This window comes from Hyphomonas sp. L-53-1-40 (assembly GCF_000682775.1).
Taxonomy (GTDB): Bacteria; Pseudomonadota; Alphaproteobacteria; order Caulobacterales; family Hyphomonadaceae; genus Hyphomonas.
In genome coordinates this window covers 169,796-226,306 of sequence record NZ_AWFI01000015.1, presented here as the reverse complement: position 1 = coordinate 226,306, position 56,511 = coordinate 169,796, and the positions used below count along the sequence as shown (strand labels likewise).

Here is a 56,511-nt window from a genome sequence, read left to right as displayed (position 1 = left end):
CAAACCAGTTTAAAAGAATTCTGAACAAACAGAATTGCATCCAACTGGTTAACAGGTTGCAAACATCCGGTTAACCTGCCCGCCTCATTGCACTGGCTGTGACAGTGCCTTCCTTGAGCATTTCAATGGCTCTCTGGAACTGGAAATCCTCGCCATCCCAATCTTCGGGCGGCTGCTCATCCGGCAAGGAAACATCCTTGCGTGCCTCACCATCTTCATTGGCCAAGGCGTGCGGCAGGTCGGCCTCGGACCAGCGCTTGATCTGGGCAAGCTCTTCTTCAGACAGGCGTGCCTGGGTGATTTCGATGTCCGGATCGATGCCGAGTGCCTGAATGGAGCGACCGGCTGGCGTGTAATAGCGGGCCGTCGTCAGGCGGACTGCGCCGCGATCTGCGCCAAGGGGAATGACGGTTTGCACCGATCCCTTGCCAAAGCTGGTCGTACCCAAAACGGTGGCCCGATGCCGGTCCTGCAAAGCGCCAGCGACAATCTCGGAGGCCGAAGCTGAGCCGCCATTGATCAACACGATCATCGGGACGCCCTTAAAAACTTCCCCGGAATGCGCGTTATAGCGCTCCATGTCGGAAATGCGTCGGCCCTGCGTCGACACAACTTCACCACCAGACAGGAACATGTCGGAGACCGATACGGCCTGATCCAGTAGACCGCCGCCATTGTTGCGCAAGTCCACAATCAAACCACGTGGACGCGAGCCGGTTTCTTTAGCAATGCCTTCGACCGCCTCTTCAAGCAGCAGAGTCGTGCGCTCGTTGAAGGTTGAAATACGAATGTATCCAATATCGCTTTCCTGCATTTTCCAGGTAACGGATTTCTGCTGAATCACTTCCCGGGTCAAAGTGACGTCAAAGGGATCCTCACCTTCGCGCAGGATCGTGACATCGATATCAGTGCCCTTTTCGCCGCGCATTTCCTTGACGGCTTCGTTCAGGGTCTGGCCAATGATCGGCTTTCCATTGATGGATGTGATCAGGTCACCCGGCTGGATACCCGCACGGCTCGCAGGTGTATCGTCCATCGGAGAGATGACTTTAACGAAACCATCTTCCATTGTGACTTCAATACCAAGACCACCATATTCTCCGCTGGTCTGAACCTGCATCGAACGAAAATCATCCGGATCGAGATAGCTGGAATGCGGGTCGAGCGAGGTGAGCATGCCGTTGATGGCGGCCTTCATGGCGGCCTTTTCGTCGACTTCCGTTACATAATCCTGACGGGCGCGGGCGAGGATTTCTGCGAACAGGTCCAACTGCTGGTAGGTGACCATGCGCGGATCTTCGGCCCGGTCCTCAGGAGAGGCGAAGGCGGAAAACCCGACAGCAGCGCCACCCAGAACGACACCAAGGGCAGCCCCTGTCAGTAGTGAACGCATATTCCAGTCCTCCATAATCCTTTTGACCTTAGCTCCGGCCTGGCAGCCAGTCTGCCGGATTCATAACCTTGTCGCCAAGCCTTAATTCCATATTCAGTTCGGGAACCGGCTCGGCTCGATCAGGCATGCGTCCAACAGGCTCGCCCACAGAAACGCCTTGGCCTTCAGTGACATAGATCCGGCTCATGCCTGTAAGAATAACATGGTAACCGTCACTCGTCCGCAAAATTAACATTGATCCATACGTTCGAAATGGCCGCGCATACTCAACCGTACCGCCAACCGGTGCGACCACTTGGGCATTTGCCCGCGTGGCGAAGGCGACCCATTCCGACTTGCCGCCAGTGGGCAGCTTTTCGCCAAATGCCCGCGCAAGCGAACCTGCAACGGGGGGCTTCAGCGCACCGATGACAGCCCGCCCCAATGGTCGCGAAGCTGGTGTGCGCGCGACAGCGGACGTGGCTGATGGCTTCGACGAAGGCGAATTGGACACAAGGCGCGGTCTGAGGTCCGGCTTCGCGCCGGGCGCAGACGGCGCCTGAGCCTCAAGCGACGCCAGCAGTGATCTCAAATCTTCTTCCCTGGCACCAATCTCTGCCGCGCGGGCCTTCAACAATGCGATATCGCCGGACAAATCCTCGAAATTCCCACGCTTGGCAGCGGCGAGCCGCTCAATCTCAACTTGTTTCAAAGCAAGTGTCGCTTCAGCGGCATCGAGTTTGGCTTTTTCGCCGCGAATACGGCGCTCAAGCTCGTTCAGCGTATCGATTTCCCGCGACAATTCTTCCGACTCCGTCGCAAGGCGCGGAGTTGTCTCGCTCATCAGGATGGCCCGGCGCACAGCCGTGTTCGCTTTGCTCGGGGACACGATCAAGGCAGGCGGCTTCCGGCGATTGGATGCGGCAAGCGCTGCAAGCAGGTCTTCCAGAGCCTGGCGGTTCTCGAGCAGGCTCATCTGCGCCGATACCCGGCGCGCACCAAGATCGATCAGGGATTTCTCGGCGTTCGAAGCCTGTTCTTCACGCCGCTGGGACTCCATAGCCGCCGAAATCAACTGGCTGTCGATGTTCTTTAAATCGCTCAGCGTATTTTCGCCGGCGGCCTGCAGCGCTTCAAGCTTTTGCTCGGCGGCCTGCCGCTCAGCTTCGAGTGCCTGCAACTCTTCCCGGGAAAACGTATCCGGCGCTGCTGCCGTCAAGACAAACGCCGCAATCGATACCATCAGGGGTCGCCAGAATGCGCTCATCTCTCCCTTATTGCAGTCGGTCATGACTTCAATATTAACCAAGCACGGCAAGTCGCTCTCTGATCGCAGAAACCTGATCAGAAATCAGTGCGCAATAGACAGCATGATTGGACCGATCGAAGGCCGGAGCAACGCAAACCAGATGCGTGACCATCTCCACGACGATTTGCCCGTCTCGAATAATTGTGCTCGGCCGTCCGGCAAGAACGCCATGCACGACCTCGTTCCGGTATTCTGCAAGCCGAAGGACGGCGTCGACCTGCCCCGCCGTTGCGGGAAGCTGCTCCGGAGGCAAGAGATATCGATCTGACCGCGCGCGTCGCAGTAACAATTTCAGAGGTGCAACCCTTCCCGGCATTTTCAGATCGGCTGCATCTTCCTCCAAAGCGGTCTCATATCCGGAGAGGGCAGCAATGATCGCGCAATTCATTGCTGTGACGAGACCAACTGCGACCCAGCGCCAGCGTTCGGAGTCCTGATCCACATGATCCAGTTCCCGGTGGGCCAGTTTCAGCCCCTCAAGCGCGGCCGCGAGCGCTGGCCCCACTTTTTCAGACGCCGACATACGAAGAGGTCAGTCCGAACCCATCGATGTCGGCTCCGACTTCCGGAAATTCCATCCTGTCTGGGCCGCAATGTATGTGAACGCCGCGTACACCGCAACATTCTGACGGAATGCCTCCGGATCAATCTTGTCGAATGTATCGTCTGGGGTGTGATGGTAGTCAAAATAGTCCCGGCCATCCTGCGCGGGCGTTACGACAGGCACCCCTGCCCTGCGGAGGACGCCGATATCAGGCCCACCGCCGGCTGCATTGTCGCCTTCTGACACACCCAGTGGGGTCAATACCTGCTTCATGACATCCGCATAGGATATTGCAGCCTCACCAAAATTGGTCTGGAAACGCCAGATGCGGCCGGCGCCAAAATCGCTCTCAGCCGCAAGCATATGCTTGTCGAGATCATCCCCATGTTGCCGAGCGTAAGCATTCGCTCCAAACAGGCCGACTTCCTCAGAGCCGTAGAGAACGACACGGATCGTTCTGCGAGGTTTTCCCGGCAAGTCCGCAATCAGCTTGGCAGCCCCCACGACGATTCCGCAGCCCGCGCCATCATCCAGTGCGCCGGTACCAAGATCCCAACTGTCGAGATGGCATCCGATTAGGATGATTTCGTCTTCCAGATCAGATCCCTCGATTTCAGCGATCACATTTCCGGACGGCGCGGCATCGGCATACTCAACGCCGATATCGAGATTCACGCGGACCGGGCCCCTGTCTAGCAATCGTGTGAGCTGATCTGCATCAGGGCCCGACAAGGCCGCTGCGGGGAGCGCGCCGAGCGCTCCTTCCCGGAACATGCCGCCTGTGTGTGGCATGCGGTGGGGCTGTGTACCGACAGAACGGATCAGGCAGGCAACCGCCCCCTTCTCTGCGGCTGCATTGGCACACCCGCCCCGCTTGCGCACGGCAAGCCCGTAGCCCGAGCCATCTTGGGTCTTGTACATGCGCTCATCAATGAATGCGATTTTTCCGGCAAGGCTGCCAGCATCAGCCGCCTTTAGGTCGGAAAGGGTTTCAAACCGGACGATATCAGCCTCCAGTCCACCTTCAGGCGTCGCACGACTGCCGCCGAGCGCCGTGATCACAAGATCTTGCGCATTCGCGCCAATCACGCGGGCAGATTCATGGGTCCGCGCCCAATACGGGATCGTGAAATCCTCAACGCGCGTGCGGTCAAAGTTCAGCTGCTTGAGGGCGTTCATCGCCCACACACGCGCCCGCGCCTCATCCGGCGAGCCGCCAAGGCGGGCACCGACTTCTGTCGTCAGGTCTTCGACAAATTGCAGGCCAACCTCATCCAGCAGAGCATCCGCGATCAGTTGATCTGTCGTTGCCGCGATCTCCGGCGACAGATCGACATTCTGCGCGAAGGACGGCGCACCAACCAATATGGCCACGCCAGCCAATAGCCCTGCAATGTGCCTGATCTGTTTCATTCGCTTTGCCTTTCAATGATCTATGCAGCACAAGACTACATGTCCTTCGGGCAGAGTGAACAGCCCTGTTGCCTAAAGTTGTTCAGCAATCTGCAAGATAACGTCGAGCGAGGGGCGGTCCTTGTAACCTTCCTCGCGCAATACCGCCCGGACCGTCTCATCCGTACTGATAAACATGATCGCCGGGTGGGGAATGCCGAAATAGCGCGAGCTAGGCTTCATCTCTTCATTCAGCAAATTAAACGCCGATATAGCTTCCGAACCGGGATCGGACAGGAGTTCAAATCCAAGACTGTTCTTGCGGGCAAACTTCGACAGAATCTCGGGATCGTCATACGAAATTGCGACAAGGGGCCAGCCCAGGTCGTTGAGGTTGGCCGATACATCATCAATCTGCTTCAGCTGTTTTTGGCAGTAAGGGCACCAGTCCGCAGAACGCACGAAGGCAACCGCAATCCCCTTCTCTCCCATGAGTTCAGTCAGGCTCGTCGCCTCTCCAGTGTGTCTCACCAGATTGACCGAAGGCGCAGATTGACCAAGCGCCAGACCAATCTGAGGTGTTTGCATCTCGGTGGTCGTATCCGGGGAGGCTGTGATTGTATCGGCCGCATCCTGAGCGTTCGCCGCCGCTGGCAGCATGGCAAGCACGGAGGCAAGAGTAAGCGTACGGATCATGGGGCGTCTCCTCTGAAGTCTGTGCACCAGCCTTACCCGCATGCAGGATCAGTGGCGAGGCGTAAACGGCACACCTCACACAGGCTTGATCGGTCGTTATCAGTTGCGGCGGGCCCGCCATTCATCGGCCGTCTGGCCGTAGACATCCCACATCATGCCCTCAAACGGCGGCGGCGTTTCCTGTTTTCTCATGAAGCGGCTACCCAGACGCTCGGCTACGCGAACAGAGGCTGCGTTCTCTGGCAGGATCGTATGGATCACCTCACTCCAGCCCAGAATATCGACCGCATAGTCCATCGCCGCCGTCGCGCCTTCGGTCGCGTATCCCCTGCCCCAGGACGACCGCACGAGTCCCCAGCCGATCTCCGTACCCGGCCAGCCGTTTGGTCTCCAAGGGCCGAGCCGGCCCACCCATTCTCCAGTCGATTTCTCGATCACAGAAAACATGGAGAAGCCCTCAATCGTCCACGCACCGGTCATTGTGCATATTGATCGCCAAGTCAGCTCCGGCCCCTGAACGCCGCCGAGATGGCGCATCACCTCTTCATCGGCATGGAAGGCGTTCCACGAAGGGATATCTTCCGCACGTGGCGGGCGCAGGAGTAGTCGTTCGGTCTCGATTGTCGGACCTATGGCCATGATAACGTCCCTCGCCTACTGCACACAAAAAAGCCCCGCCTTGAGAGCGGGGCTTTGTGTACTCCTGTCAGACCGGCGGCGCTAGTCGCGACCGGACATGATGGCCAGCAGGAACTGGAACATGTTGACGAAGTCCAGATAGAGGCTGAGCGCACCAAAGGTTGTTGCGACCGCCATGGCCCGCGCATTGCCGGCAATCTGGAAATACATGTTCTTCAGGCGCTGGGTGTCATATGCGGTCAGGCCAGCAAACACCAGAAGGCCGACCACCGAGATCACCATATGCATCATGCTGGACTGGAAGATCAGCATGTTCAGGATCGACGCGACGATGATGCCAACGACGCCCATGATCAGGAACACGCCCCAACCGGACATGTCGCGCTTCGTGGTATATCCATAAAGTGACAGGCCACCGAACGCGATGGCCGTTGTCAGGAAGGCCTTCGACACGATCAGCATGCCATCCGGCTGGCGTGCATAGACATAGACGATAGCGCCCATGCCGATACCGATCAGAGAGACGACCGACCAATAAACAAGGTTAGCCGCTGTGGGCGACGGGTTCTTCATGACGAAGCCTGACAGAAGTAGGATCGCCAATGGAGCAAACATGATGACAAGACCGATTGGTCCGGTCAGGAGGGTCAGTGTGACGCTTTCCGGCACCAGCGCGCCAAAGGCATAAGCCAATGCTGCGGTCAGCAGCAGGCCAAGCGCCATCTTGTTGTAGACGCCCAGCATGAAGCTGCGCAGACCTTCATTGACCGACATGTCCATCGTCTGGCCCGATGGCCCCGGCGAATAGGCACGATTGAAGTCATTCATAGGTATGATACCCTTTCTGGTTGAAAGGCAGGGATTCATGACCTGCCAAACTGATCTGGAATATGGTGCTGACAGTTAGTTTTAGCAAGTTAAACCGGCGGTAAAGGCGACCGGCCTCCGTTTGCTATACCCACGGTCAATCAGCGGTCTGGCACATGTTGAATTGGCAGAACCTGCCATGAATTCTAACCTCCGGCACGATCTGTTGTCTTGAAAGCTCATTTGGGGGAATGATCAGGCCATTTCCTGCTGCAATCAGGCAGGTCTTATGGATTGACTTGAAATTACCCAAGGTTAATTTTCGTGTTCTGGCGTAATTCCAACAGTGGGGACGCCAAGAATGAAGGGGACAAACATGGCAGACGCATCTGAATATGCCGAAAACATCAAGAAATATGCGAAAGGCTACAATCAGGCCGCAGCAGAAAAGATCGTGGGACGACTGGGGATTGCCTTACGCAATCGGGACAGCTCCATTGTCGCCTGCAGCGATTCTGTTGAACTCGATCGCATTCGCGAGAAATGGTGCCGCGGCAAGCTGGGTCTGCCGCACACTCAAAGCGAGCTGGACGCGGCCATCAAGGCAGTTTGCGACCAGATGAGCGCCGAAGGTGGCTCCAAGTCGCGCGTGACGTTCTACTATTTGTTGGCAGAACAGTTTGGAAAGCTCGAAGCGCTCGCCGGCTAATACACGCTGGTGCATAGAGTTTCTGGAGACCCGGCCATTGCGCCGGGTTTTCTTTTGCGACGGAAACCTGTTCAACAGATACATGTATCGCTTGTTCGCTGCCCTTCCCATTCCAGATGAGATCCACGCCGGCTTGGTTGAACGCCAGACAAGCCTGTCAGGCGCCAGTTGGCGCCCGCCCCGCAATTTTCACATCACGCTCCGCTTCTTTGGGGATGTCTCGCATGCCAGCGCACGAGACCTGGACGAATTGCTGGCCGAAATTTGCTGTGCGCCTTTCGAACTTTCTCTGGAGGGCATGGGATGGTTTGGCCGCCGCGAGCCAACTGCCGTTTGGGCACGCGTCCGGGAGTGTGATTCCTTGCGCGCCTTGTCCGCACAATGCGAGCGGGCCGCACGGCGCCTTGGCCTTCAACCCGACCGGCGCCCGTTCACACCGCATGTTACTCTGGCATATCTGCACGGCACCCTATTGGACGAGGCAACGGCTTGGGTTGAACGCAACAATGACTATCGCGGCGGCCCTTTCTGGGCCGAAGGCTTTCACCTCTATTCCAGCCATATGGGTAATGGACCAAGCCGTTATGTAGCAGAGGCTGACTATGTGCTCGGCTCACCAGAGAATGCGGATATGGGGCGCTCTGCAGAGTAACTGATATGAGTTAATGCGACGACATTTGTTCGTGGTATGTTCTAATTCTGGAGAGCAGATCATGGCACGGCGAACAATCATACAGAAATTGGAGATTCTTGCGGACGCTGCGAAATACGACGCATCTTGCGCGTCCTCAGGGTCCAAGAAACGCAATGCACTGGGCACAGCCGGAATCGGATCCACCGAAGGTATGGGGATTTGCCATTCCTACGCGCCGGATGGGCGGTGTATCTCACTTCTGAAAGTGCTGCTGACCAATTTCTGCATTTTCGACTGCCGCTATTGCATCAACAGGTCATCTTCAAACGTGCGGCGCGAACGCTTCTCGGTGGACGAGGTCGTCAAGCTAACGCTCGACTTCTACAAGCGAAACTATATCGAAGGCCTCTTCCTTTCGTCCGGCATCATCCAGTCCCCGAATTACACAATGGAGCAGCTGCTGGAAGTGGCCCGCAGCCTGCGCCAAGACCACGGATTCCGCGGATACATCCACCTGAAAACGATCGCCGAGGCTGACCCGGAGCTGATCCGGCTTGCAGGCCTGCATGCCGACCGACTGTCGGTGAATGTCGAACTTCCTTCAGAGCAAGGACTGACCCATTACGCTCCAGAAAAGAGTGGCCAGACCATCCGAAAGGCAATGGCTGACATCCGCCATGAAATAGACAATGTGAAGGATGCGAGTTCCAGCCGCATTTTGAAACGGGCCAAAGCCCCTTCATTTGCTCCTGGCGGGCAGTCGACCCAGATGATCGTGGGTGCCGACTCCTCGAGCGATGCAGACATCCTGCAGTCCTCGTCCAAGCTCTATGCCGGCTACGGCCTCAAACGGGTCTATTACTCCGCCTACAGTCCGGTGCCGGATGCCAGTGCCGACCTTCCCCCTGTCCGCCCTCCCCTGATCCGGGAACACCGCCTGTACCAGGCTGACTGGATGTTTCGCTTCTATGGCTTCTCGACCGCAGAGATCACGTCGGTCGCCGAGAACGGCATGCTGGACTTGGAAATCGATCCGAAACTCTCTTGGGCATTGAAGAACCGAGGGTTGTTCCCAATGGATATCAACAAGGCCTCCTACGGAGAACTATTGCGGATACCCGGGCTCGGTCCGGCGTCCGCCAAGCGCATCGTTCAAGCGAGACGGCACACACGATTGACGCTGACAGACCTCGGAAAGATCGTACGTAGTCTGAAAAATATTCGGCCATTTATCACAGCCGCGAACTGGACTCCGGGCCATCTGACCGATTCCCTTGGCTTGAGAGATCGCTTTGTTTCGCGGCCAAGACAGTTGGACCTTTTTTCATGATCACTGTCGAATTGCAGTCTCCAACAGACTTTGACGGTTGGCGCAGATTGTCCCGACATCTACTGGCCGAAGGCGTCAAACCGGACGAAGTCGAGTGGCACATTGAAGGTGACGCTGGAACACTGTTTGCAACACCCGCTTACCAGCCGCACCCCGCTCCGCCGTCGTCTTCGGGACCTCGTGTTCCGAAACTGTTTATTGACCGCGCCAGACGCGTCGTCTGTCACACCGACACCAGCCGGTTCATCCGGCTCTACAGGATCCTGTGGCGACTCCAGCAGGATGGTGCCTATCTCAGCCGTATTACGGAAACGGATGTGAAATGGCTGGAAGATTGTGACAAGGCGATCCGGCGGGATGTTCATAAGACCCACGCCTTTGTTCGGTTCAGACAGGTAAATGCGGGGGCCGCCGGTCGGCAAGAGTTTGCAGCCTGGTTCGAACCCACTCATCGGACACTTGAACTCAGCGCACCTTTCTTCCAACGTCGGTTTCCCAACATGGACTGGATCATCGTCACACCGTCCATGTCCGCCGCATGGGATGGCACAATGCTTCGCTACGCCGAGGGGGGAAGCAAGTCCGATGTAACTCCGGCTGATGCGGTTGAGGACCAGTGGCGTACCTATTTCAAATCGATCTTCAATCCAGCGCGCCTGAAAGTGACTGCGATGACTTCGGAGATGCCTCGCAAATACTGGAAGAACCTGCCTGAAGCCGACCTCATCCCGAACCTGATTGCGACCGCATCAGAAAGGGCGAAATCCATGCAGCTTCAACCCGAGCGCGCGCCGAACCCGCTGGCCGAAGTCCTGACCCGCCGGCGGATCGGAAAGGCCACCCCTGCCCCGACGCCTCAGACATTGCCCGAAACAAGAAAAGCGCTATCGGCGTGCACGCGGTGCCCACTCTACAAGGACGCGTCTCAGTCAGTACCTGGCGAAGGACCGACCAATGCGCGACTGATGATTGTCGGTGAACAGCCTGGAGATCAGGAAGATATTTCCGGCCGCCCCTTCGTTGGACCTGCCGGACAGTTGCTGGACCGGGTGCTGGTCGACGCCGGGCTGAACCGGAATGAGGCATATGTTACCAATGCGGTGAAGCATTTCAAATTCCAGCCGCGCGGCAAACGGCGCATGCATCAAAGACCCAATGCGGGAGAGATCGACACCTGCCGCTGGTGGCTCGACCTGGAACGCCGGCATGTTCAGCCGGACCTGATCATTGCGCTGGGGGCAAGCGCGGCGCGCGGCGTGCTGGGCCACTCGATCAAGGTGTCGGATATGCGCGGCAAGATCCTGCCCCAGCCCGGCGCGGCATCTGTGCTTGTTACGGTCCACCCAGCCTATCTGCTCCGCTTGCCAGACCCGGACCGCGCCCGAACTGAACGTCAGCGCTTCGCGCAGGACCTATCAGCAGCGCGCGCGTTTCTGGAGGGGACTGCGCATCGGACAAACGCCTGAAGGCAATGGATTGTCGGAAAGAAAATGGTGCCGCTAAGGTGACTTGAACACCTGACCCCCGCATTACGAATGCGATGCTCTACCAGCTGAGCTATAGCGGCAAATCCACTGATGAGCCCCGCGTCATACCGACAGAGGCCTATTTTCGCAAGATGCTTTTGTACGTGGCGAGCCAGCAGCCGCAGTCGCCAAGCCTAGTCGTCATCCGAGACATAATCCAGCGGTGGCATGCGGGGTTCGCTCGGCGCAGTGGCAGTGGCGAGATCATCCTCCTCGTCGGGTGACGGCAGCGCCATGACCCGGCCGGCCTCAAGCTCGCGCCCGAAGGATTCATAACGTGGATGGACAAGGTCTCCGACATCGCCAAATGTGTAGACCAGCCGACTCCAATTGCGCTGCGAGAAGTCAAACGCCATGCCTTTCGGATCCAGGTCCGACCAATCAGGCTCACGCGACGCGGAAACGGCCATACGGCCCCAACGCTCAGCTTCAGACGTATCACCATAGCCTTTCAAGGCACGCTCCATCAGCAAGCAAAGCCGTGCTGTCGGATTCTCCTCGACAAGCAAAGCAAGCGCCTTGATCGCACCTGTCCAGTCGGCCGAATCCATGGCCAGCTCGGCCTCCAGGATACGGCTTTCGCGATGAGTGGGGTTCGTATTAATCAGGGCCCTGAGGCGCGCTGAAACATTCTCCGGTGTGTCCTGAGGAACAAGGCGACGAGACAATTGTGCCAACGCCGGATGTGGCCGCGCCTTCCAGCCCGTTTCCAGCACGCTTTGCGCTAATTTTGCCTTGCCATCGGTCATCAGCTGGCGTGCGCCGTGCCAAGCTGCAGGAGAGAATGCCGGCGCAGACCGCATGGCCTCGGCGAGTTCTTTCTGGGCTTCCAGTTTGCGGTCATGCGGCAAGCCAGCGGCTCGCGCCGTGTGCAATACGGCCCGGCGGCGGCGTAAACTGTCGCCCTTGATGAGACCGCGCTTCTCACCGATCGAAAGCGTTTCCAGCGCCTTGGTCCACTCACCTCGCGCGACCTGCAAATCGAACAACGAGTTGAACGGCCAATCGGCCGAGGATTTGATCCCCAGCGCTTCTCGCGCCCGGGACTCCGCCGTCTGCTGGTCACCGCGCTCAGCCGCAGCCGATGCTGATCCGCGCAGGCCCGCCAGCTGCCCGCCCGGCAAGCGTGTCAACTGGCCCCAAGCGCGCTCAGCGCCAGCCCAGTCGTCATTGGCTTCGGCGGCGCGGGCTTCAAGCAGCAATTGCAATCGTTCGTCGTCCGCATGCTTCCCGGCTTTTCGAGCCAGTTTCAGCGCGGTATTGGCATCGCCCGCTTCGGCAGCCAGCAAACCTTCTGTCAGCGCGGCATTAGCCTTGCGCGTGCGCGATACCTGGCGAGATTTTCCGATCTTTCCGGGCAGAATGAACAGGCCACTCAGGATCCACCAGGCAAAGGCGATCACGCCGCCGAGCAACAGCATAAGGAACGCGGCCAGACCCGACTGGATTGAGATCTCCTGCTCGCCATAGGGAACAGTCACCGCACCTGGCAGTGACAATGCCCACCAGGCAAAAGAAGCCGCCACTGCAAACAGCAGCAAGATTACGACAAACAGGACAATCCGATTCATGGGGGGCTATTGTTTCCCTTCAAGGAGGCGTTGTTGCAAGGCTTCCAGCGCCGCTTCCAAAGTGATGCGCCGGTTTGCTTGGGCGGTCCAGTCGGCCATGGCCCTGGCGGGCGCGCCTTCAAGTCGGTTTATCATTTCGACCGTCTCTTCGAGGTCGCCGATTGCCAGCGCTTCACTGGCCTTGGCAAGAATGGCATCCGGTTCGCTGTCCTCGCCGTCCAGCCGCCGCACACTGACAGCGTCCCCGAAAGCGCGATTGAGCCAGGACAGTCCCTCTTCCGACGTGTCCGGAATGGCCGCTTCTGCTTTCAATCGCGCGACATCAAAAGAAGCCTGGAGCTCTGCAACCGTCGGCGCCCCCTCCGCGGATATGGACGCCAGCTGTCGAACCGAAGAATCGTCCGGTAGTTGCGACCTGAGCATGCGCAGTTCCGGCGCAAAACCTCCGCCTTTTCGGGAGGCAGCCTCTATTGCGGACACCGCACGGGCCATGTCGGCCGTTTGGGACGCTGCTTCGGCTGCCCCGCGCGCAGCGGCCTCATCCTGACGCATACCCGCAATCAGGCCCGCCATCTGTTCGGCGTCGCGGCTGTTCGAGAGCTTGGCTTCACTCAAATCGTCGCGCAGTTCGGCCAGTTTGGTTTCAACCTCGATCACCCGTTCGATCTGGACGCCGCTCGGTGCCGCTTCCAATTGCTCAACTGATCGGGCTAGCCTTTCCATCCGAGACTCAAGGCTGGCAACAGCGCGGGAGACATCTTCCGGACTGACTTCACCTGTCGTGTCGATAGACTCAAGCGCAACGACGCGCTGCTGAAGCTCATCAAGTGCGCTTGTATCTATTGTAGCTGCGGACCCGGTTTCGCGCTGGGCCAGCGCTTCGACCTCGGTTGCGAGGGCAGAGATGCTCGCACTCAATCCATCCTGCTCGCGTATCGTCCGGGCCAGCCGGATGGATACTTCTTCCTGCCCTGCCTCCATGTCGGTCAGGCGCGAATCCACCGTGCCGGGATTGGTCGGGTTGTTTGCAAGGTATCGTGAACCGGCCATGCCAAGAATACCGCCAAGACCGGCAGCAAACAGGGATAAAACGAGTGCACCCAGCCAGCCAGGCCCCGCAGAAACGCCACCGCTTCCCCGCACGGCTTCTTCAGGGGCAGGTTCGAAGTCAGCATCAATCGGCTCAGATGAGTCGATATGGTCGTCTTCCGGTGTCGAATCTTCGGTCATCAATCACATTTCCCTTCAGACGGGAGTTCTAGCCACAATCGCATATAGTTCGGCAGCGATCAAAGCTCTTTGCACGCCTGCAACAAAGCCTCCATGAGCGCGTCCTCATTGGGCCTGGCAGCAGATATAAGTGCCCGTGCCTGCGAAGACTTTAACGGGGCTGCGGCAGCCTCCGAAATTGCGACGCAGATATTTGTCTCCATTGGTATGCTTTCGGATAGGGCCGCAAAAACATGCGCAGCCTTGGCTGAATGAACCAGAACAACCGCACCCGAACCGGAGCGGAGTGTTTGAACTGCATCCGCTTGCAGGGCTGATGCTGGAACCGTCTCATAGAGCGCCAGAAAGCGGGCATCGCATTTGGCAGCGGACAGTTGCGCTACCAGGTTTCCGGCTGCCGCCGAATTCGCAATATGAAGGAAACCGCCTTCTGTAGATACCGAAGACAGGATCAAACGGCCGAGTTCGTCAGAATCTCCGTCTCCCCGCACAATCTTCTGGAAGCCTGCTGCTTCAGCCGCATCCGCCGTCGCAGGCCCTACACACCACGTAGTCAGATCAGCGACCTGCTCCGTGATACCTCCGACAGCATCAACGAAGAACCGAACGCCATTTGCGCTCGTGAAGACCAGATTGTAGATGCCCGACAAGTCTACCATGGGCGCTTCGAGCGCTCTCAGCTCGAGCATGGGAGACCGAATGGCATGAAAACCCATATCCATCAGCCGTGTCACGGTCTCGGAGGCCCCGGGCTCCGCACGCGTCACGATGACCGGTGGCTTTACCATGCGCTGCCAAAGGCTGGCAGTTCACCGCCTGCCGCATCGCGAATGTCAGCGGCAAGCCTGGCCCCCAGATCCGTCATCTGATGCAATGTGGACGCCTTGGCACACGATCCGTTGGCCGACCAAGTCTGCTTACCGTCGAGCGACAGAACTTCGCCCTTCACAAACCAGGTGTCGCCCTTGTCAAACGTATGCGCCGCAATCGGTGTGCGACAGCTGCCGTCCAGTGCCGCGAGGAAGGCCCGTTCGATATGGGCAGCGGCCTCGGTCGGCTCGTGGTTCATCTTCTCGAACGCTTCTGCAGCATCTTCAGCCAGATTTTCCCGCGCCACAATGCCGACGATCCCCTGCCCGGCGGCTGGCAGCATGTCTTCCAGCGGGATCGGGTGCGCCAAATGCGCCATGCCGAGGCGCGTCAGCCCAGCCATGGCGAGATAGGTCGCGTCTGCGAGCCCCTCTTCCAACTTGCGCATACGGGTCGCGACATTGCCGCGGAAGGTCACGATTTCGACGTCGGGGCGCCGGGCCAAAGTCTGCGCTTCCCTGCGTAGGGAGGCGGTGCCCACACGTGCACCCTGTTTCAATTCATTCAAACTGGTCGCATGCGGTGACAGAAAACCTTCACGGGGGTCTTCCCTGTCCGGAAACGCCACAAAGCGCTGCCCGTCTGGCAGGACAGAAGGAACATCTTTCAGACTGTGGACTGTCACGTCCACCTCACCCCGGTCGAGCGCCGCGTCGAGTTCGCGCGTAAACAGACCCTTGCCGCCCGCATCGATTAGACGCTCAGTTGTCAGCTGGTCTCCGGATGTCGTGAAGGTAACGATCTCACCACGCCATGCACCGCCAGAGTGAATTTCCAGCGCCGCTGCCACCTGCCGGGCCTGCACGAGCGCGAGCGGAGAACCCCGCGTGCCAATTCGCAGCACACGCTGGTCGCGGCGGGATGTGTCGTCGGGAGAAATACGCGGATCAGTCATCCCCCTCCCCTAACGCCCCCAAGAGGACTTGCCAATTGACACAGCGCCGCGGAAAGGAATACCAAGTCTTATCGTTATTCGAGAAAAATTTTCCGGAGTCTCTCATGATCAAGCAAACCGCCACCGCGATTGCCCTTGCGCTTGCGCTGACCGCCTGTGGCCAGCCCACCCCCGCCGCCGAACCTGAACAGCCATCTGTAACGGCAGAAGAAATGGCAGCCAATGGCGAACGCCTGAATGCATGGTTTGATGCGAAGTACGAAGAAGAACTGCAATTCAGCCCGATCGGGCTGACCTTCCTGGGCCGCAAGGACAAGAACGACCAGATCGACTGCTTCACCCTTGAGTGCCACGAAGAACAGCTGGCATGGCGCGTTGCAGCCACCGAAGAGATGGAAAACGAGTTCGACTATGATGCGCTCTCACCAGCAGACCGTATCTCCTATGATATCTGGAAGTACCAGACCGAGCAGGAAGTCGCCGGCGAAGAATATCTCTATAATGGCTACATCTTCGATCAGATGAACGGCCCACAGGGCTTCATGCCTACCTTCCTCATCAATTTCCACAACGTGGAATCGGTCGAGGACTTCGATGCCCTCGTTAACCGGATCAGCGAAACCGGCCGCGCCATGAATGAGGCGATCCTGATTGCAAGGGAATCAGCTTCACGTGGCGTCCATGCCCCGAAATTTGCCTATGAAGGCGTGATCGACCAGTCGAAGAAAGTCATCGCGGGTGCGCCGTTCACCGAAGGGGAAGACAGTGCGCTCTACGCCGACGTCAAATCCGAGATCGCCAAGCTTTCCGAAGCGGGCGAGTTGACCGAGGAAGAGGCCGACGCCAAGCTGGAACAGGCCCGCATCGCGCTGGTTGATAATTTCCAGCCTGCGTACGAGGCGATCATCGCTTTCGCTGAAGAAGACATGGCCAATTCGCCGGATCCGGACAGCCCGGTCGGCGCGGACACCCAGCCCAACGGCAAGGACTATTACAACCACCTGCTGGCCACGCAGACCACGACCGACCTGACAGCCGACGAAATCCACGAGATCGGCCTGGCAGAAGTCGCCCGTATCCACGAAGAGATGGAAGCCATCAAGCAGCAGGTCGGCTTTGAAGGCACGTTGCAGGAATTCTTCACGATGCTGCGCGATTCCAAGGATGATGAACGCTTCTACTATCCGAATACGGATGAGGGACGTCAGGCCTATATTGACGACGCGACCCGCGACATCGAAAACATCAAGGCGAACCTGCCGGAATTCTTCGGCATCCTTCCAAAAGCTGACCTCGTCGTGAAACGCGTCGAGCCGTTCCGCGAACAGGACGGAGCTGCCCAGCACTACTATCCGGGAACGCCGGATGGATCGCGGTCAGGTACCTACTACGCACACCTGTCCGACATGACCGCGATGCCGAAACGCGAACTGGAAGTGATCGCGTATCATGAAGGCATTCCGGGTCACCACATGCAGATCTCGATCGCGCAGGAACTGGAAGGCGTGCCGCAGTTCCGCACCCAGGCCGGTTTCACCGCTTACATCGAAGGCTGGGCGCTGTATTCCGAATGGCTGGCCACGGAATTCCCGGATACTTATGAAGATCCGTATTCCAATTTCGGACGCCTCGGCTCCGAAATCTGGCGGGCAATCCGTCTTGTTGTCGACACCGGTATCCACTCCAAGGGCTGGACCGAGGAAGAGGCCGTTCAGTACTTCCTGAACAATACGGCCATCACCGAGATGCAGGCGCGCTCCGAGATCCAGCGTTACATCGTGATGCCGGGTCAGGCGACCAGCTACAAGATAGGCATGATGAAGATCCAGCAGCTGCGCAAGAAGGCTGAAGACGAGCTTGGCGACAAGTTCGACATCCGCGCCTTCCACGACACCGTTCTGGGCGGCGGCGCTCTGCCGCTGGAAATCCTCGAACGCCGCATCGACCAGTGGATCGAGGAAGTAAAAGCGGCCTGATCCAGTCTGCGAGCTGAGCGCCCTTCCGGGCGACGCGAGGGCAGGGCTTGCTTGAGGCAGGCCCTGCCCTACGCTTTTCAGGAAGGGAGAAAATGCCATGAACCTCGATTTCAGCCCGGAAACGGAGACCTTTCGGCAGACCGTCCGCACCTTCTTTGAAACGGACTTTCCGAAGGACATTCTTGAGAAAAACCGCGCAGGTCACGCGCTGACAACAGCAGAGGTCCGAAAGTCGGAAATGGCGCTCGGCGCGAAAGGCTGGCTCGCCTCGGCATGGCCCGAAGAATATGGAGGCCCCGGCTGGTCCGTCGAGGAACAATACGTCTTTGATGAAGAACTGGAGCGCGCAGGGGTGCCAACCGTCACGCCTATGGGCGTCGTCTATGTCGGGCCGGTACTCTACACATTCGGGTCGGACGCCCAGAAGGAAAAATGGCTTCCTGGCATCCGCGACGGCTCGGTCGGCTGGGCACAGGGCTATTCAGAGCCGGGATCAGGATCAGACCTCGCATCGCTCCAGTTCAGCGCCGTGCTGGAAAACGGGACCTATACGCTGAATGGCCACAAGATCTGGACCTCGGCCGCCCAGCATGCCGACTGGATCTTCCTGCTGACGCGCACCTCCAATGAGGGGAAGAAGCAGGAAGGGATTACCTTCATCTGTTGCCCCATTGATGCGCCCGGCGTGACGGTGAAGCCGATCATCACGATCGATGGCAAGCATGTGCTGAACGAAGTTTTCTTCGACAACGTCACCGTACCGGAAGAGTTTCGCATCGGCGAAGAGGGTAAGGGCTGGACCTATTCGCAGTACCTGCTCGGGTTTGAGCGCACCTCCTATGCTCGCATCGGCGGCAAACGGGCCATGTTGCGCCATGTGCGCGAGATCGCTCGCTCCTTGCCTGAGAGCGGCAATTACCGCCTGATCGATGATCCGGGCTTTGCGCAAAAGCTGACCCAAGCAGAAATGGCGGTGGATGGCCTGGAGATGACTGTCTTCCGCATCCTCTCCGCGCTCTCCGCAGGCGGATCACCGGGCGATGCAGCATCCACAGTAAAAATCCTGGCAACCACGACCCACCAGCAGATTACCGAACTGATGCTGGATGCCGTCGGCCATTTCGGACAGCCCTTCGGCAAGGCCGGCGACCTTCCAGCCACCCTGCCCCCCTATGCTGCGCCGGATGTGGCGACGTATTTCGGAGGGCGTGCCCAATCAATTTATGGTGGCACCAACGAGATCCAGCGCAACATCATCGCAAAGAAAGTGCTGGGCCTCTAAGGCCGGTCTGCTCAGAAGTCGTAGGCAATGCCTTTGCGTTCCCAATCGCCATACCGGGTTGGCTCGATCTTGCGAGGGCCGCCACGCTCGTTCTCCGGCAGCTCAGAGACGTCCTCAGCCATCTCGATTCGACGCGCATCTGCCTCTTCCAGCGCGCGACGCGCCTCTGGTGTCAGGGTCTCGCGACGCGCGATTTCGGCCGCATCAGGAAAGTCCGGTGTGCTCATCTGCACTCCCCATTTCGTTAACAATCCCCATATAGGTTTCTGGGGAATTTAAACATCCCCCGACTGAAACCACTGGAGACGTGTCACCCATGGGTACCGCAAAAACCTTCATGTTACTGGCTGCGCTAACCGCGCTGTTCATGGCGGTCGGCTATCTGATCGGCGGTGTTCTCGGCATGGCAATCGCCTTTGTCGTCGCCGCTGGCATGAACGTATTTTCATGGTGGAATGCCGACAAGATTGTCCTGCGCATGCAGGGTGCCAAAGAGGTCACGCCGGAGACCTCCTCCCCCATGCTGCGCACATTTGCGGGTGATGTGGCCCGCATGGCAGAACGCGCTGGCCTGCCTGCACCGCGCGTCTACATTATTGAAACACCGCAACCGAATGCCTTTGCGACCGGGCGCAATCCCGAAAACGCCGCCGTCGCCGCGACCTCTGGCCTGCTCGGCTCGCTGACCCGCGAGGAAGTCGCAGGTGTTATGGCGCACGAACTGGCGCATGTGCAGAACCGCGACACGCTGACCATGACCGTTACCGCAACAATTGCGGGTGCGATCGGCATGTTGGCAAATTTCGCGCTGTTCTTTGGCCGCGAGCGGGCGGGCCTCATCGGCTCTCTCGCAATCATGATCTTCGCGCCGATGGCGGCCGCCCTTGTGCAGATGGCCATCAGCCGGTCGCGAGAATACGAGGCCGACAAGCGGGGCGCAGAGATTTGTGGCAATCCGCTCTGGTTAGCCTCCGCGCTTCAGAAGATTGAACGCGGTGCCCGCGAGCGCAACCCCGCCATGGCGCACATGTACATCGCCAATCCCCTCAATGGACGCGGCGCCGACAATCTGTTCTCAACCCATCCGGCAACCGCGAACCGGATTGAGGCCTTGCGCCGCATGGCAGCCGAGATGGGCGTCAGCTCCGAGACTGCGGATGCACCGCGTCGCCAAGCCGGACCGTGGGGCTGATCATGGAGTCAGACTCATGAGCGGCGCCCTGGCACGGCGCGCCTCAGCCGAATTGCTCATGCTGGCGCTGGAAAGCCGCCGCACGCTGGACGAGGCTATGCTCAAATCTGACAGCTTCAACGATCTGGAAGGGCCCGATCGGAGCTTTGCCCGACTGATGGCGAGCGCCGCCCTGCGTGAACTTGGCCGCATTGATGCGGGTCTCTCACCCCTGCTGTCGCGACCACTCAACGCCACCAGCCCTGCCATTCGCGCCCTATTGCGCGTTGGCGTAGTGCAGCTTTGGCGGCTGGAAACTCCGCCTCATGCCGCAGTGTCGGAAACGGTTGAAGCGGCCAAGGGCTGGCCGGATGCGCGTTCGGGAGGCAGTTTTCTCAACGCTGTGTTACGACGCGCAGCCGATACGACGCCTGACCTTGATGCAATGCCCGCGAGCTTGATCTGGCCGGATTGGCTGGCCAACCGGTTTACGAACGATCTTGGCGCCGATCGCGCAGAGCTTCTTGCCGCGCACCAAATGGACGAGCCGCCAATCTTCCTGTCCGCAAGGTCCAACCCACGCGATGTTGCTAACGCAACCGGTGGCGACTTATTGCCGACCGGTTCGGTCCGCCTGAACAGCGCAAATGTCGAGGCCCTGCCTGGGTTTGAAGCAGGTGACTGGTGGGTTCAGGACGCCGCTGCCGCCCTCCCTGTAAAACTGCTCAATGTGACCGGGACCGATCAGGTCGTGGATTTGTGCGCGGCGCCAGGCGGCAAGACACTTCAACTGGCGGCCACCGGTGCGAAAGTGACCGCCGTCGATCGGTCCAAGCCGAGATTGGAGCGCCTTAGGGAAAACCTTGCGCGAACGGGCTTGTCTGCGGACATCGTTGCGGCCAATGCAGATGAATGGCGCCCGGAGATTCCGGTGAACAAATTGCTGCTGGATGCCCCTTGCTCCGCATTGGGCACCTTGAGACGTCATCCAGAGGGCGCGTGGATCAAGCGAGAGGAAGAAATTGACCGCTTCCCGGCAGCGCAGACGCGCCTCCTGACAGCCGCCGCCGACATGGTCACTTCGGGCGGCATCGTCATCTATTGCGTCTGCACCCCGCTTGACTCCGAAGGACGCAATATCGTCGATCAGGCGATTACGGCGGGGCTTTATTCACGTCAGCCTGTATTCGAGGCAGAAATTCCCGGTTTCGAGCATTGCCTGACGCCAGAGGGCGATCTGCTGACCCTGCCGCAATACGGCGCGGGGCATGACGCCTTCTACATTGCGCGCCTGCAGCGGATTTGATCGATTTCAATCCGCGCATGGTTTTCAAGCGGTAAACAGACTTGCCACAAAAAGGTCTCGCAGAGTTCATCTGCCATTCAGGGCGAACTGTGCAATGATAACCCATCTAATGTGCAGGGAGCACTCAACATGATTACCGAATTTTCTCCCCGGAAAGTTGCTGTGGGCGCATTTGCTGCCCTCGCTTTGGCACTCACCGGATGTGCAAGCAATTATGGCGCTGGAACAGCCACGCCAGGTGCGGTCGGTCAGGCTTCTACCGTTTATACCGGTACAGTGACTTCGGTGCGTGCCGTAACGATCCAATCTGACCGGTCCCTAATTGGTACCGCAACAGGCGCCGTGTTGGGTGGTCTGGCAGGCTCCGAGCTTGGTGGCGGCGACAAGGCCCAGACTGCGGGAGCCATTGGTGGCGCCGTCATCGGCGGCATCGCCGGTAACGCAGCTGGCAAGGCTGTCGGCAAGCAACAGGGTTATGCCTACATTGTCCGTTTCTCGACGGGTGACGTGAAGGAAATCATTCAGGGCGCGGATGTCTATATCGCGCCAGGTACACCGGTCGATATCATTGCCGGGGCTGATGGTTGGAAACTGGTTCCGGCCGGCGGCTACTAGGCCCAATCTCTACACCTTCGGACAGCCGGCCACCTTGTGTGGTCGGCTGTTCCAGCTTAGGGATTGCGCATGCGCGACGTGTTGATTTCTCCCTCGATTCTCTCTGCAGATTTCTCTCGCCTTGGTGAAGAGATTGCCGCCATAGACCATGCTGGCGCAGACATGATCCATATCGACGTCATGGATGGGCATTTCGTGCCAAACCTGACCTTTGGCCCTCCGGTGATCGAAAAGCTCCGCAAATGCACGGACAAGCCGTTCGATGTGCACCTGATGATCGCCCCTGTGGACCCGTTCATTGCTGCCTTTGCGAAGGCTGGCGCAAACATCCTCACGGTTCATCCGGAAGCCGGACCACATATCCATCGTACGATTCAGGCGATTCGCGCTGCCGGTATGAAGCCAGGAATTGCCTTAAATCCGGGCACACCCGCCAGTATCGTGGAGCCCATACTGGACGATATCGACCTGATCCTGGTGATGTCAGTCAATCCCGGTTTCGGCGGTCAGACCTTTATCGACAGCCAGTTACGCAAGGTCGAACAGCTGCGACGAATGATCGACTCAACTGGCAGAGATATCATCCTGGAAATCGATGGCGGCCTGAATCCGGAGACTGCTCCAAAAGCCATCGCCGCGGGCGTTAGTGCAATTGTTGCCGGGTCAGCCGTTTTCAAGGGCGGCGGGTCGGCCTATGCTGACAACATCAGGTCGCTCAGACCAAATCTAAAAGTATAGTTCTTGACGGAATGGACGGTGGACGTGGGAGGCGGAGATAGCGAAATCCTTGCTGACCGCACGAGAACCGGCGCAGATGACGCCGCTCTCTGGCGCAGGTTTCGTGGAGCTTGTGGCGATGATGCCAAAGTCGGTGTCCTGCAGCGCCTGAAGCTGTCTGGGCCAATTCCAGATGCTTTTTCCCATCATCTGACCCCAATTGTGCCGACGGATGACCGGCGCGGCGAAGCGCTGATGCAGGACATATGGCGCATCGGCATGGAGCGTCTGACCCTCGCGCCGGGCCAACCGCCATGGTCGACTCCCCTTCCCTCCAAACACTTCGCGGATCGGCTGCATCGGTTTTCATGGCTGCCTGATCTGTTTGATCAGGGCGACCTTGGGGCAGAACGTGCCAGACGCTTTGTCGACGACTGGATCGAATCCCATGGAAGCTTCAATGGGTTCTCCTGGAGGCTGGCGCCTACCAGCGTGAGGTGTTGGAACTGGATGTTGTGCGGCGCGGCTCTTTTCGAATCAGGCTCCGCAGATGCCCAACGAGCCCGGTCAGAATGCCTGGTTCGGCAAATCCGCTACCTTTCTGATCAAATCGACGCGGCAACCGATCCCAAAGCGCGCTGGTATGGTGCGGTCACAATCGTTGCAGGCGCATTGTGCATAGACCGCGCAATGAGCCTGGAGACCGCCCTCGCCAGACTGGACGCAGAATGCACGGCGCAAATCCTTCCCGATGGTGGGCATGTAAGCCGCAGCCCGTCGCGAAACCTGCGCGCGCTTGTGCATCTTCTGACGCTTCGGGACCTGTTCCGACGCGCTGGCCACCCGGAACCGGAATTCTTGGAGAAATGGGTTTCGCGCATGGGTGCAATGGTCGCCTTTTTTCGAGCCGGCGACGGCGCGCTCAGCCCGTTCAATGATAGCGACGAGGCGAGACCGGAAGTTGTCGAGGCGGCGCTCGCCCATTTGTCCTCTCCACCTCGCCGGTTCACTTTCGCGCCCAAATCCGGCTTTCAGAAGCTTGAAAAGAACAGCCTTCGGCTGATCCTCGATTGTGGTGAAGCGCCTGAGCGCCCCTTCAGCGATTTCGCCCATGCAGGCGCGCTCGGATTCGAGCTTTCGGACGGACCAAGCCGTCTTGTTACCTCTTGCGGCTATAGCGCCGAGGTGAACGTGGACTGGCAAGCCGCCGTGCGGCGCACGGGGGCCCACTCCACACTGATCCTGGCTGGTCGGGACTCATCTACCTTCTCATTGAACGACGAATCACGTCTTCTTTCTGCCCATGGACCGGAAGGTATTTCAGCCAAGCGCCTGGAAGAAGGCGACGAGATATGGCTCGATGCACAGCATGGCGGATACAAGGCACCCTGCGGATTGCTGCACCGTCGCCGCCTTTTCATGTCGGGCGATGGCCAGCGATTGACGGGCGAGGACTCCCTTGTGAGACCAGTCTCTCAGCCACCGTCGGATGACCGGAAGTTCATCGGCTTTGAAATTCGCTTTCACCTACATCCTACGGTCACAGCTATCATGGGCCGGGATGCCATTCGTCTGGTGTGTGATGACGGTACGGTCTGGAAGTTCAAGACAAGCCATGAAGGTGCGCGCCTTGAACGTACAGTTTATCTTGCGCGCGGTGTGGTTGAAAGACCCGAGCAAATCGTTATGGCTGGTTTTGCAGATCCTAACGGGGACGGACAACAGCCGCCGAATTGTATTCGTTGGGCATTTCTGAAGGAAAGATCCGCATGACGCCAAAACAGGCCGCTCGACGCGCTATGACGCTGACCCTCGGGTTCGACATCAGCATCGCGATCATTGCCATGGCGTTTTCCGGGTTACTGGTCTGGTCGTCCGAGGCGCCCCGCGCTGACTTGCCCCTCAATTCGATCGCCATCAGCACCGTCTTCTTCGCTGCAGCCGTCGCACTATCTTTCCTCGTGCTTGGCATTCAGAAGCAGGTCTGGCGTCATATGGGCTGGCCCGATGCAGTACGTATCTTCCAGGGGGTTTGTCTTGCGGCCCTGATCTACTTGCCGGTCATGTTGATGTTGAACGGGTTGCTGGCAACACCCTTCGCGACTCTGAGCGTTGCGCTCATCCTGTGGACGCTTGGCCTGTTCGCCGGACGCATGTTCGCCCTTTCCCGCACCACACACGAGCCGTTTCAGATCTTCAGCCCGGTCGCCAAGAATGGACAGCCGGTTCTCCTCGTAGGTGATTCGCAGAGCTGCGTTCAGGTCATCCGCCGCATCCAGTCATCGGCCCAGAGCAGCAAGATTCGTCTGCTCGGCTTGGTCGACGTGGAGGCTACCGAGCCGGGCCGGGCCATTCGCGGCATTCCAATTCTCGGCTCTCTCGACGAATTGGGCGACCTGATTGAAGTGTTGACGGTCCGATACAAGCAAACGCCTTGGGTTGCTGTGACGGGCGCTGCACGTAAACGCGAGACGACAATCCGGGTTCTTGAGACCGCTTCTGACCATGGCGCCGAAATCATGGCGCTAAATCGGGATGAAACGGCACAAGTACTGGAGCCCGTTCGCCCGTCGGACCTGCTGTCGCGCCCGGAACGTCATCTCTGCATCGAACCGGTCCGTGATCTTGTGAGCAATGCGAATGTCTTGGTGTCAGGTGGTGGCGGAACGATTGGCTCGGAACTTACACGCCAAGTCGCCCGGCTCGAACCCGCGTCAATTACCGTGTTCGATGCCTCAGAATTCAATCTCTACTCGATCGACATGGAATTGGCGGGCATCCTGCCTCCCAACCGGCACACGGCCCGACTGGGCGATGTTCGCGATATGAACCGTGTCCGCGACGTGTTCACGCGCGCAAAGCCGGATGTCGTCATCCACGCGGCGGCGCTGAAGCATGTTCCCTTGATGGAACGTAACATTTGCGAAGCCATCCTGACCAATGTGTCGGGCGCGGTGAACGCGGCAAAAGCCGCGGCGGCGGTTGGCGCGAAGAGCTTTGTCTTTATCTCCACAGATAAAGCGGTCGATCCGGACAATGTCATGGGCGCTACCAAACGCTTGGCCGAGATGGCCGTATCTCGGGTTGCAGCGCAAACCGGCATGGCCGCATCAATCGTTCGATTCGGAAATGTCCTTGGCTCATCAGGATCAGTGGTTCCCTTGTTCGAGCGCCAGATCGCGGCGGGTGGCCCAGTCACTCTGACTGATCCTGGCGTGACGCGATACTTCATGACCGTCGAGGAAGCCTCTTCGCTCGTCCTTCAGTCGGCCGCACTTCAGGATCGCACATCAGAAACCGGCCTCTACGTTCTGGATATGGGCGAACCCATGCCGATACTGCAATTGGCCGAAACCATGATCCGCATGAAGGGCCTGGTTCCGGGTGTCGACATCAAGATCACCACGACCGGCCTGCGCGATGGCGAAAAGATGCATGAGGTGCTGACCTATGAGCATGAAGCCGTAGTCTCCACCAAAGTGGACGGCATCTGGCAGGTCGAAAACCTGCATGCGCCTTCCGAGCTTTTTGAAAAGCGGCTCGGAGAGCTGATCGAGGCGGCATCCCGGCGCGAGCGCTCTGAAGCCCTGCGCCTGTTGGGCGTTCTCGTTCCGGAATATGCCAGCGAGCGAGCCGAAAAGGCGCGACGCTGGAGCGCTTGACCCACGCCGCGGTCATGATACGCCCCGCGGCACAAGCATTCAGCCTGCGCCAGAGGAATTCTCAACATGACAGATGCCGCCACCCGCGGAGCCCCCGTTCGTATTCGCCGCGCCCTGCTTTCCGTGTCTGACAAGACTGGATTGGTGGAACAAGCTCAAAAGCTTGCCGCCAAAGGTGTCGAACTGGTCTCCACCGGTGGCACGTCGAAACTTCTGAAAGAAGCCGGGCTGGATGTGAAAGATGTTGCCGACCTGACGGGCTTTCCGGAAATGATGGACGGTCGGGTGAAGACGCTTCACCCGGCGGTGCATGGCGGTCTGCTTTATCTGCGCGACAATCCCTCCCACGTAAAAGACGCCGAAACACACGGCATTGGCGCGATCGACCTGATTTATGTAAACCTCTATCCATTTGAGGCGACAGTTGCCTCCGGCGCAGACTTCGACACTTGCATCGAGAATATCGATATCGGCGGTCCCGCCATGCTGCGTGCGGCGGCGAAGAATGGTGCCTTCGTCGCCGTCTGTACGGATGGCTTTGATGTCGACGCAGTGCTTGCTGAAATGGAGACAAACGATGGCCATGTCAGCGTCACTCTCTGCCGCAAGCTGGCCGCGAAAACCTATGCCCGCACGGCGGCTTATGATTCCGCAATATCCAGTTGGTATGCAGACCAGCTCGGCGAGAGCGCTCCAGACTGGGCCAGCCTCGGTGGGAAGCTCCAGCAATCGCTGCGCTATGGCGAAAACCCGCACCAGAAAGCCGCCTTCTACGTGACCGGCGAGAAACGTCCCGGCGTGGCAACAGCAAAACAGCTGCAAGGCAAGGAACTTTCATACAACAATATCAATGACACAGATGCCGCCTATGAACTGATTGGCGAACTGGGTGATGAGACCCCTGCCGTCGCCATCATCAAACACGCCAATCCATGCGGCGTTGCACAAGGCCGGAGCATCATCGAAGCCTATCGCTCGGCACTGGCATGTGACTCGACTTCAGCCTTTGGCGGGATCGTCGCGCTGAACCGTCCGCTGGACGAAGCAACCGCACAGGAAATTTCCCAGGTCTTCACAGAAGTCGTCATAGCACCGGGAGCAGATGCAGCCGCTGAAGCAGTGTTTGCCAAAAAGAAAAACCTCCGCCTCCTGATTACGGAAGGCCTGCCGGACCCCGCTTCGGCTGGCCGGTTTGTCAAGACGGTCTCCGGTGGCTTCCTGATGCAGGATCGTGATTTTGGCCGCATCGGCAAGGCAGACCTGAAGGTCGTGACCAAGAAAGTCCCAACCGAGCAGGAATTGAATGACATGCTGTTCGCTTGGCGCGTCGCCAAGCATGTGAAGTCCAACACAATCATCTACGCCAAAGACGGTGCAACCGTGGGCATTGGTGCAGGACAGATGAGCCGGATTGACTCCGCACGTATTGCCGCGCGCAAAGCAGAGGACGCTGCAGACATCGCAGGCTGGTCTGAGCCAAAGACCAAGGGATGCGTTGCCGCATCCGACGCATTCTTTCCGTTCCCGGACGGCCTGCTTCAAGCGGCATCGGCTGGCGCAACAGCTGTTATCCAGCCAGGCGGTTCGATTCGCGATGATGAAGTCATTGCAGCAGCCGATGAGGCCGGCCTCGCCATGGTCTTTACTGGCATGCGCCACTTCCGCCACTAGAGAAAGGTTCAAGATGAAGCGTCCCCTACTCGCAAGCCTTGTCCTTCTGGCCCTGGCAGCCGCCTGCGGCCAGCCAGTAAAACAGGATTCGGACGCAGAATTCATGTCTCGATTGACAGCCCTTTGCGGGCAGGCATTTGAAGGCAAGATTGTTAGTGACGATCCAGACGATGATGCGTGGCGCACAGAGCGGATCATCATGCATGTTCGGGATTGTTCTCCGCAGGAAATCCGCATTCCGCTCCATGTCGGAGACGATCGCTCCCGTGTCTGGGTGCTCCACAATGATGGACCCCGTCTGGCCTTGCACCATGCGCACACGCATGAGGATGGCAGCCCCGATGCAATCACATGGTATGGCGGCGCACGTAATGACCAGGCCAGCGCCAGCCGAATGGCCTTTCCGGCGGATGATGCCACGAAAGCCCTGTTCGATTCTGAAGGCATTCCTCAGTCCAACGACAACACCTGGGCGATCGAGGTGCGTCCGTCAGACAATTTGTTCGCGTATGAGATGAAGCGCCCGAAACGCTTTTTCCGAATCGAGTTCGATACTTCACAAGCCGTTGCGCCACCTCCTGCGCCTTGGGGCAGTGAATAAGGATTCAGAGACGGAAGCTGCCCTCGATCACTGTTACCGCACGACCTATGAGTTTGGCGCGATGGCCTTCAAGACGCGTATCGATCTTTGCGCCCCGGCCCGGATAGGCCTGGTAGCAAGACATCTCGTCCAGACCAAATCGTTCGCTCATGACCCGCGCCAGCATCGTGTGCCAACTACCTGTTGCAGGGTCTTCATCGATTCCACTGCCCGGCGCGAAGAAGCGGCTGGTTACAGCGACACTCTCCCCGCCAGCGGCAAAGCACCCGAAATTCCCACGATCCCAGCCTTCCCCCGGCGCACCAAGGTCCTTTAGCGCCTTCAGGTCAGGCTTGAGTGCAAGTACGTTATCCGGTGTTTCAAAGCGAGCCGCATAGAACATGCCGCCCCATGCCTGGACGGGGCGCGCGCCGAGCGCATCCGCCACCTCATCCGTCACCGGAATTTCTTGAATGGGGGCCGATGGAAAGTCCATTTCCAATCGGCCATTTTCCAAACGCCGAACATGCAGGCGACCGGACTTCATCGTATCGAATACAAGACCCGCACCGGTGTATCCAAGCTCCTGATACAGCACATGTGCTGTTCCAAGCGTTGCGTGACCGCAAAGGGGCACCTCAACTGTTGGCGTAAACCAGCGAAGCGTCCACACCCCCTCCCCCGCCGGAACAATATAGGCCGTCTCGGCGACGTTGTTTTCTGCCGCAATCGCCTGCAGGGTTTCATCCGGTAAGAATGTCTCCAGCGGCATGATGCACGCCTGGTTGCCTTCGAATGGCTTTGAAGCAAAGGCGTCAATTTGGTAGAACGGCAAAGTCGGCATGACAGAGTCTCCAATCAGGACGACTGAATGCCACGGGACGCGTACTTGGAAAAACGATGATTTCTGAACGGTCGTTGAGGCGGTCTATTCCTCGTCAAGCACCCAACCATGATGAACCGGACCATGGCCGGTCCCGAACCCCTTGGCCGCGCGAATCGCTTTCAGCAAGTATTCCCGGGCCTGTTCAACCGAGTCCGGAACACTTTTTCCTTGTGCCAGAAGCGCGGCAATGGCCGACGCCAGTGTGCAACCCGTTCCATGGGTCGAGCTCGTCTCGATCCTGCGGCTTTCAAACACCCATTCGCCCGTCGTCGTCTGCAACACATCCGTGATGACATCACCACCAATATGCCCGCCTTTAACCAGCGCGCCATTCGCACCAAGTTCCAGCAGGGCCTCAGCCGCACGGCGCTGGCCACTGACCGTGTCCACGGCCTTCCCGGTCAGAACTTCAGCCTCGGGAGCGTTGGGCGTTACAAGGCGCGCGTTCGGAACAAGTTCGGACCGGATCGCCTCAACCGCCTTTGCGTCAACCAACCGGTCACCCGATGTCGCGACCATGACAGGGTCGATGACACGCGGGACCAATTGAGCACGCTCCGACAACAGTTCCGCGACCGCTTCGACCAAAGGGGCGGACCCGAGCATGCCAGTCTTGATTGCGTCGGCGCCAATGTCAGCAAGCGTGACCCGCATCTGCCCGACCACGCCCTCAATGGGCACGGGCCACACACCATGGACGCCGCGCGTATCTTGAGCTGTGATGGCGGTGATGGCGGTCATCGCATAACCGCCAAGCATGGTGACTGCCTTGATATCAGCCTGAATACCTGCACCACCGCCGGAATCAGATCCGGCGATAATGAGGACGCGGCCCTGAGGGCCGTCTGGCGTTGCCATGTCGATCAGACCTTGATGCCGGCCTTCGCTGCGTCAGCCAGGAAGGTTTCCAGACCCTTGTCGGTCAACGGATGCTTGACGAGGCCCTTGATGACAGATGGCGGCATGGTCGCCACATCCGCGCCAGCCAGTGCCGATAGTTTGACGTGATTGGCTGTCCGGATCGACGCAGCAAGAATTTCCGTATCGAACAGGTAATTGTCATAGATCTGGCGAATATCGGCGATCAGCTCCACGCCGTCGACATTGATGTCGTCGAGACGTCCGATGAAAGGCGAGATGAATGTTGCGCCGGCTTTGGCCGCCAACAGCGCCTGGTTTGCCGAGAAGCAAAGCGTGACATTGACCATCGTGCCGTCATCCGACAGCGTCCGGCAGGCCTTCAGGCCTTCCAGCGTCAGCGGAAGCTTTACGGCAACGTTGTCAGCGATCTTCGCCAATTTGCGGCCTTCAGAGATCATCCCGTCATAGTCGGTCGCAACAACTTCCGCGCTGACCGGGCCGGGTACGATCTCGCAGATTTCCTTGACGACATCCGCGAATGGGCGGCCCGACTTCGCGATGAGTGACGGGTTGGTGGTAACCCCGTCAATCAGTCCGGTCGCCGCCAGTTCAGCAATATCGCCAGTGTCTGCGGTATCTACGAAGAATTTCATGTTCAGGATCCTGTTTGCCTAAGCGCCTCAGATAGACGGGCGACCGATGGATGTATACTTGAAACCACGAGCCGCCATGTCGTCCGGTGAATAGATGTTCCGGAGGTCTACCACAATGTTTGTGCTGAGGGCTTCCTTGATTCTTTCAAAATCCAATGCGCGGAACTGGTCCCATTCGGTGATAATCACCATCGCGTCGGCATCCTGAACAGCGTCATATGCGCTCTTTGCGAATTCGATATCGCTCAGCAGATGCGCTGCTTCATCCATAGCTTCCGGATCATATGCCCGGATCTTGGCACCGGCCGCTTGGAGAGCCGGAATGATGTCCAGGCTTGGCGCGTCGCGCATGTCATCCGTGTTTTGTTTAAACGCGAGGCCCAACACACCAATTGTCTTGCCCTTCACGTCGCCACCCATGGCCGCAATGACCTTTTCAGCCATTGCCTTCTTGCGCGCAGCGTTCACCTCAACCACCGTATCGACGATGCGAACGGGAGAATTATGGTCATTGGCCGTCTTGGTCAGCGCCAGCGTGTCTTTCGGGAAACAGGAACCCCCATAGCCCGGACCGGCATTCAGGAATTTCTTGCCAATCCGACCGTCCAGGCCAATGCCGCGAGAGACCTCCTGAACATTCGCGCCGACTTTTTCGCAAAGATCCGCCATCTCATTGATGAAGGTGATTTTCACAGCGAGGAAGGCGTTGGCGGCGTATTTGATCAGTTCAGATGTGCGCCGGGCCGTAAACAGAATCGGCGTCTCATTCAGGAAGAGTGGACGATAAAGTTCCTGCATGACTTCACGGGCGCGCTCATCATCGGTTCCAACAACCACACGGTCGGGAATCTTGAAGTCCTTGATCGCCGCGCCTTCACGCAGGAATTCAGGATTGGACACCACAGCAAATTCGCCATCAGGGCGCTTCTTGCGGATGATTTCCTCAACTTCGTCGCCCGTACCGACCGGAACAGTCGATTTGGTGACGATCACGGTGAAGCCATCCATGAGTTCGGCGATCTCTTCAGCCGCCGCGTAGACATAGGACAGGTCGGCATGTCCATCGCCGCGCCGCGAGGGCGTGCCGACCGCAATGAAGACGGCGTCGGCATCACGGATCGCATCCTTGGCTTCGGTCGTGAAGAACAGACGCTCTTCCTTGACGTTCTTCTCAACCAGGCTGTCCAGCCCGGGCTCGAAAATCGGCATGATGCCAGCTTCCAGCTTTTCAATCTTGGATGCATCCTTGTCGACACATGTTACAACGTGCCCAAAATCGGCAAAACAGGCTCCGCTGACAAGGCCGACATAGCCCGTTCCAATCATCGCAACGCGCATGAAAAATCCTCACAAGATACTAGTGTCTTCGCGGCAGGGGGTGCGATTTTTATGCCAGTTGGTCAAGGGGCTGAGTGTGCCATTCTGGCCAGTTCACCAGACGGCACTTCACACCCGGCCCACGCGGGATGCTGCGAGACATTCTGCCCGGTTAAAATGGATCAGGCCCGCTCCGGGCGATACAGGCCTGATCATGTTCTAAAGCGTTTCCCTTGGCAGAAAGGGATCAGATTTCCTGATTATATGCTCCGACTTCCGGGTGCTTGCTGAGGCGCGGCTTGATTTCCTTGTGGAAGAGATCACGCATATCGTCGGCGCTCGTCATGGATTCAACCACCACAACCAGTTCCGGCTTGTTGGAGGACGCCCGTATAAGAACCCAGGACCCGTCTTCCAGTGTCACGCGGGCACCATTGACAGTATTCACGTCAATGACTTTCCGACCAAGGATTTCGGTACCGTTCAGACCCTCATATTCAGCGACCATCTTGTCGACGACACCATATTTGGTTTCATCGTCGCAATGCGGTGACATGGTGAGCGAGGTGTAGGCAACGCCCAGCTCCCCCTTCATGTCAGCCATTGTCTTGCCCGGATTGCGATCCAGCATTTCGAGAATGGCCTTGGCCGCAACCAGCCCATCATCATAACCAAGCCCAATCGGAGGCTGGAAGAAGAAGTGACCGGACTTTTCAAAACCAGCCAGCGCGCCCAACTCATTGGTGCGGCGCTTGATGTAGGAATGGCCGGTCTTGTAGTAATCGACCGTCGCACCATTTTCCTTCAGCACGGGATCGGTCTTGTAGAGGCCGGTTGACTTCACATCGACGACGAAAGTCGCGTCCTTGTAGAGTTTCGACAAATCGCGCGCCAACATCAGGCCGATCTTGTCCGCGAAGATCTCCTCGCCTGTATTGTCCACAACACCACAGCGGTCGCCATCACCGTCAAAACCGAGCGCGACATCAGCGCCAAGATCTTTCACGGCCTTCGACATTTCATGCAGCATTTCTGCATCTTCCGGGTTGGGATTATATTTCGGGAACGTGTTGTCGAGGTTGCAGTCCATCTCGACAACTTCTGCACCCATCATGCGCAACGCATCCGGCGCAAACGCGCCCGCAGTGCCATTGCCACACGCCGCAATCACCTTGATCGGACGACTAAGCTTCGTATCGCCAACGACTGCCTTGATATACTTGTCCCGCAAATCATCGACCCGGAAATGACCGCCGCCCGCGCGGGGCTGAAACTCGCCTCCCATGACGATCTCTTTCAGGCGGCCCATCTCAACTGGTCCGAATGTTAGCGGCTTGTCGGCCCCCATCTTGACCCCGGTCCAGCCATTTTCGTTGTGGCTCGCCGTCACCATGGCACAGCAGGCTGCATCCAGCTCGAACTGTGCCCAATAGACCATTGGTGACAGCGCGAGGCCCACATCCAGTACTTCACAGCCGCCCTGCACCATGCCGAGGATGAGCGCGTTCTTGATCGGCTGACTGATCGAGCGGAAATCATGCCCGGTCACCACCTTGGGCTCGACCCCCAATTCATGGAACAGCGTTGCCATGCCGAGGCCCAGCGCCTGAACACCGGTGAAATTCAGTTCCGGTGCCTTCTCCTTACCGATTCCGTTGAACCACCAACGCGCATCATATTCGCGAAAGCCTGTTGGCTTCACCAGCGGCAGGATCTCGAATTCCAGCGTGTTTGGCTTAATGTCAGCCAGCGGTTTGGGCATCATATGCGTACGTCTCCGAAGATTTTGTGCGTCCCTACACTATAAGTGTATCATTTCGAATAAAGCATGCATGAGCTGCGCCACACTCCACAACACATGACCGATTGTTAATCATCTGATCGGGCATGGGTTCCGTACCCAAAGCAACATCAAAATTGCTATGGAGGAAGGATCCCATGAAAATCTCGCAACTCTCAATATCACTTGCGGCTGCTGCTATGCTCGCAACGCCGGCAATTGCTCAGGACTGGTATGCAGGCGGCTCGGTCAGCTACCTGAGTCAATCAGACAGTGACAACTCCGGCACAACCGGTGCGTTCACGACAGGAAATCTAGGCGATGACACCACACTCGATGTTGCCTCCGGCACGCCTTATGGCTGGAATACGGAATTCGACAACGGCACCGGATTTAGCGGTGAAGTCGGCGCGCGCTATGCCAATGGGTTCCGCAGTGGAGTTGAACTGTCACTGACAGAAGCTGATGTCGACACCCATTCGCAGGTAACGCTTGGGGGAGGCAGCATAGACGCACTGGACGCCGCTTCGATTGCGGGCAGCCCGACACCGCTTGGCGCGACAGTCGCTGAAATAGTTGCGGATGGCCGTGGCGATATTTCCAGTACGTCTGTCTTCGCCAATGTCTACTATGACTTTAACCGTACAAGCACTATCCAGCCTTATGTTGGCGCAGGAATCGGCTTTTCCGATGTAGACGTGAAGTACAATCCATCAGGTGTGGGTGTGATCGACGATGGCGAAACCAAGTTCGCCTATCAGGTCAAAGCTGGCGCGACATGGCTCGTGACAGATACTTGGGAAGTCTATGGCGAGTATGCCTACCGGGCCACTGAGGACATTGAAGTCAGCAATGATCTGTTCCCGGGCACATTGGATATCGAGAACCAGCAGAATCTGTTCTCAGTCGGCGTTCGCTATCGCTTTGGCTAGTGCACCGACCGAATGAACCGGGCGATCCAGGTGCCCAGTCGCTCGTTGTCTAGCGGCGCAACGAGGCTCTGGATCGCCCCATTCACTGCTGATTCCGTTAACGGGCGCCCCTTCCGGATTGTGTAAAGGGCGGCAGAATAATCAGCATCAAATTCCGGATGACACTGAAATGAAATGGCCGGTGTCTTGCCATACTCTATTGCCGCAAATGGCGTGAAATCCGACCGCGCCAGCACGCTGGCACCCGGCGGCAATTCAACGACCTGATCCTGATGGCTAACCGGCACGGAAATCGTTGCCGGGCAGTCCCCCCCCATCCAGTCGGGACATGCTTTCACATCATAGGAATGCCGACCTATCCCCCAGCCTTTGGGAGATTTGATAACCTTTCCGCCCAATGCCTCCGCCATGATCTGGTGGCCGAAACAGATACCGACCTGTGGCACGCTGGCTGAGGCCGCATCCCGAATGAACTGCATCAGCGGCGCGATCCAGTCATAGTCATCATACACGCCCGCAGGAGACCCCGTGATCAGGATCGCTTCCACCCCGGCAATATCAGGTAACGGTTCTCCCTGAATGACCGACACAGTTTCGAATTCGATATCCGGGTCAGCGGCAGATATCAGATTCCGGAACATCTCCGGATAATCCGCAAAGTTCGCCCGAATGGGCTCGGGCACGAGCCCGGTCTCTATGATGGTGAGTTTCATGAAGGCTCAGTTTGGCAAGACGTCAGGGGGCGAGGAACTCGTTTTCTGGGTGTCAATCCAGTCATCAATCCGCGCCTCCAGCACATCTAGGGGTACAGCGCCCTCTGCAAGTGCCGCATCATGAAATGCGCGCACATCAAATGCCTCGCCCAGGGCTGCCTCAGCCCTGGCCCGCAATGCGCGGAATTTGAGCTCGCCCACCTTGTAGGCAACCGCCTGCCCCGGCCAGCCGATATAGCGGGTCACTTCCGTCTGGATGTTCAGCGGGGCGAGCGCGGAATTCTCAATGAAACACGCTTCGGCTTGTGACCGTGTCCAGCCATACCAGTGCAAACCGGTATCCGCGACGAGACGGCACGCCCGCCACATCTCATAGGATAGTGCGCCGAAGCGCTCATAAGGTGTGCGATAAATGCCCGCTTCACCCGCAATCCGCTCAGCGTATAGCCCCCAGCCTTCGCCAAAAGCGGTCGCATAGTAGTTCTTCCGGAAGTCCGGCTGGTCTGACATTTCCTGGGCCAGCGCAATCTGAAGATGATGGCCGGGAACGGCCTCATGCGCGGACAGGGCGGGCAGTTCGTAAAGCGGTCTTTGGTCCAGGGCATAGGTATTCACAAGGTAAATGCCGAGGCGCCCCTCCTCCGGATCGCCCGATACATAACGGCCGGTCGTATAGCCCGGCGCGATCGAATCTGGCACGGGCTGGACCTCAAACTCCAGCTCCGGAAGCGTGCCGAAATAATCCGGCAAACTTGCGCGCAAGCGTGAGGAGATTTCTTCGGCAGCGTCCATCAGCTCATCGGCAGACTGGGCGTAGAATTGAGGATCGGCCCTCAGATAGGTCAGGAAGTCTTCAAAGCTGCCTTCAAAGCCGATTTCTGCGATGATTTGTTCCATCTCAGCCCGGATCCGCGCGACTTCCGACTGACCAAGAAGATGGATCTCTTCCGGACTGTAGCCGGCCCCGGCTGTGAAGTGCTCAACCGCCGCAGCATAAACCTCGCGTCCATTCTCGAGATCTGCGATTCCTGCACCCTGACGCAGATACGGCCGATACTCGATTTCAAGGAAGCGCAGGACATCCAGATAGGCGGAAATGGCCCGGGCGGTCGCCTCAAGGCCTTCCGCCCTGAGACCCGCGGCGACTTCGGGGTCCATGTCTTCGGGTAGAGCCTTGAACGGCGCGTACAGGCCGCTTTCAGACGCATCATCCATGATCTGCTCTCGGATCTGGTCGATTACGGTTTCGAGAGGGTCCCGGTTGGCGGTCCAGCCGGTTTCGATCCCCCGCCTCATATTCTCTATATTCTCGGCGAAATAGCGTGGCACGTCGTTCAGGCGCGCGATCCAGGCCTCGGCGGATTCCACGCTGTCGAGGTCTGTCCGCATCGCGGCAAAGACAGGTTCGGCCTGGAAACCCCAATCACCTGTGAACGGGATGCGGGCCGAACCTGTCTCGGCCCAGATGATGTCCGATTTCAATAGGCGAATCAGGATCGCCTGATCGATGACATGTTCGGTTTCAGCTTTTTGCACATCTTTCAGAAGGGCTCGCGCGGCGTCTGTTTGGGCCGCAATTGAGGCCAGCCGGACATCCGCCCAGCGATCAGGTGCGCGATTCTCTTCCCGAGCGGCATCTTCGGGACTGACGGCGTTCACATAAGACTCATAGGCTGGAATCAACGCGTCGAGCGGATCTGCAGCAGCCCCCTGTGCCAGCACGGCTGTGAGCGCCCCTGCGGCAAGTGCAAAAAGAAAAGGTTTCATATTGTCGCTCCCTAGCCCTGTGGCGTTGACAGGACCATAGAGAAACCTAGAACCCAAGCCAAAGCGTTCATTGCAGGCAAGCAAGGTCATCCCTCATGGCAACCACTTCCCGGGCAGATCCTCGCCCATTGTCGCCACATCTCCAGATCTGGCGTTTCCACATTACGATGGCCGCGTCCATCACCCACCGAATTACCGGCACAGCCCTGTATTTCGGAAGCTTTCTTATAACGGCCTGGATCGTTGCTCTCGCGACCAATGCCGAATGGTATAGTGTGATCGAAAGCGTCATCTCAGCCTGGTATGGTCAGGTCATCCTGTTCCTGTGGGCTGTCGCGGTACTCTATCATTTCGCGAATGGCATCCGTCACCTGCTCTGGGATGGGCCGCATATCGGATTTGACCCCAAAACAGCCAGCACCGTGTCGGTGTTCATTTATCTTTTCGCCGTTTTTGGCGCTGCGGCCATCTTCGCCGCAACGACCTTGCTTTAGGGGGCGACGGACATGTCTTCACACGATTTCATTACGCCTGCCAAAATGGCTCGTGGACTTGGCTCGGCCAAGTCCGGCACCGAAACCCATATTCGTCAGCGCGTCTCCGCCATCGCGCTGATCTTCCTCGTACCGTGGTTCGTCTACTCAATCATCAATGCGATGAGCGGCGATATCGTTGACGCGCAAGTATGGGCCGCCAAGCCCTGGAATGCCATCCTGCTGATCCTGACCGCCGGCGCGGCGTTCTTTCACATGCGCATTGGTATGCAAGTGGTCATTGAGGACTATATCGCGAAGACAGGAACCAAGTCGGCCCTGCTCATCCTGAACAGCTTTGCGTGCATCGCGCTGTTTGTGACGGTGGCCTTGTCGGTTCTCAAAATCTGGATTGGCGCGGGCGTCTAGCCTCGCGGGAGAAACATAAGATGAGCAATTATACCTGGACCGACCATACATATGATGTCGTGGTTGTTGGCGCTGGCGGCTCTGGCCTCCGCGCAGCTTTGGGCGCCGCACAGGCAGGCCTGAAAACGGCCTGTATCTCCAAAGTCTTCCCGACGCGCTCCCACACGGTGGCTGCACAAGGTGGCATTGCCGCCTCGCTTGGAAATATGGGCGAGGATGACTGGCGCTGGCATATGTACGACACGGTCAAAGGGTCAGACTGGCTCGGCGATCAGGACGCCATCGAATATCTTTGCCGTGAAGCACCTGCCGCTGTTTACGAACTTGAGCATTGGGGCATGCCCTTCTCGCGAACTGAGGAAGGCAAGATCTACCAGCGCGCATTTGGCGGCATGACACGTGACTTTGGTCAGGGCCCTGTCCAGCGGACCTGTGCTGCGGCCGACCGTACTGGTCACGCGATGCTGCACACGCTTTATGGGCAGTGCGTCAAGGAAGAGACCGAATTCTTCATCGAATATTTCGCACTCGACCTCATCATGGATGAGGAAGGCGCCTGCCGCGGTGTTACAGCGTGGAAACTGGATGATGGTACGCTGCATCGTTTCCGCGCGCAGAAAGTCGTGCTGGCAACCGGCGGATATGGACGCGCCTTCTTCTCCTGCACCTCGGCTCACACCTGTACGGGTGACGGCAATGCCATGGTACTGCGCGCCGGCCTGCCATTGCAGGACATGGAATTCGTCCAGTTCCACCCAACCGGGATCTACGGCTCCGGCTGCCTGATCACCGAAGGTTCGCGCGGCGAAGGCGGTTACCTGACCAATTCCGAAGGTGAGCGCTTCATGGAGCGTTATGCCCCGTCCGCAAAAGACCTCGCGTCTCGCGATGTGGTGTCCCGTGCCATGACGATGGAAATCCGCGAAGGCCGCGGCGTCGGTGCAGAGAAGGATCATATCCACCTGCATCTCGAACACCTTGGCGCAGAAGTCCTGGCGGCCCGCCTGCCGGGCATCTCCGAGACGGCGAAAATCTTTGCTGGTGTGGACGTTACAAAAGAACCGATCCCAGTCCTTCCGACCGTTCACTACAATATGGGCGGCATTCCAACCAATTATCATGGGGAAGTGCTGACGAAGAAGAATGGCGACCCGGATTCGGTTGTGCCTGGCCTGATGGCCGTGGGCGAAGCGGCCTGTGTCTCCGTGCACGGCGCCAACCGTCTCGGCTCCAATTCGCTGATCGACCTTGTCGTGTTCGGCCGCGCGGCCGGCCAGCGCTGTGGCGCCACCACGGAAGCGGGCGCAACCCAGCCGGAATTACCGAAGGGCGCAACCGACAGCCACCTCGCGCGCCTTGATCGCCTGCGCAACGCAACGGGCGACCAACCCGTCGCAGCCCTCCGCCTCGAAATGCAAAAGGGCATGCAGAACAATTGCGCTGTCTTCCGCACCGGCGATGTTCTGAAGGACGGCGTCGATGCCATTGAGGAAGTCTACAAGAAAGCGCCAGGGATCGATGTGAAAGACCGGGGCATGGTCTGGAATACGGATCTTGTTGAAGCCCTCGAGTTCGACAATCTGATCGCGCAGGCTGCTGTCACAGTGAACTCTGCGGCCAACCGTCAGGAAAGCCGTGGCGCGCACGCCCGCGAAGACTTCTCGGAGCGTAATGACGAAACGTGGATGAAGCACACGCTGGCCTGGTGCGATGAGGCCGGCAAGGTCACAATCGACTATCGCGAAGTGCACAATTACACGCTTTCGAACGAAATCAGCTACATCGAGCCCAAGGCCCGGGTTTACTAGGATATCAAGGCGAGCACGACATGGTTCAACTTACTCTCCCCAAAGGTTCGGCGCCCAAAAAGGGCAAGACCTGGCCGAAACCGCAAGGCGCGACCAATCTCCGCCAGTTCCGGATTTATCGCTACAGCCCGGAAGAGGGCGGTAATCCACGCTGGGACACCTATTGGGTGGACATGGATCGCGCGGGAACGATGATCCTGGACGTGTTGTTCTACATCAAGAACAATGTCGACCCGACGCTGGCCTTCCGCCGCTCCTGCCGTGAAGGCGTCTGCGGCTCCTGCGCCATGAACATTGCCGGCCAGAACACGATTGCCTGCACCAAGGGCTTCGACGAACTGCCGGGCGGCGTCATCACGATTGCGCCCCTGCCCTCGCAGCCGGTGGTGAAAGACCTGATCCCGGATCTGACCAGCTTCTATGCCCAGCATGCCTATGTGCAGCCATACCTGAAGACGGTTACGCCAGACCCGGAAAAGGAATGGAAACAATCCGAGGAAGACCGCGAAGAGCTGAATGGCCTCTACGAATGCATCCTCTGTGCCTCCTGCACGACCTCCTGCCCGTCCTATTGGTGGAATGGCGACAAGTATCTGGGGCCAGCAGCTCTGCTGCAGGCCTATCGCTGGCTGATCGACAGCCGAGATGAAGCGACCGGCGAGCGCCTCGACGATCTTGAGGACCCGTTCAAGCTGTATCGTTGCCATACGATCATGAACTGTGCCCAAGTCTGCCCGAAAGGCCTGAACCCGGCCAAAGCCATCGCAAAGATAAAGCACATGATGGTTGAACGGGTTTCCTAGGCCACGAATCCAAATTAGCCTCCATTTCGGGTTGATCCAGATGGGGGCTTATTTGCATGTCGATTTCACCTGACATTGATGTCTTTGGCGAGGCGCCGGAGATCGTCGGCCGGGCCCTCGAACTTGCCATGAACTATCTGTGAGGCAAGCACTTACCCGTTTGTGCTGAACACGGCTCGCAAGCCCTCCGGCTTTTCCATGTGCTTGAGCTGGCCGATCAGATCATCCACTTCAAATTCCCACACCGTCGTCGGCGGTAACGGTCGAATTACCTTGCCGCCGAGAGCCTTGAACAGGCTGTTGGCTTTACGATTTTCTGGCAGCGTTTCAGCCTCCAGCGTAGTGATGCCCTGCGCGCGACAGGAAAGCGCCACCGACGCAATCAACAGGCGGGACAAGCCGTGCGCCTGGTACTGATCCAGCACGCCGAGCGCGAGTTCGGCTCGCTTGCTGCCAGGCTCTGCGCGAATGGCATGGGCCGCTGCCATGAGTGGTGTGTCGTCTTCATCAGCGTCCAGGATGCCCCACGCGATATGAACCTTGCCATCCGCATTTGCGAGACTGTGGACAACTGAGTCGGGCACAGGATTGGCGCCGCTGAAAAAGCGCAGATAGCGCGACTCCGGCGACATGGATCGGAATATTTGCCGGAAGCGTGGCTCGTCATCCAGGCCGACGGGCCTCAAGAGAATTTCGTGTCCGGTGTCGAGCGACACGTGAAGGGGCGCATTGCACATGAAGCCTGCCAGCCTCCGCTTTGTTTTTCGTCGCGCAAGACCCGCCAAGAGGGACGCGCAATGGCAGAACCCTTCGATAAGAAGAACGTTCCTGAGTCGCTGGATAACGGTAGTATTCAGCAGGCGAAAGGCAAGCCGTTGCATAAAAGCAAAAAAGCGCGGTCTAACTGACCGCGCTTTTTCAATCTGCTGCTGGGACCCAACGATCAGGCCGGATTAGGCTCCGGATCCCCAAGGCCGCCATCGCCCTTGGGCTTACGGCGTTTGCCAATCACCGGCACAGCCGAGCCGGGCGTCGTGTCATCATCGCCCAAATCAGGACGCGATGGCGGATTGCCTTTGAGCAAAGCCGAAATCTCGTCACCCGTCAGGGTTTCATACTCCAGAAGACCGGTGGCAATCGCCTCCCAATCCTTCCGGCACTCAGTCATGATCCGGCGAGCATCGTCCATTCCGGTCTGGATCAGCGTACGTACTTCTTCCTCAATCTTCCGCGAGGTCTCTTCCGAGACATGCGAGGATTGCATCAGCTGCTGGCCGAGGAACACGTCGCCTTGGTCATCGCCATAATCAACTGGGCCGACCGCGTCGGCAAAGCCCCAGCGGGTGACCATGGCGCGTGCAAGGCGTGTTGCCTGCTGAATGTCAGAGGCTGCACCAGCGGTGACATTGTCTTCGCCGAATTTTAGCTCCTCGGCGACGCGCCCGCCCATCATGATCGCGAGACGCGAAGTCATCTCGATCTTGGACATGGACAGCTTGTCGTCTTCCGGCAACTGCATGACCATGCCCAGCGCACGCCCGCGGGGAATGATCGTGGCTTTGTGGACCGGGTCTGCAGCCGGCACTTTTAGCGCCACGACCGCGTGACCGGCTTCGTGCCAGGCTGTCAGTTCCTTTTCCTTTTCGGACATCACCATCGAGCGACGCTCTGGTCCCATGAGGACCTTGTCCTTGGCATCCTCGAATTCCTGCATGGCGACAACGCGCTTGCCGCGACGCGCCGCGAGGAGAGCGGCCTCATTTACGAGGTTGGCAAGATCAGCCCCGGAGAAGCCCGGCGTGCCCCGCGCGATTGTGCGCGCTTCAACATCCTTGGCCAATGGCACATTACGCATATGAACGCGCAGGATTTTCTCACGACCGATGATGTCAGGATTGCCGACAGTGACCTGACGGTCGAAACGACCGGGACGCAGCAATGCCGGATCAAGCACGTCCGGACGGTTGGTTGCAGCAATCAGGATAATGCCCTCATTGGCTTCAAAACCATCCATCTCGACCAGCAACTGGTTGAGCGTCTGCTCTCGTTCGTCATTGCCACCGCCAAGGCCTGCACCGCGTGAGCGTCCGACGGCGTCGATCTCATCGATGAAGATAATGCAAGGCGCCGAGCGCTTCGCCTGCTCAAACATATCGCGGACGCGGCTCGCGCCGACACCGACAAACATTTCAACAAAGTCCGACCCGGAAATCGTGAAGAAAGGCACGCCCGCTTCGCCCGCAACTGCGCGCGCAAGCAAGGTCTTACCAGTACCGGGAGGACCTACCAGAAGGGCGCCCTTGGGAATTTTACCGCCAAGGCGTTGGAATTTGGACGGATCCTGCAAAAATTCGACAATCTCCTGCAGTTCTTCCTTGGCTTCATCCACGCCAGCAACATCGTCAAACGTCACACGGCCATGCTTCTCGGTCAGGAGGCGTGCGCGGCTCTTGCCGAAGCTCATCGCGCCACGACCGCCACCAGACTGCATTTGGCGCATCATGAAGAAGACAAAGCCGACGATCAGCAGGATTGGCAGGATGGAGAAGATCAGGGACGCGAACGTGTTCTGGCCGCTGTCGGCATCTACCGTGAAAGGCACCTGGTTCTCTTCGAGAAATTGCTGGGTCGTCATGTCGAGTGACCGCAATTCGCTGACCATGGTCCGGCCGTCGGTGGTGGTGACGATGATCCTCTGGTCACCGAGGGTCGCATCCGCGACTTTTCCATCCTCAACCAGTTCATAAATGACAGACAGTTTGGCCTTTTCAGCACGTGCTGCCTGAGGGTTTCCGCCCATGGCCACGGCCATGCCGATGACCAGGAGGGCGATTGCGCCCCAGATAGCCAAGTTTCTGACGTTCATTTTGCGTCTCGCTCCAAATTCCGGTGTTCATCCCGTAAGATAGGGGGCTTATCGCATGAAAACGACTCAAAAGCTCTTAAAATGGCTGTTTTGTCACGTATCGCCGACATAGAGCGCTTGCATCGCGTCAAAACGGGCGTGCGCCAGCGCGGGATCGGCGGCCATACCTGCGATTCCGGGCTCTGCCGACAGAACTACATTCCCCTGCTTGCGGTAGATCAGGACGCCGCCCAGCGTGGCTCCGTGAAATGCCTCGCTGCCCGAAAGTCGAGCCACCAGTGGCTGCACGGCATCCCGCCGTGGAGGCGTTTCCTTTCCGCCGACAATCTGAATCATCAGGCCGAGGGCACGCTCCAGACGCTCTCTCGGTAGCCCGGACAGATTCAGCCGTGCGCTACCTTCTCCATCCCACGCAACACAATCGGCCATCCAGCGCCCAATCAAACGCTCTTCCAGCCGCCGCACGTCCTGCAGACGCGCCTGACAGGCAAGTATGCGCGTTTTCAGATCAACGTGGCCGTCCAGCAGCGCCCGCACGCGCACCCGCTCATAGGCCAGGTTGCGATTGGATGGGTCATCGACCCAAACGATTCCGCGTGCGGTCAGGTAGGTCCGCAATTCGTGGCGGCTGTGTGAGAGGATTGGTCGCGCAATCATCACCCCCTGCCCTTCGGGCCAGACCGGCGACATGGCACGCGATTGCATGCCGGCCAGGCCATACCAGGTCGAACCTTGTCGTGCCCGCATCAGGAATGTTTCGCACTGATCATCAGACGTGTGGCCCAGCAGCAGGCGCGTCCCTCCGCGCGCCCGAAGTGCCGCGGCCATCAGGCCATGCCGCGCTCGCCGGGCCAGCGCCTGTTTTGATACAGGCGTTTCCCAGACCAATGTTTCATGAGCTATTCTGAACTGCCCACAAATACTGGCCACATGGCGCGCCTCATCGGCGGCCTCCGGGCGCAGACGATGATCTACAGTGAAAGCCACGAGATCGCGACCTGAGCGCGCGGCCCAGTCATGGGCCAGCACGAGCAGAGCCAGCGAGTCGCTGCCTCCGGACACCGCAATGCCAATCGGCCCTGAAGCGGTGCCACAGAGCCGATCAAACGCATCTATCATGTGTCAGGAAGTCGTCTAGTTGTCACAGCCGGACTTGGTTCGCTCAACCGCAGCCAGATCCCGCGTCACACCCGAAGCGTCCGGATAGCGGCTCGGCAGCGTACCAAGGGCCAGGCAGGCCTTTTCCTTGTCACCGATCAGACGCATTGCCCGCGCCAACTTGACCAGCGCATCGGGCGCGCGGGGATTGTCGGGATAAGACCGGATCATCGTCGTATAGGCTGCACCGCTATCGGCATATGCCTTCTGCTGATAGAGCGACTCTCCCAGCCAGTAGTGTGCCTCACCAGCTTGCGGGTCATCGCCGAACCGCTCAAGGAAGGCACGGAAAGCCTCTTCCGCACCAGCATAGTCGAACTGGATCAGCTTCGATTTCGCCAGAGCAAAGAGCGGGCCCGCTTCGCCCGGCAGGGCGCTGGCAGGAATCGTGCCCAATGAACCTTCCGGTAGAGACTCACCGGCCGTAGCTGCGCCGCCCATGGTCAGGCGGGTCGGGCCGGACGTATTCGAAGTCGTTTCACCCATGGAGGTGGGTGCATCAAGACGGCGTGGGCCAGAATTGAAGCTCTGGTCAGTCGCTGCGCCCATTTCCGGCATCGTCCCGAACTCTCCGCCGACATTGCCCGGCATGGGGTCGGCCTCGGGCATGATGCCCGCCGCAGAAAGATAGGATTTCAGGGAGGCAATATCTGCAGACTGATTTTCCAGCTGCGTACGCAAATCATCGGCCTCGTCGATGAGGGCTTCATTGTCGCGTGACAGGTTCTCATTTTGCTCGCGCAGTTGCTGGAGCTGGAATTCAAGCGTCTCAACCCGCCCGGTCAGTTGCATCACATCTCCGGTCAATCCATTGACCTCGACCTGAACCTGCGCGCTTTGCTGGCGGGCCTGCGCCACCTGTTGCGACAGGTCGGAGCTGGTGACCCCTTGCGTTATGGGTGCAGCGCGCTGAGCGGCGGCAGGACCAACAATCAGGCAAAAGCTGGCGAGGACAAGAGCGGGCGCTTTGAACATGGGGGAAGCCTCCGGAGGATTGTGGGCGAACATACAAAAACAGCCGGGGCCAAAATAAGGCACCCGGCTGCATCTTGTGAAGCTATTCGCGGCAGAAACCTAGCTGTTTGCGCCGGAAACAATTTGCGTGAAGCCGTTACGGTTCAGGGCCCATGCTTGCTCGTCGGAACCAGCAGCGATTGGACGCTCTTTACCGTAGGAAATCGTGTCAACGCGGGACGGGTCGACGCCGAGGCTGACCAGATAGTCCTTCACGATAGAAGCACGACGCTCGCCAAGGGCAAGGTTGTACTCGCGGGTGCCGCGCTCATCACAGTTACCTGCAACGATGATGCGAACGCCCGGATAGGACGACAGCCAAGCAGCCTGACGCTTCAGGATTTCCTGATCGTCGACATCGAGGCGGTAGCCGTTGAGGTCGAAGTAGACGCGCTCACCAACGTTGACGCGGAAGTCTTCGAGCGAGCCTGCGAGCGGGCCAACCGGTGCGGCTGGCGCTGCTTCAACTGGAGCCGGAGCCGGTGCTGGCTCAGCGACTTCAACTGGTGCCTGTTCCTCGACCTGCTCAACAGGCTCTGGTTGGGATGCACACGCGCTGATCGAAAGAACAACCGCGGCTGCGGCTGCGAGTTTAAAAGTGGTATTCATTGCTATTCAGACTCCCCTGGATGTCCTGAGTGCTAATTGACGCCTTAACGGCTGGCGTTTGTCAACGTTGTGCCGGGTGTAGCGGGTATCTGTCTCCATATTCTGACAGAATTCGGGCGACAATCGGGCGGAAGCATAGCGACCGCCCAGATTCGATACTATTTTGACGCTTTGTCTCCAAAAAGCAACGCCCCCGGACGAAAACCGGGGGCGAAAGCCATGAATTTATTGCAACAATGGTGACCAGGCCGGATCGGAAGCGTCCGTTTGGGTCATCATTCTGCGCTCATTTCGGCCTGAAAGATCGACCGACCAGAGCTGTGGACCGGCGCCGGGACGGCTTTCGCGGAAATACACGATCACGCGGCCATTTGGCGACCAGTCCGGGCCCTCATCGAGGTATGATTCGGTCAGCAGGCGCTCGCCTTTACCATCTGTCCCGATCACGCCGATGTAAAATCGACCGCCCAGTTGCTTGGTAAAGGCGACCAGATCGCCTCGCGGGCTCCAGACCGGTGTCGAATACTGGCCCTTGTTGAAGGTGATGCGGCAAGCAACATCCCGACCACCGGAGGGGCAGGTCCGCGGACTCCCATCCGTGTTCATGATGTAGAGCTGCGGGCTGCCGCCACGATCAGACGTGAACACAATGGCGCGTCCGTCCGGTGACATGGAGGGCGATGTGTCAATCGCCGGGTGGTCCGTCAGGCGACGCGATTGGCGGGTCTGCAGATTCATGAGGTAGATTTCAGAGTTGCCGCCTTGGGCCTGCGTCATCAGTACGCTCTCCCCATCCCGCGAGAAGCGCGGCGCGAAGGTCATGCCCGGAAAATTGCCCAGCAATTCCTGACGGCCCGTTTCAATATTGAACAGGTAGACGCGCGGGCGACCGCCCTCATACGACATGTAAGTGATTTCCTGAGCTGACGGGCTGAAACGCGGCGTCAGCACGGTGTTCGTCCCCGCAGTCAGATATTGTTGATTGGCACCATCTGCATCCATGATCGCCAGGCGCTTCACACGCTCGGTCTTTGGGCCGGTCTCGGCAATATAGACGATCCGCGTATCGAAATATGGGTCTTCACCGGTCAGGCGGTTATAGATGGAATCCGCAATCTTGTGCGCGATGCGGCGCCAATTGTCTGGCGTCGTGGTCAGGCGACGGCCGGGCTGGCCGTTGATCCGCATGACTTCCCCACCATAAACGTCCCACAGGCGGAACGAGACGGCGATCTTGCCGTCTGGCAACTCTTCATACGCGCCGACGACAAGGCCCTCGGTCTGGATGATCCGCCAGTCCGGGAAACGTGGCTGAACATCAATCGAGAGATCCTTCTGGATGAAGGAAGCCGGGTTCTGGATGTCAAACAGGCCAGTCGATTCCAGATCGGCCCGGACGACATCGGCGATGTCTTCAGCCATTTCGGCATTCGCGCCACGGACTTCAAAGTCCGGAATGGCCAGCGGGGTCGGCTGGAAATTACCCTCGTCAACGCGAACCTGCAGCTGCGCAGCTGCAGGCATGGCGAGACCGATGGGTATCATGAGGGCCAGCATCAGGGCTGTCAGGATACGGGTCATTATAAACTCTCCTCAGAATGTCTATTCAGGTCACTTGAGCGGGCCGATTGTGACCTCGATATCTTTCCACTCGTCATAATCGTCTTCAGGCAATTGGTAGTTCGCACACTGGCGCACGGCTGTCAGGGCCCGCTGCACCACTACACCGCGGCGGCCAATCGGCATCGAACGCGGCGTCACAAGGCTTGCATTGCCATCCAGCGAGCCGTCCAGGTTCAGCCTGACCCGGATCACCACATTGATCTGGTCATCCTTGGGCAGATCATCAACGCCATTCCAGCAATAGCCGATCTGACGACGCATCGCGGCTTGCAGGGACGCCGTATTACCGCGCCGCTCCCCTGCACCCTTGCGGGGCTGCTGGACGTCTTGAAGCACCGGTTTATTGATCGGAGGCGGGGCCTGTTCTTGCGCAGCCTTGCGCTGGGTCTGGGCCTTGTCCTTCAGGATATCCTCGAAATCATTCAGAAAGTCGAGTTCGTCAGACTCCGATTTCGGCTTCTGCTTCTCGATCAGCTTCGGCTCCTTCTTCGGAGGCTCTTCCTTCTTTGGCTCAGGCTCTTTCGGCTTTTCCTCGGGCTCGGCCTTGGTGTCTTCGACAACCGGCTCCTCTTCGGCTGTCTCGGTCTCGCGTGTCTCGTTCACTTCTTCCGGTTCTTCCGGCGGATCCTCGACGATTTCGGCATCTTCCTCAACAGGGTCAGGCTGCTCTTCCGGTTCGGTCTCTTCAGGCTTCTCTTCGGCAGGCTCCTGCACCTTCTGAATCGGCGCAACGTCCGTGACCAGACCAATGTCGACAATGTCGATCGGCACATCAATCGTGCTGGCGCATTGCGGCAGGCGCAGCAGGATGTCGACCGGCGAAAGGCCCGGCTCCTCACGTTCCAGTCGTTCGATCTGCTTGTCGCAATCGCTCTTCTTCATCGGCCACGTCATCACCGCCGCGGCAAGCACGGAGGCGTGAAGAAGGGTCGAGATGGTAAAGCCGCGAAGCATGTGGGGCTGGTCGCTCCTACTTCTTTTGTTCAGTCACAAAGGACACACGTGTATAGCCTGCTGCCCGGATTTCGGCCGTCACTTCCATGATCCGGCCATAGGGCGTGTTCTCGTCTCCGCGAAGATAGATCGGCTGTTCGTAGCCTTCGCCAATAATTGCCTGCAATTGCGGACCGAGCGTTGCGATATCCTCAACAAGGGTGGTCTGAATGAAGACCTCGCCATTCTCGCGTATGGAAATCGCCAGCGGGTCGTCATTCGGTTCGGTCTTGATCGGGCCGGAACTCGTCTTCGGCAAATTCACTTCCTCGCCGCGCACCAATAGCGGCGCAGTGATCATGAACACGATCAGCAGGACCAGCATGACGTCCACAAAAGGCGTCACATTGATCTCGGCATTCAGCGCGCGACGGCCGCGCCGTCCACCCTTGCCACCTGAACCAAGGATCAATCCCATCGCCTAGTCCCTCGCGGATTCAGAGGCACGGCGCGACAAACGCACCAGAACATCCTGCGAGAACGTGTCCAGCTGGTCGCCCAGCTTGGTCAGATCGCCGGTGAATTTGTTGTAGAAGATGACCGCCGGGATGGCTGCGACGAGGCCCATGCCGGTCGCAAACAGCGCCTCGGCGATCGGGCCGGCCACGGTGCCCAGACTGGTATCCTGTTGTTCAGCAATATTGAGGAAGGCGTTCATGATGCCCCAGACGGTCCCGAACAGGCCAATAAAGGGCGACGCAGACCCGATGGTCGCAAGAATTCCAAGACCGTTGCCGGCGCGCCCAATCTCGCGATCCACCGCAGCGCGCATTGATCGCTCGGCGCGGCTGACAAGGGCTGCCGCTTCACCGGAACCCGATTGCAAACGCTTGGCGTCAGACCATTCGCGCGCAGCCGCCGCAAACACGCGGCTGGCGGCGTCATTGGTTGCCTGACCGGGCCGCATGTCGAAATCCTCGGTGCGTCCGCTCCAGAAGGCTTCTTCGAACTGGCGTGATTTCTTGCGTACAGCGCCCAGCGAGAAAAGCTTTTCGCCAATCACCATCCAGGACCAGATAGATGCCAACAGCAGGAACAGGAGCACCAGCTTAACAATTGGGTCAGCCGCCATAATGAGGCTGAAGAGCGAGAAGTCGGCATGACTCGCGGCGGTGCCTATCGCTTCTGATTCCATGGGGGCTAAAGCTCCTATCTACGCGTCATGGGTGATCAGCCGCATCCCAAGCGGGACCGGCACACCCCTTCATCCACACCAAATTCGGCAGAAACACGGCAGGATGGCCAGTTTCCGCAGCACAGTTAACGGCTAAGGGTGTTTTCTTAACGAAACGTGGGCAATCGGCCGATATTTGGCACCGGGCCTACGATCAATTGGACAAGTCGGGCAGGAACCATCGCGTGCCGACATAGAAGTTGTAGGCGCGGTTGATGCCATCAATTCCGCCAAGGTTCGACGCGACGGCCTGATCCGAATACGAGACGTATTCACTGCCCAGCGACAAACGGAAATTGTCCGACAGATGATAGGTCGCGCCAGCAAACAGATTCCAGTAGGCACTGGAATTGGTGTCCTTGCCGACCACGATGAAATCCGGATTGATGTCCGCGGGGCCAGAGAAATTGAAATCGAGCACCCCTGCCCCACCGCCCGCGCCCAGGAATGGGCGCAACCGCTGGCCTTCCCGGAAATCATAGAAGGCATGAACCCCGATCGAGCGACTTGTGAAATCGCCACTTGCCGTGCTCGCACCGTTCAATCCCGCGATATTGGCCCAGCGGAATCCGTATTCGGCCTCCAGACGAACAGAGTGGTTGACCCGGTAGCCCAGGGCCCCGGCGATCTCCCGGCTGTCATCGAAGATCAGATTGTTCTGGTCCCCGATCGACCCGTATCCACGCACGGCAACATAGAAACCGCGCTCGGCATCAAAGTCTGCTTCTGCCTGCGCAACCGCCGGATAGGTCAGGCACGCGCCCCACAGCGCCAGGTGCATCAATTTCAAGACTCGCCCTCCCAGCGATATGCTTCGAGTTGCTTCACCAATTCGCGGATCGGACGACGCGGACGGCCATCGGCGTGAATCATGACAGCTGTGATCTCACCCTCTGCAATGATTTCCTCTCCCCTGAAACAGGTTTGGGAAAAAAGGATGCGGGGTCCGTCGGTGCCGATATATCGCGTCCGGATATGTAGCAGATCGTCTACCCGCGCCGCTTTGCGATAGTCCACTTCAACCCGCGTCAGCGTGAAAGCCGCCGGGTCTTCCCGCTCCAGCAGGGATTGATGGGAGACGCCAGCGTCGCGCAGATGATCTGATCGCCCCCGCTCGAAAAAGCGGAGATAATTGGCGTGATAGACCATGCCTGTGAAGTCGGTGTCTTCATAGTAGACCCGCACGGTGATCCAGTGCTGGTGCTCGGCATCAAAATTGTGGGCATCGAGATTGGGAAGGCTCATTCGGTTCGCCTACCAAAGCTCGCAATAATCGTCACCCCTGTTCCGATTGCAGGGTCATTTCGAGCGGAGCCGTTTCGTATCCAAGCTCTTCGGCACGCGTCTTCAGACGCGCCAGGGTTTTCGCATCAAGCTGCGCCGTGCGCGAGAGGATCCACAGATACTTGCCGTCCGGACTGCCAACGAGGGCTGCCGAATAATCCGGCTCCAGCGCCAGCACCCAATAGTCCCCTTCTGCGAACGGAACCCATGCGGGCGCAAACTTCACTTTCAGCTTGCTGTTGCCGGATCCCTCCACGATGCGGGCCTTGCCTTCAGCCACCGTTTTCTCTCCGTCGAGCGATCCCTTGAAACACGTATTGGTCACCGACACGGTGCCATCGGGGTTCAGTCCATACTCAGCCGTCACACCCGTGCAATTGCGTTCAAACCCATTCGGATAGCGGGCAATTTCGTACCAGAGGCCAGCATACCGATCGAGATCGACAGACGGCACGGTCGGCGGCGTCGAATCGCTGGCGCGATAATCAGGTTGGCTCGTACAGGCTGCAAGCAGGGCGGCGGCAATGACGGGAAGGGCGAGGCGCATATGGGGGTCTCCTATGCCTCTCCTACGCATGAACCTGCCGACTGGTTTCCCGGAAACTCATTCGCCGTCTGGTTCAACTACCTCAGGCTCTGCGGTTTCTTCGGAATAGATGGTAGCAAGAAACGCGCGGAAATCTTTCACCGAGGCAGCAGGCTGTTCCTCTTGCGGGATATGCCCGGTCTCAGGATAGATGATGAGCTTCGACCCCGGGATGGCATCGGCAAACTTTTCCGCATGTGCCACGGGAATCAGATTGTCAGTATCGCCATGCAAGATCAGCGTCGGCACGGCGATTGCGCTCAGCCTCTCCTTGGACGCAGGCACCCGCAGTGTCGTGCCGCTCATGATCTTGAGCAGCGCCTCGCGATGGCACGGCGCACGAGACATGGCCGAATACCGCTCCACCATTTCATCCGTCACCAGTTCAGGATCCGCAAAGCTGTTTTCCAGCCCCGACCGGATCAAGGCTGACATGTCGAGATCCTTCATCACGTTGCGGGCAAACCCATTGCGCAGCAATTTGAAGATCACCGGGTCCTTGTCGTCCTCGCCCGGCGCACTGAGCCAACCGGCCGCATCCACCAGGACCAATCCATCCAGCCTGTCCGGATGGGCGAGTGCATAGGCCCAGGCCGTGTGCCCGCCCATGGAACTGCCGACGAGGGTGAACTGGTTAACGTCCAGTGAATGCGTCACGCGGTCGATACTGGCAATGAATTGCTCGATGCCGATCTCATCATTGTCGACGCAGCGTGACAGGCCATGGCCCGGCAGGTCCAACCGGATGACCCGATAATCCTTGCGCAGATTGCGCACCCATGCGTCCCAGGTGTTCAGAGAGGCAGAATAACCATGCACGAGCACAAGTATTGGCGCGTCGCGCGGACCGGTATCGGTAAAATGCAACTCTATCTGACTACCGGATTTCAGGAACCGGCTGTTCGATTTCGAGTAGACTGACTCCAATGTGTTGTAGGAAATGTCCGGACGGCGCAGCATCAACCAGCCCGCCGTGAGAATGATCGCAACCGTCACCAGCACGACTAGCAATCGTTTCATCTTGTTCCCGGCTCCCGCAGTTTCAAATCAGGTGACCGGCACTAAGCCCCCCTGAGGACGCCAAGTCAAATCGCACGCTCAGTGCCGCAAACACTACAGGTTGCATCTCGCCGCAACCGAACTTTCCTGATGTCGGCCGACAAACCATCGATTAGAATAAGATTTCCAATCATGGACTCTCCGGCGCCTGTCACCAGCTTCACGACCTCAAGCGCCATCAGCGTAGAGACCATTCCGGTCACGGGCCCAACCACACCAACTTCATCGCAAGCCGCCGCATTCGGAGGCGTTTCAGGCACCCAGCACCGATAGCATGGCGCGCCGTCCCGGCAGCCGGACGCGAACACGCTGGCTTGCCCGGTCCACCCTGCGGCCGCGCCGTGCACCAACAGGCGTTCGCTCAGGTGCGCCGCTGCGTTGAGGGCGTAGCGTGTTGGAAAGTTGTCCGTTGCATCGACCAAGATGCTGCCGGACAACGGGTCGGACGGCGACCATTTCTTTCGACGCGTATTGACCCTTGTCCCGGGATGATCCGTCGCCAGGCGCGCCGCCAGGATATCCACCTTGGCCTTGCCGAGATCGCGTTCACCAAACTGAATTTGTCGCTGCAGGTTCGAGCGCTCAATAACATCATCGTCCCAGATTTCGATCTGCCCGATACCTGCAGCCGCCAGGAACATTGCGCACGGCCCGCCGAGCGCCCCTGCCCCGACAATGGATATCGATGCAGCGCGCAACTTCTGTACGCCGGGCCCGCCTATTTCCTTCAGCATGATGTGGCGCTTGTGCCGGGCGAGGTCTTCCGGGCTGAGGCTCATTGTCCTACTTTCTTCTGGCGGATAGCGGTCGAGGAGATCGGGTCCAGCGGCGCAGGAAGATAGACCCATGCAGGCGGATCACAATCCGGCAGCAAGGCGGCAGCCGCGGCCGGGATGCGATTGCTGGCAAAGCGACGGGCAAACGGAGAGTTGCGGGCACCCGGCCCAATCCCCGGACGCGCCACGATGGCGATCGGCATCATGGCGGCAATCCCCTGCCAAGCGCCCCAGAGATGGAAATTGACCATATTGTCAGCTCCCAGGCGGGTGCTGCCGCCGTCAGCTTAGACAGGGTACGATAGGAATAAGTCAGGCCAAGCCGTGCCTCGATATCTGTCACACGCATTCGTGGATGGTCTGCTACCGCCTCGGCTGACTGGAACCGGCCCGCAAAATCTCCGTGTCCGGTCTTCAGGGGATTCCCACGTGCCACGATCCACCAGACCCAGTCGAGCTGAAGTCGTTTCATGGCTGTGGATGCGACATGGAAGTGACCGGAATGGGCCGGATTGAAACTGCCGCCAAACAGGCCGATGCGGAGGCCAGCCGATGGTCCTGGTAAAATGGCTTGGCTCAAGGACGAACCTGCCCGGTTCCTCGCACGATATATTTGTACGTTGTCAGTTGTTCGGCCCCCACGGGTCCGCGCGCATGGATGCGGCCCGTGGCGATGCCAATCTCGGCGCCCATACCAAACTCGCCGCCATCGGCAAATTGGGTAGAGGCATTGTGCAGCAAAATCGCGCTGTCGACCGTCGCGAAGAAGCGCTCTGCTGCATCAGAATCTTCAGTGATGATACATTCTGTGTGTCCGGACGACCAGGTGCCAATATGCGCCAGCGCTGCACTCAGATCATCGACAACCGCAACAGCCAGGATCGGCGCCAGATACTCGGTGGACCAATCGGCCTCGGTGGCTTCGACCATCTCCGGCACGATGGCGCGGGCGCGGTCATCTCCGCGTAATTCACAGCCCGCTTCCAACAGTCCGGCAGCGATCTTCGGCAATAGGTCATTCGCCACGTCCGCATCGACCAAGAGCGTTTCCGCCGAGCCGCAGATTCCCGTCCGGCGCATCTTTGCATTCACGACAATGGAAACTGCTTTCTCAGGATCAGCAGCCTTGTCGACGATGACATGGCAAAGCCCTTCGAGATGACCGATCACGGGAACGCGCGCATCCTTTTGCACGCGCTCGACCAGGCTGCGCCCACCGCGCGGGACGATCACGTCCACATTGCCTTCGAGGCCGGCCAGCATGTGGCCTACTGCGGCGCGATCGGTGGTCATGACCAGTTGCACCGCGTCTTCAGGCAATCCCTCCGTCTTCAGCGCGCCGCGCATGGCGGCAATGATCGCGCGGGACGAGTGCGTGCTTTCAGACCCGCAGCGCAGGATCGCCGCATTGCCCGAGCGCAGGCAAAGCGCGCCGGCATCGGCGGTGACATTCGGGCGGCTCTCATAGATGATGCCGATCACGCCCAGCGGCACGGCGATCCGCGCAATGTCCAGCCCGTTCGGACGCTCCCACCGCGCCAGCTCTTTGCCAATCGGGTCAGGCAGGCGCGCCACGGCTTCCACACTGGAGGCAATCCCCTCAAGGCGCGCGGCATCCAGGGCCAGCCGATCCAGCATGGCGGCGTCGAGACCCTTGGCTTCGGCAGCGTCCATATCCTGCGCATTGGCCGCCAGGATATGGGAGGCAGACGCACGAATCGTGGCCGCGACCGCCTGCAAACCGCGGGTTCGGTCAGCGGGCGTCATCTGGCCCAGCTTGCGAGACGCGGCACGGGCGCGGCGGCCCATGTCGAGCATGGTTTCAGCGAGGTCTACGGTGTCGGCTATCATCGTATCAGTCATGTCATGGGATGTGCCGGAAAGCCGGGCCGACCGCAAGACGGCTAAACGTCGCCTACTTCAGCTATCCCAATAGTGATGGCCGGTGGGGACGGGCTGACTCTTCGGGATTTTGCCCTAGAATAGCTTGAAAGAAACAAGAATTTCATCGGAGGAACCCATGATCGATGTAGAGGCAATGCCTCATCTAGCCGATATTCCGCGCGTCCAGGCCAGCATCCGCCCGGATGAGGAGGCTTTCTGGTTCGAAGGCGAGACAACCAGCTTCGCCGAGTTGGAGACACGTTCCACCCAGATCGCCAACGGCGTGATCGGCCAGGGCGTGAAGCCGGATGACCGGGTCGGCTATCTCGCCAAGAACATGGCTGTCTATTACGAGATGCTGTTCGGCGCCGCCAAGGCGCGCGCAACGATGACTGCCGTCAACACCCGACTCGCCGCACCCGAAGTGCAATTCATCCTGTCGGATGCGCGCGTGAAAGTGCTGTTCGTCGGAAAAGATTTCTACGGCCTGATCGACCAGATCCGCGCCGAATTGCCAGACCTTGAACACGTGATCGCGATTGATGGCGATCGGGAAGAT

The 56,511-nt window shown here is 58.6% G+C and carries 56 protein-coding genes and 1 tRNA gene (1 of these 57 running past the window's edge); 20 read left to right on the top strand and 37 right to left on the bottom strand.

Features of this window, described 5'->3' with window-relative positions; all coding sequences use genetic code 11:
• Positions 1–70 precede the first annotated feature (70 nt).
• From L53_RS10265 to L53_RS10235, 7 genes are all read right to left on the bottom strand, one after another.
• Positions 71–1,393, bottom strand: a complete 1,323-nt coding sequence (locus L53_RS10265; protein WP_034815213.1) for a S41 family peptidase — start codon at positions 1,391–1,393, stop codon at positions 71–73.
• 28 nt (positions 1,394–1,421) lie between these two features.
• A complete protein-coding gene (locus tag L53_RS10260) occupies positions 1,422–2,639 on the bottom strand; it encodes a murein hydrolase activator EnvC (protein WP_198019789.1) in 1,218 nt (405 codons plus the stop codon).
• A gap of 34 nt (positions 2,640–2,673) precedes the next feature.
• Positions 2,674–3,204 carry a hypothetical protein gene (locus tag L53_RS10255; RefSeq protein ID WP_034814859.1) on the bottom strand — a complete coding sequence of 177 codons (531 nt, stop codon included), beginning with the start codon at positions 3,202–3,204 and terminating at the stop codon, positions 2,674–2,676.
• Positions 3,205–3,213: 9 nt separating this feature from the next.
• Positions 3,214–4,638 (bottom strand): M28 family peptidase, encoded by a 1,425-nt coding sequence (locus L53_RS10250; protein WP_034814857.1) that lies wholly within the window; start codon positions 4,636–4,638, stop codon positions 3,214–3,216.
• Positions 4,639–4,710: 72 nt separating this feature from the next.
• Entirely contained in the window at positions 4,711–5,313 is a 603-nt protein-coding gene (locus tag L53_RS10245; RefSeq protein ID WP_051607804.1) for a peroxiredoxin, read from the bottom strand.
• A gap of 99 nt (positions 5,314–5,412) precedes the next feature.
• Positions 5,413–5,952: a GNAT family N-acetyltransferase gene (locus L53_RS10240; protein WP_034814855.1), complete on the bottom strand. Its 540-nt coding sequence runs from the start codon at positions 5,950–5,952 to the stop codon at positions 5,413–5,415.
• 81 nt (positions 5,953–6,033) lie between these two features.
• Positions 6,034–6,780 (bottom strand): Bax inhibitor-1/YccA family protein, encoded by a 747-nt coding sequence (locus L53_RS10235; RefSeq protein WP_034814852.1) that lies wholly within the window; start codon positions 6,778–6,780, stop codon positions 6,034–6,036.
• A gap of 355 nt (positions 6,781–7,135) precedes the next feature.
• Here L53_RS10235 and L53_RS10230 point away from each other — a divergent pair, with 355 nt between their 5' ends.
• The 4 genes from L53_RS10230 (at position 7,136) to L53_RS10215 (ending at position 10,898) form a co-directional block, all read left to right on the top strand.
• The gene (locus L53_RS10230; RefSeq protein ID WP_034814850.1) at positions 7,136–7,468 is read left to right on the top strand and encodes a DUF2853 family protein; all 333 of its coding nucleotides are present in this window, start codon (positions 7,136–7,138) and stop codon (positions 7,466–7,468) included.
• Between the two features lie 37 nt (positions 7,469–7,505).
• Entirely contained in the window at positions 7,506–8,120 is a 615-nt protein-coding gene (gene thpR, locus L53_RS10225; protein WP_198019788.1) for an RNA 2',3'-cyclic phosphodiesterase, read from the top strand.
• A gap of 61 nt (positions 8,121–8,181) precedes the next feature.
• Entirely contained in the window at positions 8,182–9,432 is a 1,251-nt protein-coding gene (locus tag L53_RS10220; RefSeq protein WP_034814847.1) for a putative DNA modification/repair radical SAM protein, read from the top strand.
• Positions 9,429–10,898 (top strand): UdgX family uracil-DNA binding protein, encoded by a 1,470-nt coding sequence (locus tag L53_RS10215; RefSeq protein ID WP_034814845.1) that lies wholly within the window; start codon positions 9,429–9,431, stop codon positions 10,896–10,898. Before L53_RS10220 ends, L53_RS10215 begins: the two co-directional genes overlap by 4 nt.
• Before the next feature lie 25 nt (positions 10,899–10,923).
• Here the strand turns inward: L53_RS10215 and L53_RS10210 are convergent.
• The 5 genes from L53_RS10210 to hemC form a co-directional block, all read right to left on the bottom strand.
• Positions 10,924–10,999: transfer RNA gene (locus L53_RS10210), tRNA-Thr, on the bottom strand.
• 93 nt (positions 11,000–11,092) lie between these two features.
• Complete coding sequence (locus L53_RS10205; RefSeq protein ID WP_034814843.1) at positions 11,093–12,529, bottom strand: heme biosynthesis protein HemY; 1,437 nt, start codon at positions 12,527–12,529, stop codon at positions 11,093–11,095.
• 6 nt (positions 12,530–12,535) lie between these two features.
• Positions 12,536–13,759, bottom strand: coding sequence for a COG4223 family protein (locus L53_RS10200; RefSeq protein WP_034814841.1), 1,224 nt, complete (start codon positions 13,757–13,759; stop codon positions 12,536–12,538).
• Positions 13,760–13,818: 59 nt separating this feature from the next.
• Positions 13,819–14,547, bottom strand: a complete 729-nt coding sequence (locus tag L53_RS10195; RefSeq protein WP_034814839.1) for a uroporphyrinogen-III synthase — start codon at positions 14,545–14,547, stop codon at positions 13,819–13,821.
• On the bottom strand, positions 14,541–15,524 hold the full coding sequence (gene hemC / locus L53_RS10190; RefSeq protein WP_051607802.1) for a hydroxymethylbilane synthase: 984 nt from the start codon (positions 15,522–15,524) through the stop codon (positions 14,541–14,543). The genes L53_RS10195 and hemC overlap by 7 nt, the downstream gene beginning before the upstream one ends.
• 104 nt (positions 15,525–15,628) lie before the next feature.
• Here hemC and L53_RS10185 point away from each other — a divergent pair, with 104 nt between their 5' ends.
• Together L53_RS10185 and L53_RS10180 are read left to right on the top strand one after the other, a co-directional pair.
• Positions 15,629–17,500: a DUF885 family protein gene (locus L53_RS10185; protein WP_034814837.1), complete on the top strand. Its 1,872-nt coding sequence runs from the start codon at positions 15,629–15,631 to the stop codon at positions 17,498–17,500.
• 97 nt (positions 17,501–17,597) lie between these two features.
• Positions 17,598–18,782: an acyl-CoA dehydrogenase family protein gene (locus L53_RS10180; RefSeq protein ID WP_034814835.1), complete on the top strand. Its 1,185-nt coding sequence runs from the start codon at positions 17,598–17,600 to the stop codon at positions 18,780–18,782.
• 11 nt (positions 18,783–18,793) lie between these two features.
• On the opposite strand, the gene L53_RS10175 is transcribed toward L53_RS10180, so the two are convergent.
• Positions 18,794–19,009, bottom strand: a complete 216-nt coding sequence (locus L53_RS10175; RefSeq protein ID WP_034814833.1) for a DUF1674 domain-containing protein — start codon at positions 19,007–19,009, stop codon at positions 18,794–18,796.
• 89 nt (positions 19,010–19,098) lie between these two features.
• On the opposite strand from L53_RS10175, the gene htpX reads away from it, so the two are divergent.
• The 8 genes from htpX (at position 19,099) to L53_RS10135 (ending at position 28,525) form a co-directional block, all read left to right on the top strand.
• Positions 19,099–19,974, top strand: coding sequence for a zinc metalloprotease HtpX (gene htpX / locus L53_RS10170; RefSeq protein ID WP_034814831.1), 876 nt, complete (start codon positions 19,099–19,101; stop codon positions 19,972–19,974).
• Positions 19,975–19,990: 16 nt separating this feature from the next.
• Positions 19,991–21,259 (top strand): RsmB/NOP family class I SAM-dependent RNA methyltransferase, encoded by a 1,269-nt coding sequence (locus L53_RS10165; protein WP_034815205.1) that lies wholly within the window; start codon positions 19,991–19,993, stop codon positions 21,257–21,259.
• Between the two features lie 129 nt (positions 21,260–21,388).
• Entirely contained in the window at positions 21,389–21,874 is a 486-nt protein-coding gene (locus L53_RS10160) for a glycine zipper 2TM domain-containing protein (protein WP_051607800.1), read from the top strand.
• Positions 21,875–21,943: 69 nt separating this feature from the next.
• Positions 21,944–22,612, top strand: a complete 669-nt coding sequence (rpe, locus tag L53_RS10155) for a ribulose-phosphate 3-epimerase (RefSeq protein ID WP_034814829.1) — start codon at positions 21,944–21,946, stop codon at positions 22,610–22,612.
• Positions 22,613–22,615: 3 nt separating this feature from the next.
• Positions 22,616–24,364, top strand: coding sequence for a heparinase II/III family protein (locus L53_RS10150; protein WP_233347736.1), 1,749 nt, complete (start codon positions 22,616–22,618; stop codon positions 24,362–24,364).
• Positions 24,361–26,253, top strand: coding sequence for a polysaccharide biosynthesis protein (locus tag L53_RS10145; RefSeq protein WP_051607798.1), 1,893 nt, complete (start codon positions 24,361–24,363; stop codon positions 26,251–26,253). Before L53_RS10150 ends, L53_RS10145 begins: the two co-directional genes overlap by 4 nt.
• A 66-nt stretch (positions 26,254–26,319) precedes the next feature.
• Positions 26,320–27,924 carry a bifunctional phosphoribosylaminoimidazolecarboxamide formyltransferase/IMP cyclohydrolase gene (purH, locus tag L53_RS10140; protein ID WP_034814827.1) on the top strand — a complete coding sequence of 535 codons (1,605 nt, stop codon included), beginning with the start codon at positions 26,320–26,322 and terminating at the stop codon, positions 27,922–27,924.
• 13 nt (positions 27,925–27,937) lie between these two features.
• Positions 27,938–28,525: a hypothetical protein gene (locus L53_RS10135; RefSeq protein ID WP_034814826.1), complete on the top strand. Its 588-nt coding sequence runs from the start codon at positions 27,938–27,940 to the stop codon at positions 28,523–28,525.
• 4 nt (positions 28,526–28,529) lie between these two features.
• On the opposite strand, the gene L53_RS10130 is transcribed toward L53_RS10135, so the two are convergent.
• The 5 genes from L53_RS10130 to L53_RS10110 form a co-directional block, all read right to left on the bottom strand.
• Positions 28,530–29,348 (bottom strand): PhzF family phenazine biosynthesis protein, encoded by an 819-nt coding sequence (locus L53_RS10130; protein WP_034814825.1) that lies wholly within the window; start codon positions 29,346–29,348, stop codon positions 28,530–28,532.
• Positions 29,349–29,432: 84 nt separating this feature from the next.
• Positions 29,433–30,248, bottom strand: coding sequence for a bifunctional hydroxymethylpyrimidine kinase/phosphomethylpyrimidine kinase (thiD, locus tag L53_RS10125; protein ID WP_034814823.1), 816 nt, complete (start codon positions 30,246–30,248; stop codon positions 29,433–29,435).
• Between the two features lie 5 nt (positions 30,249–30,253).
• A complete protein-coding gene (fsa, locus tag L53_RS10120; RefSeq protein ID WP_034814821.1) occupies positions 30,254–30,904 on the bottom strand; it encodes a fructose-6-phosphate aldolase in 651 nt (216 codons plus the stop codon).
• Between the two features lie 27 nt (positions 30,905–30,931).
• Positions 30,932–32,242, bottom strand: a complete 1,311-nt coding sequence (locus L53_RS10115) for a UDP-glucose/GDP-mannose dehydrogenase family protein (protein WP_034814819.1) — start codon at positions 32,240–32,242, stop codon at positions 30,932–30,934.
• Between the two features lie 226 nt (positions 32,243–32,468).
• Positions 32,469–33,983 (bottom strand): phosphomannomutase/phosphoglucomutase, encoded by a 1,515-nt coding sequence (locus L53_RS10110; protein WP_034815187.1) that lies wholly within the window; start codon positions 33,981–33,983, stop codon positions 32,469–32,471.
• Between the two features lie 176 nt (positions 33,984–34,159).
• On the opposite strand from L53_RS10110, the gene L53_RS10105 reads away from it, so the two are divergent.
• On the top strand, positions 34,160–34,933 hold the full coding sequence (locus tag L53_RS10105; RefSeq protein ID WP_034814812.1) for a porin family protein: 774 nt from the start codon (positions 34,160–34,162) through the stop codon (positions 34,931–34,933).
• Here L53_RS10105 and L53_RS10100 read toward each other — a convergent pair.
• Both L53_RS10100 and L53_RS10095 read right to left on the bottom strand, forming a co-directional pair.
• A complete protein-coding gene (locus L53_RS10100; RefSeq protein WP_034814810.1) occupies positions 34,930–35,646 on the bottom strand; it encodes a type 1 glutamine amidotransferase in 717 nt (238 codons plus the stop codon). The genes L53_RS10105 and L53_RS10100 overlap by 4 nt on opposite strands.
• Positions 35,647–35,652: 6 nt before the next feature.
• Positions 35,653–37,413, bottom strand: a complete 1,761-nt coding sequence (locus tag L53_RS10095; RefSeq protein WP_034815185.1) for a DUF885 family protein — start codon at positions 37,411–37,413, stop codon at positions 35,653–35,655.
• 95 nt (positions 37,414–37,508) lie between these two features.
• Between L53_RS10095 and sdhC the strand changes: the two genes are divergently transcribed.
• The 4 genes from sdhC to L53_RS10075 are packed head-to-tail and all read left to right on the top strand — an operon-like array spanning position 37,509 to position 40,926.
• Complete coding sequence (gene sdhC / locus L53_RS10090; protein ID WP_034814808.1) at positions 37,509–37,907, top strand: succinate dehydrogenase, cytochrome b556 subunit; 399 nt, start codon at positions 37,509–37,511, stop codon at positions 37,905–37,907.
• Positions 37,908–37,919: 12 nt separating this feature from the next.
• Positions 37,920–38,315, top strand: a complete 396-nt coding sequence (gene sdhD, locus L53_RS10085; RefSeq protein ID WP_051607796.1) for a succinate dehydrogenase, hydrophobic membrane anchor protein — start codon at positions 37,920–37,922, stop codon at positions 38,313–38,315.
• 20 nt (positions 38,316–38,335) lie between these two features.
• On the top strand, positions 38,336–40,123 hold the full coding sequence (sdhA, locus tag L53_RS10080) for a succinate dehydrogenase flavoprotein subunit (RefSeq protein WP_034814806.1): 1,788 nt from the start codon (positions 38,336–38,338) through the stop codon (positions 40,121–40,123).
• A 20-nt stretch (positions 40,124–40,143) separates the two neighbouring features.
• Positions 40,144–40,926 carry a succinate dehydrogenase iron-sulfur subunit gene (locus L53_RS10075; protein WP_034814804.1) on the top strand — a complete coding sequence of 261 codons (783 nt, stop codon included), beginning with the start codon at positions 40,144–40,146 and terminating at the stop codon, positions 40,924–40,926.
• A gap of 152 nt (positions 40,927–41,078) precedes the next feature.
• Here the strand turns inward: L53_RS10075 and L53_RS10070 are convergent, their stop codons facing one another.
• The 17 genes from L53_RS10070 to L53_RS09995 all read right to left on the bottom strand — a co-directional run bounded on the left by L53_RS10070 (position 41,079) and on the right by L53_RS09995 (position 55,931).
• The gene (locus L53_RS10070) at positions 41,079–41,663 is read right to left on the bottom strand and encodes a GNAT family N-acetyltransferase (protein ID WP_051607795.1); all 585 of its coding nucleotides are present in this window, start codon (positions 41,661–41,663) and stop codon (positions 41,079–41,081) included.
• Positions 41,664–41,869: 206 nt separating this feature from the next.
• A complete protein-coding gene (ftsH, locus tag L53_RS10065; RefSeq protein WP_034814802.1) occupies positions 41,870–43,792 on the bottom strand; it encodes an ATP-dependent zinc metalloprotease FtsH in 1,923 nt (640 codons plus the stop codon).
• A 93-nt stretch (positions 43,793–43,885) separates the two neighbouring features.
• Entirely contained in the window at positions 43,886–44,911 is a 1,026-nt protein-coding gene (tilS, locus tag L53_RS16405; RefSeq protein WP_051607794.1) for a tRNA lysidine(34) synthetase TilS, read from the bottom strand.
• A 15-nt stretch (positions 44,912–44,926) separates the two neighbouring features.
• Positions 44,927–45,925, bottom strand: a complete 999-nt coding sequence (gene ybgF, locus L53_RS10055; protein WP_034814794.1) for a tol-pal system protein YbgF — start codon at positions 45,923–45,925, stop codon at positions 44,927–44,929.
• A 99-nt stretch (positions 45,926–46,024) separates the two neighbouring features.
• Positions 46,025–46,573: a peptidoglycan-associated lipoprotein Pal gene (gene pal, locus L53_RS10050; protein ID WP_034814792.1), complete on the bottom strand. Its 549-nt coding sequence runs from the start codon at positions 46,571–46,573 to the stop codon at positions 46,025–46,027.
• A 225-nt stretch (positions 46,574–46,798) separates the two neighbouring features.
• A complete protein-coding gene (gene tolB, locus L53_RS10045; RefSeq protein WP_034814790.1) occupies positions 46,799–48,154 on the bottom strand; it encodes a Tol-Pal system beta propeller repeat protein TolB in 1,356 nt (451 codons plus the stop codon).
• Between the two features lie 30 nt (positions 48,155–48,184).
• On the bottom strand, positions 48,185–49,150 hold the full coding sequence (locus L53_RS10040; protein WP_034814788.1) for a hypothetical protein: 966 nt from the start codon (positions 49,148–49,150) through the stop codon (positions 48,185–48,187).
• Between the two features lie 16 nt (positions 49,151–49,166).
• On the bottom strand, positions 49,167–49,607 hold the full coding sequence (locus L53_RS10035; protein WP_034814786.1) for an ExbD/TolR family protein: 441 nt from the start codon (positions 49,605–49,607) through the stop codon (positions 49,167–49,169).
• A 3-nt stretch (positions 49,608–49,610) separates the two neighbouring features.
• A complete protein-coding gene (gene tolQ / locus L53_RS10030; protein ID WP_034814783.1) occupies positions 49,611–50,324 on the bottom strand; it encodes a protein TolQ in 714 nt (237 codons plus the stop codon).
• Positions 50,325–50,517: 193 nt separating this feature from the next.
• Positions 50,518–51,144 (bottom strand): outer membrane beta-barrel protein, encoded by a 627-nt coding sequence (locus L53_RS10025; RefSeq protein WP_233347762.1) that lies wholly within the window; start codon positions 51,142–51,144, stop codon positions 50,518–50,520.
• 5 nt (positions 51,145–51,149) lie between these two features.
• Positions 51,150–51,608 (bottom strand): YbgC/FadM family acyl-CoA thioesterase, encoded by a 459-nt coding sequence (locus L53_RS10020; protein ID WP_034814779.1) that lies wholly within the window; start codon positions 51,606–51,608, stop codon positions 51,150–51,152.
• 31 nt (positions 51,609–51,639) lie between these two features.
• A complete protein-coding gene (locus L53_RS10015; protein ID WP_051607793.1) occupies positions 51,640–52,194 on the bottom strand; it encodes a lipocalin family protein in 555 nt (184 codons plus the stop codon).
• 57 nt (positions 52,195–52,251) lie between these two features.
• Positions 52,252–53,253: an alpha/beta fold hydrolase gene (locus L53_RS10010; protein ID WP_051607792.1), complete on the bottom strand. Its 1,002-nt coding sequence runs from the start codon at positions 53,251–53,253 to the stop codon at positions 52,252–52,254.
• A gap of 65 nt (positions 53,254–53,318) precedes the next feature.
• Positions 53,319–54,071 (bottom strand): HesA/MoeB/ThiF family protein, encoded by a 753-nt coding sequence (locus tag L53_RS10005; RefSeq protein ID WP_034814775.1) that lies wholly within the window; start codon positions 54,069–54,071, stop codon positions 53,319–53,321.
• A complete protein-coding gene (locus L53_RS17585; RefSeq protein WP_255342016.1) occupies positions 54,068–54,274 on the bottom strand; it encodes a hypothetical protein in 207 nt (68 codons plus the stop codon). The genes L53_RS10005 and L53_RS17585 overlap by 4 nt, the downstream gene beginning before the upstream one ends.
• On the bottom strand, positions 54,271–54,648 hold the full coding sequence (locus L53_RS17580) for a hypothetical protein (protein WP_255342015.1): 378 nt from the start codon (positions 54,646–54,648) through the stop codon (positions 54,271–54,273). The genes L53_RS17585 and L53_RS17580 overlap by 4 nt, the downstream gene beginning before the upstream one ends.
• Positions 54,645–55,931: a glutamate-5-semialdehyde dehydrogenase gene (locus L53_RS09995; RefSeq protein WP_198019786.1), complete on the bottom strand. Its 1,287-nt coding sequence runs from the start codon at positions 55,929–55,931 to the stop codon at positions 54,645–54,647. Before L53_RS09995 ends, L53_RS17580 begins: the two co-directional genes overlap by 4 nt.
• Before the next feature lie 157 nt (positions 55,932–56,088).
• Between L53_RS09995 and L53_RS09990 the strand changes: the two genes are divergently transcribed.
• On the top strand, positions 56,089–56,511 hold the start of the coding sequence (locus L53_RS09990) for a long-chain-fatty-acid--CoA ligase (protein WP_034814772.1). It continues 1,149 nt past the right edge of the window; the window shows 423 of its 1,572 coding nt (coding positions 1–423); it begins with the start codon at positions 56,089–56,091; the stop codon falls past the right edge of the window.

Excerpts from the sequence above, each read along its gene's own strand:
- L53_RS10265 (WP_034815213.1), bottom strand. The coding sequence starts at position 1,393 with ATGCGTTCACTACTGACAGGGGCTGCCCTTGGTGTCGTTCTGGGTGGC.
- L53_RS10260 (WP_198019789.1), bottom strand. The coding sequence starts at position 2,639 with ATGAGCGCATTCTGGCGACCCCTGATGGTATCGATTGCGGCGTTTGTC.
- L53_RS10255 (WP_034814859.1), bottom strand. The coding sequence starts at position 3,204 with ATGTCGGCGTCTGAAAAAGTGGGGCCAGCGCTCGCGGCCGCGCTTGAG.
- L53_RS10250 (WP_034814857.1), bottom strand. The coding sequence starts at position 4,638 with ATGAAACAGATCAGGCACATTGCAGGGCTATTGGCTGGCGTGGCCATA.
- L53_RS10245 (WP_051607804.1), bottom strand. The coding sequence starts at position 5,313 with ATGATCCGTACGCTTACTCTTGCCTCCGTGCTTGCCATGCTGCCAGCG.
- L53_RS10240 (WP_034814855.1), bottom strand. The coding sequence starts at position 5,952 with ATGGCCATAGGTCCGACAATCGAGACCGAACGACTACTCCTGCGCCCG.
- L53_RS10235 (WP_034814852.1), bottom strand. The coding sequence starts at position 6,780 with ATGAATGACTTCAATCGTGCCTATTCGCCGGGGCCATCGGGCCAGACG.
- L53_RS10230 (WP_034814850.1), top strand. The coding sequence starts at position 7,136 with ATGGCAGACGCATCTGAATATGCCGAAAACATCAAGAAATATGCGAAA.
- L53_RS10220 (WP_034814847.1), top strand. The coding sequence starts at position 8,182 with ATGGCACGGCGAACAATCATACAGAAATTGGAGATTCTTGCGGACGCT.
- L53_RS10215 (WP_034814845.1), top strand. The coding sequence starts at position 9,429 with ATGATCACTGTCGAATTGCAGTCTCCAACAGACTTTGACGGTTGGCGC.
- L53_RS10205 (WP_034814843.1), bottom strand. The coding sequence starts at position 12,529 with ATGAATCGGATTGTCCTGTTTGTCGTAATCTTGCTGCTGTTTGCAGTG.
- L53_RS10200 (WP_034814841.1), bottom strand. The coding sequence starts at position 13,759 with ATGACCGAAGATTCGACACCGGAAGACGACCATATCGACTCATCTGAG.
- L53_RS10195 (WP_034814839.1), bottom strand. The coding sequence starts at position 14,547 with ATGGTAAAGCCACCGGTCATCGTGACGCGTGCGGAGCCCGGGGCCTCC.
- hemC (WP_051607802.1), bottom strand. The coding sequence starts at position 15,524 with ATGACTGATCCGCGTATTTCTCCCGACGACACATCCCGCCGCGACCAG.
- L53_RS10185 (WP_034814837.1), top strand. The coding sequence starts at position 15,629 with ATGATCAAGCAAACCGCCACCGCGATTGCCCTTGCGCTTGCGCTGACC.
- L53_RS10180 (WP_034814835.1), top strand. The coding sequence starts at position 17,598 with ATGAACCTCGATTTCAGCCCGGAAACGGAGACCTTTCGGCAGACCGTC.
- L53_RS10175 (WP_034814833.1), bottom strand. The coding sequence starts at position 19,009 with ATGAGCACACCGGACTTTCCTGATGCGGCCGAAATCGCGCGTCGCGAG.
- htpX (WP_034814831.1), top strand. The coding sequence starts at position 19,099 with ATGGGTACCGCAAAAACCTTCATGTTACTGGCTGCGCTAACCGCGCTG.
- L53_RS10165 (WP_034815205.1), top strand. The coding sequence starts at position 19,991 with ATGAGCGGCGCCCTGGCACGGCGCGCCTCAGCCGAATTGCTCATGCTG.
- L53_RS10160 (WP_051607800.1), top strand. The coding sequence starts at position 21,389 with ATGATTACCGAATTTTCTCCCCGGAAAGTTGCTGTGGGCGCATTTGCT.
- rpe (WP_034814829.1), top strand. The coding sequence starts at position 21,944 with ATGCGCGACGTGTTGATTTCTCCCTCGATTCTCTCTGCAGATTTCTCT.
- L53_RS10145 (WP_051607798.1), top strand. The coding sequence starts at position 24,361 with ATGACGCCAAAACAGGCCGCTCGACGCGCTATGACGCTGACCCTCGGG.
- purH (WP_034814827.1), top strand. The coding sequence starts at position 26,320 with ATGACAGATGCCGCCACCCGCGGAGCCCCCGTTCGTATTCGCCGCGCC.
- L53_RS10135 (WP_034814826.1), top strand. The coding sequence starts at position 27,938 with ATGAAGCGTCCCCTACTCGCAAGCCTTGTCCTTCTGGCCCTGGCAGCC.
- L53_RS10130 (WP_034814825.1), bottom strand. The coding sequence starts at position 29,348 with ATGCCGACTTTGCCGTTCTACCAAATTGACGCCTTTGCTTCAAAGCCA.
- thiD (WP_034814823.1), bottom strand. The coding sequence starts at position 30,248 with ATGGCAACGCCAGACGGCCCTCAGGGCCGCGTCCTCATTATCGCCGGA.
- fsa (WP_034814821.1), bottom strand. The coding sequence starts at position 30,904 with ATGAAATTCTTCGTAGATACCGCAGACACTGGCGATATTGCTGAACTG.
- L53_RS10115 (WP_034814819.1), bottom strand. The coding sequence starts at position 32,242 with ATGCGCGTTGCGATGATTGGAACGGGCTATGTCGGCCTTGTCAGCGGA.
- L53_RS10110 (WP_034815187.1), bottom strand. The coding sequence starts at position 33,983 with ATGCCCAAACCGCTGGCTGACATTAAGCCAAACACGCTGGAATTCGAG.
- L53_RS10105 (WP_034814812.1), top strand. The coding sequence starts at position 34,160 with ATGAAAATCTCGCAACTCTCAATATCACTTGCGGCTGCTGCTATGCTC.
- L53_RS10100 (WP_034814810.1), bottom strand. The coding sequence starts at position 35,646 with ATGAAACTCACCATCATAGAGACCGGGCTCGTGCCCGAGCCCATTCGG.
- L53_RS10095 (WP_034815185.1), bottom strand. The coding sequence starts at position 37,413 with ATGAAACCTTTTCTTTTTGCACTTGCCGCAGGGGCGCTCACAGCCGTG.
- sdhC (WP_034814808.1), top strand. The coding sequence starts at position 37,509 with ATGGCAACCACTTCCCGGGCAGATCCTCGCCCATTGTCGCCACATCTC.
- sdhD (WP_051607796.1), top strand. The coding sequence starts at position 37,920 with ATGTCTTCACACGATTTCATTACGCCTGCCAAAATGGCTCGTGGACTT.
- sdhA (WP_034814806.1), top strand. The coding sequence starts at position 38,336 with ATGAGCAATTATACCTGGACCGACCATACATATGATGTCGTGGTTGTT.
- L53_RS10075 (WP_034814804.1), top strand. The coding sequence starts at position 40,144 with ATGGTTCAACTTACTCTCCCCAAAGGTTCGGCGCCCAAAAAGGGCAAG.
- L53_RS10070 (WP_051607795.1), bottom strand. The coding sequence starts at position 41,663 with ATGTGCAATGCGCCCCTTCACGTGTCGCTCGACACCGGACACGAAATT.
- ftsH (WP_034814802.1), bottom strand. The coding sequence starts at position 43,792 with ATGAACGTCAGAAACTTGGCTATCTGGGGCGCAATCGCCCTCCTGGTC.
- tilS (WP_051607794.1), bottom strand. The coding sequence starts at position 44,911 with ATGATAGATGCGTTTGATCGGCTCTGTGGCACCGCTTCAGGGCCGATT.
- ybgF (WP_034814794.1), bottom strand. The coding sequence starts at position 45,925 with ATGTTCAAAGCGCCCGCTCTTGTCCTCGCCAGCTTTTGCCTGATTGTT.
- pal (WP_034814792.1), bottom strand. The coding sequence starts at position 46,573 with ATGAATACCACTTTTAAACTCGCAGCCGCAGCCGCGGTTGTTCTTTCG.
- tolB (WP_034814790.1), bottom strand. The coding sequence starts at position 48,154 with ATGACCCGTATCCTGACAGCCCTGATGCTGGCCCTCATGATACCCATC.
- L53_RS10040 (WP_034814788.1), bottom strand. The coding sequence starts at position 49,150 with ATGCTTCGCGGCTTTACCATCTCGACCCTTCTTCACGCCTCCGTGCTT.
- L53_RS10035 (WP_034814786.1), bottom strand. The coding sequence starts at position 49,607 with ATGGGATTGATCCTTGGTTCAGGTGGCAAGGGTGGACGGCGCGGCCGT.
- tolQ (WP_034814783.1), bottom strand. The coding sequence starts at position 50,324 with ATGGAATCAGAAGCGATAGGCACCGCCGCGAGTCATGCCGACTTCTCG.
- L53_RS10025 (WP_233347762.1), bottom strand. The coding sequence starts at position 51,144 with ATGCACCTGGCGCTGTGGGGCGCGTGCCTGACCTATCCGGCGGTTGCG.
- L53_RS10020 (WP_034814779.1), bottom strand. The coding sequence starts at position 51,608 with ATGAGCCTTCCCAATCTCGATGCCCACAATTTTGATGCCGAGCACCAG.
- L53_RS10015 (WP_051607793.1), bottom strand. The coding sequence starts at position 52,194 with ATGCGCCTCGCCCTTCCCGTCATTGCCGCCGCCCTGCTTGCAGCCTGT.
- L53_RS10010 (WP_051607792.1), bottom strand. The coding sequence starts at position 53,253 with ATGAAACGATTGCTAGTCGTGCTGGTGACGGTTGCGATCATTCTCACG.
- L53_RS10005 (WP_034814775.1), bottom strand. The coding sequence starts at position 54,071 with ATGAGCCTCAGCCCGGAAGACCTCGCCCGGCACAAGCGCCACATCATG.
- L53_RS17585 (WP_255342016.1), bottom strand. The coding sequence starts at position 54,274 with ATGATGCCGATCGCCATCGTGGCGCGTCCGGGGATTGGGCCGGGTGCC.
- L53_RS09995 (WP_198019786.1), bottom strand. The coding sequence starts at position 55,931 with ATGACTGATACGATGATAGCCGACACCGTAGACCTCGCTGAAACCATG.